This window comes from Paenibacillus xylanexedens (genome assembly GCF_001908275.1).
In the GTDB taxonomy this organism is placed as follows: Bacteria; Bacillota; Bacilli; order Paenibacillales; family Paenibacillaceae; genus Paenibacillus; species Paenibacillus xylanexedens_A.
This window is the reverse complement of record NZ_CP018620.1, coordinates 1,326,443-1,384,113: the sequence shown is the minus strand read 5'-3', so window position 1 is coordinate 1,384,113 and position 57,671 is coordinate 1,326,443. Positions and strand designations below refer to the sequence as shown.

Below are 57,671 nucleotides of genomic sequence, written 5' to 3'. Positions count from 1 at the left end.
TCCTGACCAGCAGTTCCTCATGATTGACAGTCAGTCCAAACTGCCTAACATCGCCTCCATTTCATTCCGGGCGGAAGAAGGAAGTTATCTGGCAGGTGTTATTGCCGCTATGGCTTCAACGGAAGATCATGTTGGCTTCCTTGGTGGAATAGAGATACCGGTCCTTCGTAATTTCGAGCAGGGTTTTAAGCAAGGTGTTCTGGCTGTCAAGCCGAATGCAACCGTTGATGTCGTCTACGCAGGGGACTTCGGTGATGCCGATCTCGGTGAACAATTGGCTGCACAGATGATTCAGGAAAAGGGCGCTGACGTGATCTACGTTGCTGCTGGTCTCACAGGCGTTGGCGCACTGACGGAGATTCAGAAATTAGGGAAATACGCCATCGGTGTAGATACCGATCAATTCTTTTTGGCGGAAAAATCCATTCTTACGTCCATGCTGAAAAATGTGGATGTCTCTATCTATAATGCCGTTAACACGTTTGTTCAAAACAATCATACCTTCCCTCAAAAGGAAATCGTGGAGGGGCTGGCGGAGAACGCCGTGGGTCTGACTGCTCTACATAATATCACGCTCAGTGAAGAACAACAGCAAACCTTCGAAGATCTGAAGGCAAAGATCTCTTCCGGTCAAATCAAAATTACGCTTGATCAATAACCCATCGGATACGAGGAGGTACGCACATGAAACTACAGGGAAAACTGATACTTAATGCTCTAATTTCACTACTTCTATGCCTTGTGCTAGTCGCTTATATCATCATGCAATTGCTCAACATGAATGCCAAAAATCAAAATCTGGTACCCGCCATGCTCAAGGTGAGTGAACTGAACGCCAATCAGATCCAGACCCAGCAAGCGCTGGATGTCTATTCATTTTCCATGACAGCAGGTAACCAAGACGCCGTGCTCCGCTTGCTAGATGAAGGTCAAACGATGATTCAGGACCTTACGGACGGATTGCTCGAAACAGATCAGCAGTTACAACTTATTCAATCCATCGAGACAAAATTACAAGCTCTCAACCAGGGAGCCACCGAAGCGATGAGTGCGATGAACAGTGCGGAAGCGAAACGTTACAGCACTCGGGTTCGGGGCATACAGAATGATATCTATTCGTTAGATGAGATGACTCGAGATCGTTATGATCAATATACCGTCGATTTGGAACGTGACATTCAGCAAACGTGGCAAACCGCTCTGGTAGGAGCCATCGTATTGCTCGTCGCCGTAATGCTGTTTAACATGTATACTTCACGTCAGATCGCCAAGCGTATTCGAACACTCAAAGATGCCGCGGGACAAATTGCAGACGGTGACCTGACCGGACAATTACCGGAATCTCGGGGCAAAGATGAACTTGATGACCTGAGTCGCTCCTTCGGTATCATGACTCATAATATTCGCGGCATTATTCAATCGATTGGTGAAGCGGGTCATCGTGTCGATTTGATGGCGCAAGATATTGACCGTGGCAATGATACAGCCCAAGCGATTGTGCAGCAAGTATCCCGCACCACGGAGGAACTCTCGATTGGCAGTCAAAAGATTGCCGAGGATCTGAGTGAAACGGTGATGGTTGTGGACAAAATGCAGTCTACCTTCAATAGCAATCTGGAGTCCACTTCCCAATCGGTGATTGATGGTCGTGAAGTATTAACTACCGTTGAGGAAGGTAATAAGGCTGTAGCAGAGCAACTCCGGTTGGCCGAAGTGAATCGTATGGCGATGGCCGAGGTGGAACAAACGGTGCGGGAACTGGAAGAAAGCGCGGTTCGAATCACTACGATGACGGCGTATGTATCGGAGATTGCCAAACAAACGACCATGCTCTCGTTAAATGCCTCCATAGAGGCTGCTCGCGCTGGAGAAGCCGGACGTGGCTTCGCTGTTGTTGCGGGCGAGGTGAACAAACTCGCCGAACAATCTGCGCAATCGGTCAAACATATCTATGCGGCTGTGGGCGAGATCACAACCTCCATGGACAAGGTGAAGAACTCTGTAGCACAGAGCATGCAATTATTCGGCGAACAGGAACAAGCCACTGGCCAGACTCGCGAATCCTTCTCTGCTATTCGTGAAAGTGTGGAGCGCATTAGTACGGGCATCCATCAGCTTGCTGAGGACATGCAACACTCCAATCAACTCAGTACACAGGTGCAACAGGCCATCGAAAATATCAGTGCCATCACCGAGCAGTCGGCTGCCAGTAGTGAAGAGATTACCGCCTCCACGTCGGAACAACAACGTTCCTTCGCTGATGCAAGTATCAAGGTGAAGTCATTGCGTGATATCAGTTCAGAGATGCATCAGGAACTGCTGCGATTCCGGCTGTAAGCAGGATGTCGGAGAATTTTGGGCTGAACGTAGATCGGAAGTAGTTTAGATGCAGATTATAGGCAGGTTATGGGCAGGTTATAGCCAAGCCAGGATCAGGTAGCGTGAACATACAAACAAACAAAGGGGAGCCTCCGTCATGAATCATGACAGGGCTCCCCTTTTCAGTAACTAATCGTTGTTTCATCTAACCATTAATTCGTTTCAAAGATATGAAAGTATATAAATTGAACTAAACATTTACACGAAACGGAGAGGACAGAAAGAACCTGAAAAAGCGGAGCTAAAAGTTGTATGAAAGAAGCTGCATCGGGAGTATATGCTTCGCCTAAAATCTTTTTGAAAGAAAGCCGCCTCGGAAGCATACGCTTCGTCTAAGAGCTTTTTGAAAGAAAGCTGCTTCGGAAGCATACGCTATCCCGGATTTCCTAATTTATAAAAAAAACTGGGGATAACAGCGATCGGAAGGTTGTTCTGTCACCGGAGTGTCCAGTGTAAATATTCTTTAGATCAACTTATATAGATAACAAGGCATCAACATTTCAGATCCAAACGTTTAACGAACTGAGCAAACCTTATTGGGCCATTAATTGCAGATTATAAATTCTAACGAATCTCAGGCATTCTATTCCCTAATTTAGTCCGGTTTTTCAGGTGTTTTATCTGAAATACACAGAAATAACGTGGATGAGATTCGTTAGCTTTTGCTCCTCGATGTAAACCGTGGTATAGGGTGTATAAGGTTCGTTAGGGCAACGAGCAATGGTCATTGGTATTGAGTATTGAGCAATGGACAACGATCACTCATCTGCTTTTGATGCGCTGGTGCGCTGGTTCGTTGGTTTACTTGCAGTTTGAAAATGAATCGGCATAGGTAGTAACCCAAAACCGCGAGCTTGTGCCACACCTGCCCCATCCTCACAGTGCGTCGATGATGTCTCCGGCCAGCAGGGACGATGGGTCACCGCGCAGCAGTGCTGCGCGTTCAGCGGCCTGTCCGTGGAGATATACGCCGAACGTGGCGGCTTGCTCCGCGCTGAGCCCTTGGGCAAGCAGACCGGCGATGATGCCGGTCAATACGTCTCCGGCACCGCCAGTCGCCATGCCGGCGTGCCCGGTGGTGTTGATGTACGCCTCGCCGGATGGCGTTGCGATGACCGTTCGTGCTCCTTTGAGCACAAGGGTCACGCCCTGCTCGCGAGCGTATTTTGCAGCGTGCCCAATGCGGTCACGCTGCACCTCTGGGGTCGACATGCCCAGCAGTCGGCCCATCTCGCCAGGGTGCGGCGTCAGGATTGTCGCCGCACTTCGCTGGCCCCAGTCGCGAGGCCCATGTGGGCCAGCGTCTGCCAGCATGTTGAGAGCGTCCGCGTCGATGACGAGCGGACGATCCGATTGTTGCCACAGACGGCGCAGCCAGTCTGTGTCGCCCTGGAAGCGGCCAAGGCCTGGGCCGGTCGCGAGCACGTCGCGGCTCTCCGCGAGACGCAGCACGGCGTCGGCGGAAGCCGCGTTCCATTCGCCGCTGTCGCCATCGGCGGCGGCAGCAAGCATGAGCTCGGGCACGGTGCCGATGACATGCGGCAGCAGTGCCGCGGGCAGCGCCCATGTGGCGAGCCCGCAGCCTGCGCGCAGCGCGGCCTTGGCCGAGAGCAGGCCAGCGCCGCTCATCGGCAGACTTCCTGCGGCCAACAGTACGTGGCCGTAGGTGCCCTTGTGGCCGTCCGGTGCCCGGAGACGGCCTGTATCCACGCGCAGCGCACCGCGCAGCACCTCGTCCGTCAGCAGACGGACCGAGGGGCCATGCTCTGGCGCAAGCCGCGCGGGAATGCCGATGGCGCGCACCACAATGCGCCCCGCGGCAGAAGCGCCCGGGTACTGCACCAGCCCGCGCTTAAGCAGCGCGAGACATACGGTCACCCGAGCTTGAATGCAGGGCTTGTACACCTCTCCGGTGTCGGCGTTCAGCCCGCTCGGCACATCCGCGGACACGACCGGCTTGCCGCTGTCGTTCGCCGCCTCAATCAACGCCGCGTAATCTCCCCGCGGCGCCCCCCGCGAGCCGGTGCCCAGCAGCGCATCCACGATGCCTGTGCACCGGCTGAAGTCCACGGCTTCGCGCTCGTGGACAAGAGCAGGGATGCCAAGCTGCGCGGCGGCATCCCGATGCACTGCGGCTTCGCCCCGCAGTGCATCAGGGGCATCGGCGTAGACCAATGTCACGCCAAGCCCTGCTTCAACCAAATGGCGCGCGGCCACCAGCCCATCGCCGCCATTGTTGCCCTTGCCAATCAGCAGGTACCACTGCTGATCTCCCGGGTGCTCCATCACCAGCGCCGGATCGGCGATGATGTCCCCACCATAACCTTGCCGATCGCCGGGCCCGGTGTGTGCCCGCCTAGCATCGGTCTTGCTGCTATAGCCAAGCTGCCCTGAATCCGCAAGCCGGCCTTCTGCCTGCCCTTCCCGGCACAGCTTGATCACTTCCTCAGCAATGGCTCGGCCTGCATTCTCCATTAGACTGGCAGCAGGAATACCCAGCTTATGAATGGTATACTCGTCCACAGCTCTCATCTGTTCAGCGGTTACGATAAACAACGTTCATCCCTCCCCGTGACAAGCTCATCTCATACTTAAAAGTAGCAACTTTGCACCTAAACGCTGCATCTTATATGTGTATCGCTATCTTTCCTCTTACCTCATCCAGTTACCACAATCCACTCGATACATCATCGAAAACTCTATCGATCCGTGTACGAGACCTTCAGATTAAATCATCCATTCCAAAGCCTGTCTACGCTTAATAACCTACCGTAAACCGTGCTTGGATAAATTGCGGATCGTCCAGTTCATCCACCAAAGCCGCTGCAAAATCGCCAACGGAAATCGAGCTTTCCCCGATATCATCCGTAATCACACGGTTCATGCCAACCCGGAACTGGCCTGTTCGACGTCCTGTTGTGATTGTCGCAGCAGGGCTCATGTAGGTCCAGTGAATACCCGATGCTTCAATCAGGTCATATGCTTCTGCATGGGCTTTCGCAAGTGGCTTAACTTCTTCCGGGAATCCCGGCGTATCCATCAGCATCTCTCCGGAATCGGTTAGCAAACTTCCCGCTCCACCAACTACAACCAGACGTCCTGCTTTTGCCCGGCGCACACCCTCGATTAACGAACGTGTCACTTCCAGCATCTCTTCTTCTCCACCAAACTTCGGTCCATATGCACTCACAACAGCTTCCTGACCCGCTGCAAAATCAGCCACCTGATCCGGGTTAAGCAGATCTCCCTGTTCTACACGCAAACGCTCATGAACCATCTCAACCTTCGAAGGGTCACGCACCACCGCTGTCACTTCATGCCCACGATCCATCAGCTCCCACAGTATCGTCTTGCCAATCGCTCCGGTTGCTCCAAAAATGGCTACTTTCATATGAATTCCCTCTTTTCTGTAGATATCTTCTCATCAACTTACCGTTATTTTAATACTTAATCCTATTGTTATATACCTTAAACGGCTCACGCCATCTTAAACCGGATATGAACACTTGTAAACCTATCTCTTACAGCTTATATATTGAAAAATAAACTTTACTTCAACTAGCGGAAGAAGCAACGACACTCTTAAGTATCCCCTCTCTCCGCTAGCACTCAACACTAATCATGAAAAAAGCCGCTAAATGCGGCTATACTAAGATAATTTCATACGACATAAGTCTATTCTTATCTCAAAATTTCAGTTTCCGTTCCGCTAGGTAGTCGGTCCTTCTTCTCCCTGCCTCCACCACATACCCTCCGATTTTGGGCTGGTGTATTCAAATCCAAATTGAGCATAAAGTTGATCAGCCGGAACATCCGCCAGCAGACTGACCAAACCACGGGCAGGTACTGCTTTACGCAGATAATTCATAATCTCGCTCATGATCAGTTTTCCATACCCCATTCCCTGAACATCCGGGTGTACAGCAATATCGACAACCTGAAAGAAACAACCACCATCTCCAATCACTCGCCCCATGCCTATCAGCATATCCTTTTCACGCAGACATACCGCAAACAGGCTATTCGGTAATCCAATCTCCGCCCCTGCCCTGCTCATCGGGCTAAGACCTGAAACCTGCCGTAAGGCAAGATACTCCACTGCTGCGGGTGGTGTGTGTTCAATACTCACATGATCCATGAATTGTGCCCCTTTCAAAGAATACATAGAATAATATTCAAAATCACTAATTAGCTCTTAGCTATCTAATCTCTTTAGTATATCAAAAAGTCTCCTGAGATTTGACGACTCAGGAGACTTTAAGAATAAAATATTATGGTGTTACAGGGGCGCTGGCTACTGAAATATTACCTGCCTCGTCGACGCCTTTAATTGTGATATTAACTAGTCCATTAGCTAATTCTTGCATTTCAACTTTAGTATACGATTGTGTCTTCAATATCAACTCGTCGTTCAAGTATATCCAATATTCCTTCACACCTACATCATCTGTCGATGGTTCCCAATCCAATACAAGTTTTCCACCATTGCGGGTTACACTCACGTTAGAAGGAGCTGTAGGAGCTATAAAATCAGGTGAGACTAGTTTAGTAAGCATTTCCTGTTCTTCAGGAGTTTTATTCATTGATTGAGCTTTTGGTGCCGCCGCTGCCTTTGAGGCAACTGCTGCCTTAGCGGTAGACATTCCCGTAACATTAACTGGAACATATGAATTAGTAGTTAAACCATTGCCCAATTGCCCATCGCTGTTTGCCCCCCATGCCAACAGGTTATTATTGGACAGAGCCATACCATGACTTGTTCCAGCAGCAATGCTCTGTACAGAAGTTATAGAAGCAACCTTATCTGGTGAATTTGTAGCATAGTATCCTCCTGTACCTAACTCTCCGGCATTATTTGATCCCCAGCTATACACTGCAGTTGAAGTTCTGGCCAAACTATTAAAGTTACCTGTTGAGATTTGGCTAATACCAGATAAACTGTTTATTCTAACTGGAGTTAGCCGCTCAGTGTTGGTACCATCACCTAACTGACCATTATAATTGTACCCCCATGCCCAGACAGTGCCGTCCTGCTTTAATGCAAGTCCATGGTAGAAACCTAAGGAGATACTTTCTACTCCTGTTAATCCTGCAATTCTGATTGGAACATTCTTTTGAACTTTTGTCCCATCTCCGAGTTGGCCGAAACCATTAGCTCCCCATGCCCAGACTGTACCATCCGATTTAATCGCAAAACTGAAGAAAGCACCTGCGCTAATTGATTTAACGCCTGATAAAGTTGGAATTTTAGTCGGAGCATATTGACTATTATTATGTCCTAGTCCCAGATCACCATAGTAGTTACTCCCCCATGCCCAAACTGTACCATCTTTTTTCAGCGCCAAAGCATGACTTGTTCCGGCATCGATAGCTATGACAGAATCTAGGCCTTCTATTTTCATAGGAGTATCCTGCTGCCTTGAATTTGTATTCGCTAATTGACCATTCATATTACTTCCCCATGCCCAAACTGTACCATCACTTTTAAGTGCTAAATTGTAGTCTGGTCCAGATGTAATTGAGGTAATAGAATTCAGGGTGGGAATTTGAATCGGTGTTTTGGCAAGAAATGCGCCCTTAACACCTAACTGCCCCATTTGATTATATCCCCATGCCCATACAGATCCATCACTTTTAAGTGCGAGTGAGTGACTTTGTCCTCCCGACATCTGTCTAGTAAAAGACTGCTCGGTAGTAACAGTTACACTATTACTCGAAGTAGAAATATTGCCTTGATAATCTTTAGCCTTAACGGTAAAGGTATATGTCTGACCAGGGGCTAAGCCGGTGGCAGTGTAATTAATAATAGATTCTAGAGACTTACCATCTACTGGCAATGTACTAAACAAAGTTGAACCTGAATATACCAGATATTCTTTTACTGCGTGGTTATCTTCTGATTCATCCCAGTACATCACTGCTGTAGAAGAGGTCTTTCCGGTAATTCTAAGTTGTCCTGGTGCAGTCGGAGCATCCTTATCCACGGGATAATTGATTCCATTTACTAGTACACGTGTAGGTTGTGCCGTTGTTGCCCCATTCCCTAATTGCCCATACATATTAAATCCCCACGCCCATAAAGAACCATTCTTCTTGAGAGCGAAGCCATACATTTCACCGGCCTCAATATCTGTTGCACCTTTTAAGTGGGCTGCTTTTACAGGAGATGGACGCTTCTGAATAGTTGTTCCGTCTCCAACTTCTCCATAGTAATTATTACCCCATGTCCAAACTTCCCCATTATTCGTTAAGGCCATACTATGCGAGTAACCTGCAGCGAGTTTGATTACGTTATTCAAATTCGGTATTTGAGTTGGAGTTGGGTGATCAATAAAATCTCCCAGGCCTAATTGACCAGAGTCATTCATTCCCCAGCTCCAGACAGTTCCATCATTACTGAGAGCAAGTCCATGTAGGTATGTCATATCAATTTGAACGATATTAGATAAGCCCGCTATCTGAATTGGAGAATAGTGAATAGTACTGGTTGAAGTCTTATATCCAATTGCCCGACTCCCATCCCCCCAGATCCAGACAGTACCATCCTCTTTCAAAGCCATACTGTTATAATAACTTCCATTGATCGCAACGACATCAGTTAAACCTACAACCTGAACTGGTTCAAGACTATTATAAGGTAACTTGCCACCGACTCCGAGTTGACCTAAGCCGTTATCTCCCCAAGTCCATACAGTTCCGTCTTCCTTAAGTGCCATGTAATGTTGAAGTCCTGCTGAGATGGAAACTACTTTTTCCAATCCTGGAACTTTCGTAAGCGGAAGACGTTGATTAGTATAGTCATTAGCGCCCCATGTCCATACAGTTCCATCTGGGCGGAGTCCAATATTCTGTTTTAAACCCGTAGAGATCATTGAAAAACCGTCAAGATTCGTTATTCTGGTAGCGCTTGTACGGTTGGCTGTTGTAGCTTCACCCAACTGATAATTACTGTTGAGCCCCCAGCCCCAGACTTGACCTTGCTGATTCCATGCAAAGGTATGGTCCCTATAGGCCGAGACAGCCAAATTGTTAGTAAAGAAAATAAGAGGCTTGCTATTTTCCGAATAATTCTCAGCTTTATCTATCGCTACGATTGAGATAGACTGCATTTCATTAAGTGTGAGATTGGTAATCGTGAACTTGGTATCTGTAGTCTCACCCAGAAGTGTATCGCCATTGTAAACTTCATATCCATATATACCAGACAATTCATCCTTAGCAGGAGACCAACGTATTACAGCAGTTGAACCTAATTGGCTAACTTTAAACAAATTCTCAGGTGGAGAAGGCGGAGTAAGATCAATCTTCACTTCTGCTTCCACTGTTGCACTTACATTACCTGCTCTATCTAAGGTTCGAGCATATACTTTGGTGATCCCCTCTTGCTGTACAGGGAATGAACTGATGTATTCTTGCCATTCCAAACTGGAACCTACTCTGTATTCGTACCCCTTTACCTTACTATCTTCGTCTGTACCTTCATCAATTTCCGCGTAGATTTCGTGATTTTTCCATTCTTCATACTGCAAATAAATTTTAGGCACAGATGGAGGTGTTTTATCAAATTGCAAAGTAAATTCCTCTACTTCACTAATATTCCCGGCATTATCAAGAGTACGAACATAGACCGTTCTAAACTTTTCACCGCTCACATTAAACGGAACTGTATAGTCAGTCCAAGTCGCCCCCTGATCCAATCTGTATTGAGATTTCATAACTCCACTTTGTTCATCTGAACCATTATAGATGTTGACCACATATGTAGAATTACTCCACTTTTCAGGTTCATAACTAAAATTAGGAGGGGTCGGCGCAGTTGTATCAATACTGATTTTACTTTTTTTAGTTTTCTCTAAATTACCGTCAAGATCGCGTGAACGATAATATATAGCACTCTGCTCCTCATTGGCCGTAATTGGAGTTGTATATCTGGTCCAAGTCAGCCCACCATCCAGGCTGTATTCAGTATAATCAACTGATGATTGAGTATCTGTACCTTGAAGACTTATTGTAACAGGGCTCAGGTAGTATGAGTTCTGTCCTTGGGTCCCCGCAACTTGAATCGTAGTTTCAGGAGGGTTTGTATCTTTCTTAATTGTAAATTTCAATTCTTTTGGCGTCTCGGCTCGGTTATTGTTACTAACCGATTGATAAATGATGTTATATACTTTCTTATCAGAAAACTCAATTGGTTGTATATAGGTGGACCAGGAAGCACCATCATTTAAACTAAATCTTGTTACAGATACGCCCGAACCTGTATCCTGAGCAATCAATTCCAATTCAACAGCACCATAATAAACGCCATTACTACTTTGATTCCCTTTAATGTTATATGTAGTAATGGGGGCCCCCGGTATATCCGCTGCATATGAAATGCCTACTCCCCCAAAAAGGGGAGAGAGCAAGGATATAACCATGACCAATGCTGTTATAGCAGCAATATTACGTCTCAAGCCTCTCATGTTCATCCTCCAAAACAATTTAAATTTCTGATTTCTTAACCTTATGCCATGACTTTAACAGTAACACTGGTGGAATATAAGCTGGAATCATCCATTGATACGATAAATCTTTCAGCAACTCACCTTGCAAGAATTGTCCATGCTGATTCAATTGCATCTTCCACGGACCGCTAGCCATTGCTTCTCCCTGATCTACGAGCTCACGGGCATCGTCATAGCAATATTCTTGTCCTTTGTTGAGTTCAATTTCTTCAAGTGCAGCATCATATAATCGCTGTTGTTCTTCTTCCTTCTCTTGGGTAAATTCAGAGTCATATACCACGGAAAAGTTTAAGCCCTTGAATTTATGTTCATCGACAACTTTTTTAAACAAGTCCGTAACGTATACTTCTACGGTAGCGGTCTCTTTTATTTTGAACATATAAGTACCATGGGGAATTTTAGAGAAATCAAATACTACTTTATCAAACCCAGCCCAAGATCCATCACTTTTTCTTCGTACATCAGAACGTTCCCAATCGACACAATCAAGGATATTCGTAACATTTAATACATATAATTCAAGTTCATCATGAGCTAAGGGTAAGAACTCTACTTCATCTGAAACAAAGGGCTCAAACACCTTTTTGACATTAGCATTCATAGCTGGTTTTCCTATAATAATTCTAGGGAAATCGTTATATTTCTTTTTGTATAATGTTTTAATTTTCGTTGGAGTCCAATTCTTCTTTTTAGACTCTCCGTTAAATCGTGAAGCAAGTTCATGGTCCCAATCTAGAATTTGCAATTCCATACAGTTATCGTTGTTTATCAAATCATACACCTTCAAAGAATCACATCCTCTTCATTAATATTTATTTTTATATACAATATTAGCAACTTCGTAACTCAGGGAGCATAAGGTTCCCCATTTTTACCAAGATTACCTATTCTTAACCTTCCTGACATAAGTTCTCCACGAATCCATTCAAGTTGTTTTACTACTTCATCTACATCGTCACTTATAGGTTCAATTCTTCTTAGAACAAACTCGTAGTAACTCGTTGCATGTCCTCCGTTGTGTGTCGCCATTGTTGTTCCATCAATAATTGTGGTTGCTTTTCCTTTGTCTTTAGGCAAATATACTCCATTGGCAGAAGAATTCAGATCAATGTTCAATTCTTTAAATATTTTTTGCAATTTCACACAAGCTGATTTAGTACAACCAACCGGGACTATATGATGCGCATCCCAGTCCTTAGGTCTCTTCATACCCGTGGATTTCTCAATCTCCTTAGCCAGCTTATCACCATTGCTACTACCCTTTTCTCCAGTAGTTTTGGTCTTTAGGTTTATATAATTGCTGATATCACATTCCTTTTGAAGGTTGTGAGTTAGAATTCCCGCTTCAGACACATAGTAGGTGTGGAAATCACTAACTGTAAAATTATAAACTTTTACAGACTCATATTTAAATTCAATGGAATTAATACGTTCTAGAGAACCATCTTGAAGTTCAACCTGATCGCCAATAGCCAACTCATGAACTGGTACCCAACCCCGATTTTTTATCCAGAACGGGTGATCTCCTGTTGATCTAAGACTTATTTTACCAATCTGCAGTGTGAAAATTTCCTCTGCCGTTGTATTAAACAACTGCTCTACAGGTTTGTAAGACTGTATGCCTTTATCAGTATCCTTAGCAAGAACAAGATCTCCTATTTTAATTTTCTCAATAGGAATTTCACCATTCTTCGTCTTGATCAAGGTTCCTTCTGGCATACAACCACAAGTATTGTTGTATACCCTCTTAACAGTCCTGAATCCTGTTATTCCATTCCCTGCAAATGGAATCATTGATCCTGCAGACCATAAAGCTTCAGCAACGTTACCTTCTATTAGGTAGATTACTCCATCAATACCGTCAAACGGTTCACCTAATATAGGAATCATACCTAAATTTTGTATAGTACAGTGTACTAGTTCTGATCCTTTTAGATTTTTACAGGTTGCGAGTTTTTCTGCCCCTGCCCAGAATTTTTGTATTCCAGTTTTCCCATAAATATCTGAGAACCATGCACCATATTGAGTTTCGTAAGGTTTAGTGTTGGGAATGTATACATACCTAGAAAAGTAATCTCTACATTCCAAACATTTGGTCTCTCCTGCTTTAATAAGATTATTACTATTTTTATACTTCTTTGGCGGAACCGGTATCCAGTTTAATTTAAGTTTACTATCATTATTGACGTAGACTCTCACCACTTGTATATCTTTCTTACTCCTGTCTCTTTCATTATAACTAGAGATGGTGACAATGTATGTTGAACTTTTCGCCCAGTAAGTATCCTTGCCTGAGATAACAGCATGTCTGGAGAACTCTGCTTTATCTTTATTGAAAGTGATTACCTGTCCTTTCCATACAACTGCAACATCCTGACCCTTTTTGAAATTACCTTTTACAAAATCACTATATACAAGCTGGTTCTTACCAATAGTTCGAACCTCAAAATACAATTGTTGAGTTGGATTTTTCACACGATAATTTATGGTTGCTGAGCTGTTGGATCCTGGGGTTGCATCTAAATAAAGGTCATCTTTAGCGCTTGCTTTAGCCATACGCATTGCTACTACTTCTTCACCGTCGACCCAGTTCAGATATTCAACTTTATTAATATCAACAGCCAGATCGTATAGATACGGGTTAAATGTATTTTTGAATTGTCCAGACTTTACCTTAAGGTAATACGTTCCTGGATAAAGTTCAACGACCTGCGTAGACTCTGAGCCAGACACACTTACAGTAAATCCACTATCATCCTCCAAAATCCCTTCGCCTTCAGACAATGCAATACTAAGTTCCTCAGGAGTACTCAACTCAAATTTGTAATAATCTACATCATAAAGCGAAGAAATTGACAAGGAATTTCCTGCTCGATCCTGATTAACACTCTCTCCAAATGGAATGAGTTGCGCAGTTTCCCTTGTACTATGCGCCATACTCTCTACTGTAAGCTGCGCACGCAAACCTTGTGCAGAACCATAACTGCCTACAGCCATATAATACGTGGTACCAGCATTTAAAGTGACTTCTAGCTTGGAGAACAAATCTCCATAAGGTCTATATCCTTTCACGTCATCGTTTGAATCCAAAAGTCGTTCCATCTCTGGATCACTATACAAGGCAATGTCAGTATCATTCACTTCATTACTGCCAGGGTAATATGATGTGAAGAAACGATATTTGCCCGTTGTGGACGGAGTAAACTGAAGGTATGCTTCCTCACCACTCGGTCTGGACAGACTTGTTGCTTCACCAAGTTTCAGAGAGTCAAACCCGGTCTGCCCTGCAGCAGTAACCTGGAGTCTGGCAAATACCTTTCTTTTATTCGCTTCGTTCACTCGGATATAATACGGTGTACCCGCACTGAGATTAACAATGACTTCCGAGTATACAGAGTCTCCCTTGTCATCATTGTAACCGTTGGTAATCGGTGTCAGCATATCTGCGTCGGAGAACACATTTAATTCTGTATCATTAATTTTGGAACTGGCACTGCCATTATACCTGCTTGTAGCAATTCTAAATTTACCGTTACTCGCAGGGATAAATACATACACATTGCTATTACCTGCTTGTTCATTAATATCCTGAGGTTGGTTTAGATAAATATAAGGAATACTTGAACTAACAACATCAGCTGTTATTCTTGCCCGTAACGGTGTCGTATCAAAACCATTTACTTTCACATAATAGGTCTGCCCACCAACAAGACTAATAGTTATCTCTGAAAACACCGAATCATTGGCATCATCATTGGAAGCCATTTGCTTCGTAAGCTGAAGGCTTGAATAAATAGACAACTCAGTATCGACTTCAGGGCCTGATCCTTGATATGCACTCGTACGGATACGATATACCCCTGTAGTAGCTGGTGTAAAACTATATACTTGATCTCTACCCGCAGGCTGATCTATATCTTCCGGCTTTGCTACGAATAGTTCAGGAATAGTTGTTGATGACTGAATCGAAGCAAATGAGCTTTTGCCTCCTGCATATACTGCTGCCACTTCAAGTTTATACGCTTTTAAGGGCTCAAGACTGCTGAAAGTATATGAAGATGTATTAACTGTTCCTACTTCTTTTCCATCCAGTCTTACTACATAAGATGTGGCACCTGGCATGGTGTTCCAAGAGAGCTTAATACTTGTTGCATAAGGCACTGCCTCAAGCCCTGTCGGCGCTTTGAATGCTTGTCCTGTTATATTGCTTAGCGTAAGTGTATATGGTGATGTACTGAACTGACCACTGAAACCAGTAATCTTAATGTAATATGATTTGGTAGCCGTCACTTCAAAATCAATATGTTCAGTGATGCCAGTTCCATTAGAAGATTCACCTACCTGAATCCCCGACTCGTTATAGATATCCATCTCATAGTCTACAGAAGAAGGTATATCTAATGTTATTGAGATCTGTCCGTCCTTATCAGCTGTCAATTTGTAATAGTCAATATCACTACTTGAAGAGATGTATGAAATATAGCTATTTCCTGGATTAACAGTTTTGGCTGTAAGAATTGTATTATTGGGTTCATACGTATCTTGCCCTGATCCTTGTTGTGCAACATTAATGATAAATGTGTCATCAAACTTACCCGAAGTTACACCCGGATAGCGATACTTGATATAATAAGTTCCGGTTGGAGTTGAAGCAGACGTACGCCAAGTATAAGGTATGTCTACATTTAAGCTTGGATTGGATATCGTCTGTGAAGCAATAATATTATTTGGGTTAGAGGCAGCAGATACCTCAACAATAATTTGTCTATGAGGGTTACTACCATTCTGGTCACCCTCTAGCTTAAGTGAAACGGTGACTGCCTCTCCTGGCTCGATTGTAGCGCCGTTATTTTTCAAATCATACGAAGCTGTTGTAATCTCACCTTCCGGTTCAACTGGAATCACCGTATTCAATCCAGATAAGTTTTCTTCCGAGAGAGGTGCAATTGAACCTTCAATGACATTGGCTGCTTTAGCCACATTCAGAAGCCCACGGCCAGTTTCATGAGTATCTTCTAAAGGTGTGACAGTTTCATATAGCCTTTGAACTATTTCCTCACCAGTCCAAGAAGGATTATGGCTCCATAACAATGATGCAGCACCAGTCACATGTGCAGCTGCGTTGGAGGTTCCTGAAGAAACTCCGTATGCACCATCCATCGTAGTACTAATAATGCCGAATCCGGGAGCAACCAAGTCCAGTTCACTACCAGTGCTTGAAAAGTCCGCTCTATGATACGAATAATCAACAGCACCTACTGCAACCACTTCAGGATACTTAGCAGGATATTTAATTGTATCTTCTCCTAAACCGCTGTTACCCGCTGCAGCCACAATGATGATTCCGGCTTCTTTCGCTCTCAAAATTTCTTCATGTAAAGCTTCACTATATTGGGACGATACAAAACTCATGTTGATAATATTAATGTTATTATTGATCGCCCACTCTATACCCTGGATGACCGAACTTGTGTAACCATTACCTGTACCATCAATCACTTTAACTGCATATAGCTCTGTGGATGGAGAGATACCCACTACTCCGATTCCATTGTCGATTGCTGCGATCGTACCTGCTATATGTGTACCGTGTCCTTTGTCATCTGTATAGCTGGTCGATGATTCATCAAAACTTACCCCTCCAGCAATATTAAGATCTTGATGATCTACAACTCCGGTATCAAATACCGCTACCTTAACAACACGATCACCAGTACCCTTTTTGGACTGAAGCATGTACGCACCTGTTGAATGAATTCCCCAAGGGATGGTTTGCGCACTCTCTTTTACTGATTTGTCTTCTACTTCTGTTACATTGTCAGCTGCAATCTCAATCGGTTTGTCCTCTTCTATTGACTCTATTTTAGGGTCAGATAAAAGGAGATTAACTTCTTCAGTATTCAGCTCCATAGATAAAGAGTTTACACTTTCCAAACTTTTCACATTATATAGGTCAAGTTTGTATTCGATGTCACTAGTCGAGCTTGACGGTTCTTCTGACATTAAACCTTGAATTTTCATGCTCTTCTGGTCTGCCGACTCTTTATAAACGCTTTCAGTTACTGAAGGAAGCTGAACCGAAAATTCCTTTTTAAGCCGAACCAAAAATTTAGAACGAGGCTTATTATTATGTACATTTCCCATAACGCTAATATTGTTTAAAACATCGCTTACATCATTTTTTGGAGAATTTACTTGAACTGGTTCTTCAGGAAGTGGGACAGTTTCATCAACAACTTCTTCTTCCTCCTTCTCTGGTATTTCCCCCTCATTGGTTATATCACTATCCACTTCGTCAATCGGTACAGAACCCACTTCTGGGTCAGTTGATGTGTCTTCTTGCGAGTTCTGCGTAGTTACTGGAATTGAAGTGTTCCCATTACCACCTTCTGAAGCAGCAAAACCTATTGCAACTTCAAAATTTCCAAGCAGAATTGAAAATGTTAAAAATAATAAAAATACACGTTTTAGACTTCTCAAACAATATTCCTCCTAATTCGACGTTTACTACCACATTTATACAACAACTTAGCAACCTCATTAATAATAGATATTGTAATCAATTAAATCAATCGCATAATTTGTCGATATTTGTAATTAATCGTCGAAAATAACGAAATTGTGAGAATATTTTGGATAAGCCTGCGTAAATATCTTATGAATCTTTGATTTGACTTTGTGCCCCTTTCTGCTTGAATTCATCTACTTCCTGTGTAATAGTGAGAGAAAGCTTACGTGAAGCGTGTTTCTTGATACGTGAAGTTGGTGCAAAGGAGGAACAAGTGTGTTTCAACGTTGGATTGAAGATCTAACATCGCGCCCAGGCACTGTGGCTGTGCTGTTTGGAGTCATGGCTTTGCTTCTGGGGATATACATATGGTCTGCCACTGAAGTTCGCCGCAGCCACGAAAGGCGAATGCAAAGGATACGAGATACATTATACATAAGTACAGCCCTCTTGGGACAACTTACCATCCAGAAAAATCGGAATTATGAACGATCGGAACACGAACATAATGATCTGATAACAGCAATGTTAGCCTGCAAAGCTGCATCTTACCTATCCCCTCAGCTACAGGACCAGATCCGTGACTGTATTAAGGATCATGATCCTGCCCGACTTGGACTGATGCACAGAGCACTGGAACGGGAATGCACCGTATTATCGGATGAACTCAACCGGGATACTCATGCAGATCATTGGGGCACAGCGGTCTGGACCATCCTTCGGCCTGTAGCCGAACCAGCCGCACTGGCGGCTACAGGGTTTCTGGTTACAGATCTGGTATTTCGTCAGCGGATGTTGGACGTGCCTGTGGACTCATGGGACAGCGTCTTGCCATGGCTTCGGGCAATTTCCCTGATGATCACCATAGTATATGGTTACCTGCTCTGGGCCAGCCCACGACGGGATAGGTCACGTACAGTAACCAAAATGCTCTCCTTGCTGATCGCGCTATGCTCCTTGCTCCATCTGATTGGACTTGTTGCTGCGCCCTACGCACTGGGACTACAGCTGATTATATTCACTTCGGGTTTCGGGTTGACTGGGACACGCTCTCGAAGTGATCGCCCCTATGCAGGACATACGGATCTGGAACCAACGAAGCAAGTCTCTACGGAACTGGAAGGGAATGCACGTCGTACATCTGGTACCAACACCGACGAATAACCTACGATTCAGCCGCTTCCGTATGATTAAACTTAGATACCCACCTCGATGATACGAGACTTGGACCTCTCTCGACTGGATTTCCACCGATCAGGTCGTGTCTCCTTACTCGGCATGCTATACGATGATGGATGTCAGTGTCCCAAAGAATCTTGAGGTCCCGTCTGGCTGATCCTATTGAGTAGCCAATCTATTTTCTAAGGAACTCAGGACGTCTTATATTACCTCTATAGCCTCTTTCAAAATTGTAAAGAACCTCAGACACGTTATTTCCCAAAATCGCTCGATAAAAACGCTCTAAAACGCCGTACATTTCGATATAACGTGTCTCAGATTCCTTAGATTTCTGCGGGTGCTTCAAACCCTTGAATAAGACGCCTCATATTCGTTAGCGCTCAACCCCTGCTCATGCTCTGTTCCAAGCGCACTGAGAGGACAACCTCGTGTCCCTCTCGTACGAAGCAAAAATTCTCATTGGTAGAGGAAAATAGGAAAGCCGCGGGGCATCCTGATCCCCTGCTTAAACATCCAATGTGCAGTACGCTTACTTACTCCGGACCTGTTCAGGGCGCCTCGGCTTTAAGTAAGTTTGAAGACACGCTCCAAATTCTGCAAGTCTGTACGCAAAAAGGGCTGAAACTACATTGTAGCTTCAGCCCTTTTCTATATTACTAATTTTGTCTTGCGAAGAATGATCGGAAAGTTATTCTGTCATCGAAGTCGCATGTGTGACATTCTTTAGCTCACTTTGTATCATGGATAATTACTTCACTTATTTGGCTACAACATGTGCAATGACGCGGCCATTTTCGTACGTGACAGTCACGTCATAACCATCTGCCGTTACACTGTCGAATTCACCTGTAATTCCATTAGCCGTGATTAACGTAATATCTTTGGAACCTTCAATCTTATGGTTGGACAAGTCGAGTATGAGACTTCCTCCATCAATATAGAGTTTTCTGCCTACATTCAGCTGACTGTTGTTGTCAGCCACTACCAATTCCAACGTACCGTTATCCATGGTAAAGTTTCTATTTAAGTTGAGTGCTCCGTCGACATCAACGACAACTGTTCCATTTTCTACATACAGATCACCTGTACCAAAAGCAGTTGCAGATTCAGCTACCTGCGTTCCTGCTTGCAGCAATGTTCCGCCAGTGTAGCTATTTTTCCCTGTCAATGTAAGGGTGCCTGTCCCCTTTTTCGTGAGCATTCCACTACCGGTGATATCATTTCTCCACCAGTCTTCTGCATTGAAGCGCCCTTTGGAAGCATCCATATCCACAGTTACATTGTTCAAGAATGCACCGTATCCATCCGCAGCCGTGACCAGATCAATTCTACCCCAGCCCTTGGATTCATCCAGTACAGGATATCCAGAGTCAATGGATGTTGTATACATTACTTGTCTGCGTTGCTCATCTGTTAAATACGGTTGACGTGTTTCTAACAGGGCTTCTGCTCCTTGCGGTACAACTGGAGCCAAACCTTTGGTTCCGGTTTGTGGTAGACCGTAAGTCATCTTTTCTCTATAGAAGGCTTTATTGGCATCGTGATCTTCCCATTTGTGTTCATCGTAAGCACTCTTGAACGTGTAATCCTCTGTTACGGTGTGTGCATACTCATACAGACTCATATTGTTTTCCTTGGCTGCAGCTCCAAATACTTCTCCTGCATTCTTATAGCCTTTCTCTAACACATCTTTATTCTCAGCCTTATTAAGTGCATATGCAGCCATGGCTGTGGATTGTATTCTTCCTCCTATAACATCAAGCGGTGAGTGCATCCCCGTTACGATTCGATTCTCGCCCAACTGAGCTGCTCTCGTTAACAATTCAGTGAATCGTTCTGGTGTAGCGTATGCCAAAGGAAATACGGATAAGTAAGCTGCACTGGTATGTCCGCTCGGAAATCCGCCATCTTTTCCTCTTCCATCCTCAGCGATTCGTTTGACATAAGTTAACGCAGGAATAAGCTTAACGTTGGTTTCGTATTGCTGATAATGTTTTTCTCCTGTTGATTTGGTGCCGCCTGAAGCCAAAGGTACTTCTTTTTTCTCACCTTCGCCCAAGGTTTCCCATACAGGCAGTCCTTTGCTGTCAACAACTTCTTTCACTTCTCCATTGGAATTCATTCTCCACGGTCTAGGGGAAGAGTAGAAATATTTAGAGGGATTAGATGAGGCAGGAATTTTGAATCGAACCAGATCAACTAAATGGACCACGTCTGCAAGTTCCGTCTTTGCTTCCCAATCTCCAATGCCTTGGCTTTCATCTTCCACTGTTTCTTCGGTCAATACCACATTCATCTCGTCCACCGTTCGTTCAACGTTTGTCTTTGGCTTGATGATATCTACATACGTGTTAGCCAACGGACCAAAGCCCTCCATCACGCTATAGATCTTATCTCTTTGGTCATCATAATAGGCTGCCAATGTCTCTTCAGCCGTGCGATTTTGCGTGACCTTTTCTACATATTTGATATTGGCTTCCCAAGTCGCTTTGTTTCGGATCTCTTCATTTGCATATGTTTTCTGATCAGCGACAGCTACGGTTGGATCGTTTTTAAAGCCGTCAAAATATGGGGACGGTCCATCTCCATACTTTGCGTTTTTTCCGTCAGCTCCAATTTTAGTTGCCGCTGTTCCATCTCTCCAATCCGCTTGGTTCATGGACCATACTTGATCAAAACCGTCCAAAATATCAATAAACGGATTGGTTTCCGCAATATTTTTCAAGGTGTCGTCTCCGGCATTGGCTCCGTGCTTCACGGCGGATAACCGAGCTTCATCTGCTGGGGGATTAACATTCAGTACGGTTGCCGTTCCCTTTGGCTTAGCTGGTTTGGCAGCTGTAGTAGCATCTGTTTCCACAGCCTTAACGAGCGCAGACACCGCTTCGGCACGAGTAATGGAATTAAGCGGTTTGAAGGTTCCATCTGCATAACCAGAGATAATTTTCGCTGCTGCCGCTCCACCTACAGCTCCCTTGCTCCACGCCGCAATAGACGATGAATCGCTAAATACATTCGCTGCTGTTTCATTGAACTCCAGATTCAAAATGCCAGCGATCACTTTAGCTGCTTCTTGACGGGTGATCGGATCTTGCGGCTTCATTGTGCCATCGGTGTATCCATCTATATATCCATTCGCATTTGCAATAGAAATTGCTTCGTAATACCATGCACTCTCAGACACATCGTTAAAGGTAATTTTAGCTTGTCCGGAATATCCAAAAGCACCGTTTACCAAATTCATAAATTCTGCTCTGGTAATATACGTATTTGGTTTAAATGAATGATCCAGGTAACCTCGAATTAATCCTTCATCACCCCATGCTTGAATATTTGCTTCCGCCCAATGTCCCTTAATATCAGAGAACTGAATCTTCTGATCGGCTGCAAAACTCTTCTCTGCAAATGTCGGACCTACCATAGACAACATTAGAAGTAATGCCAGTGACTTTTTAAGTGGTTTTCTCATGGCTTGCAAATACACGCTCCTGTTATGGTAAATTATTTTTTTGCTTCTGCATCTGCAAATGAGTAAGAAAGACTCTATACAGATGTCTGATCTGCCGTTACTGTAGCATTAGGGAGCGTTTCGCATCTATAGAACAAATTCCGTTTTATATCAAAATCGTACGTTCCGGAGCTTATATGCCAAGAAAAATGGAGTTAGATACTACATTTATCAATTAAAATACCTACTTTTGTAAACGCTTTATTAACTGAAAGTAAATTATGGAGTGGGAGTTTGTTAAATTTCGATCAACATGATTTCTAGTCCTCGGCCTGCTATATAATGATGAAGTTGTTTAGAAAAGAGACATGAAGGGGGAAAAAGAATGCATAAGCCATTTCAGTCCGTGAGATCCAAGATGGTTCTTTCCTACCTTGCTGTCGTTCTTGTCATTGCGCTTCTTTTTGGCTCCATTCTATACCTCTTCTTCTCCCATCAATACAGCAAAGAGATTCGAATCAATAATCAACTTTCGCTGAAAAGCACTGTCAATACTATTGAGAGCTCCGTGATCCAGAAGGTGAATCAGGTCTATCTGTCCCTGGCACTCGGTAACGCCGCTAGTATCGATCTAGATAGCTTAAAAGGAAACCATAGCAAAATCCTGGACATCGAACTGTCCCTCAAAAATATGGTGCAAAATTATTCCGATCTCATTGAAGCTATTCATGTGTACGATACGAAGAACCACTTCATCGTCTCATCTGTATATGGGCTATTGCTCTATGAGGACACGCCTACGAGTGTGGATCATACGACGGATTGGATTACTGCGATGAAAGAGACTCCAGAAAGCTCCTTATGGATGAAGACCCGCATGGTGCCTCAGGATGTTTATATCGAATCACGGGAACAGGGCAAGATGAGTCCTCTAATTTCCTATGTCCATAGTTACCCGTTTCAATCGTCTGGACAAGACAGTAAGGCCATGATTGCGATTGATATCAAAGAATCAGCGATCAGTCAGATCATTAAAAATATGCTCCCTGCTGACTATGCGAATACATTGATCATCGATCAGGACGGAACTGTCATATCTGCCGCGGACAAAACGTTGATAGGCAGCTCCACGGAGGAGAATCTGACGCAGTCGCTGCTCACCTTTCATTCTTCAGATGAGCGCTTCACACCTGTATTTAACTATGACTCTCATGTCGTTACCCAAGATCAATTTAAAGGAAATGCATGGAGAATCTACACAACCACACCTAATGAAAGCTTCTATTATAAATTGGATAGCTTGAAGGAGATTTCGGTTCTTCTCGGTTTATTGGCTGTTGCGGTTGGAATAGCGATGTCGTCCATCTTTACCAGGGCCAACTATAGTCCTCTTAAACGAATCATGAATAACATCAAGAGCCGGATGGATAGCCCAACCAGCTTAAAGCAGGACGAATATTGGTTCATCGATACAACGTTTAACAGTCTGTCCAATAAAGTTGATAGTCTTGAAGAAACCTTACAGGCCAATCACAGAATGATTAAGCATAGTATCATGCTTAATATGTTAAATAATCGATTTACACCAGAGGAACTTACGGAGCAACTGCAATCTGTTCACATTTCGATGGCTTACTCCCGCTTTCGCTGCATCGTCATTGACCCTGTCAATGAGAAGTGGAAGGATCTGCAGCCACGACAGTTGCAGCATACGTTGTATACGATGATCCAGCAACTGGAGATTGCAGAAATGGATGGAACTCAACTGCTGGCAGAAGAATTGCAGGATCACAAAATAGCCGTAATCATCTGTACCAACCAACCCGAAAAACCGCTCTCTGATCACATTGTAGACTTTATTCACGCTGAGGCGAGCAGCAAATTTGGTCTGGAATTTGTACTATCGTTAGGCGGATGGGTAGAACACTTCACGAAGATTCACACAAGCTATCATCAGGCGAATACCCTGATTCGATACAGCTACTTTTTTCCCGAGCAGTCTGCCATTCAGGATCTTGATCTTCTGAACAGGGAAGCCAGCAGTTTGGAGATCCCGGAGTCATACCTCGTAAACTTTGAAAAGAAATTGCAGACTCGGGATGTGCAAGGTACGGTTCAGGCCATTCAGGAATTGGTCGCGTCAATAAAGGAAGGCCCCTATTCCGCCGAATACAGTCGGATCATCTTATTAAAAACGGTATCTATTTACGCTGAGTGTATTAATCAGATGCGCCTGCAACCCGCCGAGGCGAGTTCATTGAATATGTACAAACAATTTTCATTGTTCTACAATATCAACCGCTATTCGGAATGGATGATTCATCTCGTGACCGAATTTGTGATGCAGATGGAGAAGCGAAGTGAGGTACGAAGTGTGGATACCATCTCGGCTGTCAAAGCCTATATTCACGAGCACTTATCGGGCGATCTCACGCTGGATCATGTCTCAGAGCAAGTATTCATCAGCCCTAAATATCTGAGTAAACTTTTCAAGGAAGAAACCGGGATTGTTTATTCCGAATATGTTACGAATCAGAGAATGGAACGCGCACGGGAACTCATGACACAACGCGAAATTACGGTTGAGCAGGTCGCAAGTACGGTCGGTTACCGTACCCCTGCCTATTTCATTAAAAAATTCAAAGAAATTCACGGCTGTACACCAAAAAACTTCATGCGCAATCTAATGGAGCAGGGATCTATATAGGGTCAATTTAACATTTACACAAAAACGGAGAGGACAGAAAGAACCTGAAGAAGCGAAGCTACAAGTTTTCTGTAAGAAAACTACTTCGAAAGCATACGCTTCGCCTAAAAGCTTTCTGAAAGAAAGCTACTTCGGAGGAATACGCTATTCCCGGATTTCTCCCTTTAGAGAAGGGAGAAATCCGGGAATAACAGCGATGGGAAGGTTGTTCTGTCATCGGAGTGTCCGTGTAAATATTATTTGATTGAACCCTTATAGAATTTAAAATTAGTAAAGGAGCTGCTATGAACCTTAACTTGTCAAGACAGATATGTCTATATTCCGCAATGCTCCTCCTTCTCGTATTTACAAGTGGGTGTACCTCTTTAGGAAGAGAAACAGCACAAGTGCAACAGCAGGACCATTTGGCAAGCCCTGAGAAGGATACAGCACCGCAGTATACGATATCCTGGACCATGCATCAGAATATCCCTGTTCCTGAGGACGCGGAGATGATTGCCTATATTGAGGATCGGTTTGATGTCGATCTGGAGGTGTGGAACCTTGAGAACAAGCGGTACGAGGAACTGCTTGATCTGGAGCTTGCTCAAGGTAAAATACCGGATCTGTTTCGGATTAGGCAACCGCATGATCTGCTGAAGTATCAAATGCAAGGGGTCTTAGCGGAAATCTCCCCGGAAGTCCTTGAACAATATGCGCCAAATATCGTACAGCGAATTCGCGATTATGATTCACGTTATTTAGAGTATGGAAAAATAAACGGCTCCTTATATGGAATTCCGGCCATTAATCAGACCAACATCTATAGAACCCCTGTTGTATACCGAGAGGACTGGCTTAAGCAGCTTGGTCTGGAGGTGCCAAAGACATTAGATGAATTTGAAACGGTTATGTATGCTTTTGCCAAAGGTGATCCCGACGGAAATGGTAAACAGGATACGTATGGCCTATCCAGAGAGGGCTTAAATGTCGTGTTTGGCGCCTTTGGACAGACCGTTTTCACCGAGCAGCTGTATTTTAATGAAAAAAACAACCAACTCGTGATCGGCGCTTTGGAGCCGGAGATGAAAAAAGCCCTAACTTATATGCAAAAGTGGTATCAGGACGGGATTATCGACCCCGAGTTTATAACCGGCGAAAATAAGGGTGGTTATAAACATCTATCCCATACTTTTATTAATGGAAAAATTGGGATGACCTCGATGGGCAACTATTATCATTGGAATCAAGAGGGAGACTACAGTGTCCTTAATGAAAATGGCCAAGAAACCCCTGTGGGAGCCTCGTTCAATGTTAATGAGCTGTTACAGAAGAACGTAACTGCAGAGGTTGTATTTGGTTCTCCTGTTATTGGTCCTGATGGACATAGCGGTTCAAAAGGGAACAATCTGCTGATGAATTTTATTGCTATAGGTGCTGAGGCTGCGAAGGAGCCGGGAAAACTGGAGAAAATTTTGGAGATACTCGATTATGTAAGTGCCAACCCCGATCCGGAGGAGCAGATCAAAATGGAGTATGGCCTTCCAGGAAAACACTGGAATTGGAGCGCTGAAGATTCAAACTCGTTCCATTTACTTTACCCATACAACAGAATGGAGAATTATATTAATATGATCGGCTCAAGTATCGGTATGACGGTTCCAGGTACACCCTCGGACAAACGTGAACAGTGGGCTGCATCTGCAGGGTTGACGGAGAATGGTATCTATAATCGCCTGGAGGTTGCAACCCCTGCCCTGATTCAATATTCATCTGAATTGATTCGCATGAGAGACAGAGCGTACATCTCCATCATCACTGGCGATCAGCCTGTGGGGTATTTCGATACCTTTGTGGAAGAATTCATGGATGCAGGTGGGCAACAGGTGCTGCTTGAAGCGAATCATTGGTATAAGGAGCATGTGGAGACAAGTCGCGCACAATAGATATAACGGTTTGGAACATACATTATGCATTTCCCATGAGTTTCTGGATTTTACATGTGTTTTTATGCACCTATCTTCGCTTCCTTCACGTCACTCTCTATCCCTTCGCACTCGCATTTGATCCGCGTAGTGAACGGGCTGAACTGCTTCGTGCCGTGCTTCCGGATTTGGAGGCGCTGCCTGAGGGCGTGTTTTCAAAACGCTTGCGTTCGGTCCGCTCCATCTGCACAATCTGACCTTCGTGCACCACGATATGCAATGAACCAAACTCCATGTCATTCAGCTGTCCGGCAATTCGGTCCAACCATACCTCATCCACTTTTAACGGCTTAGCCATAGAGCCGCCTCCTCTTCTCGGGCTATTGCCCGCCATATTCCTAAGTACGCTGTCATCCAACGGATTTATAATTCATTCTTATCCAACCTATATACTTGGTTTATACATTAGCAGGGCTTCCAGTAGCTGTCAATCTGTATTTTCTTCTTCTCATCATCACTTTTCTGAAACGGCTTTGTGTCCAAGCCAACTCTTGAGCAGCAACGTGGCGAGAGCCAGAATCAGGAGCAGGGAAGCTACGGCAAACGAAGCCGAAAATTGATATTCGTTATACAAAATCTCCACATGAAGTGGTAACGTATTGGTCTCCCCGCGGATATGTCCGGACACCACAGATACTGCTCCGAACTCACCCATAGCACGAGCATTACACAGAATAATGCCGTACAGCAGCCCCCATTTGATGTTGGGCAAGGTTACACTCCAGAAGATCCGCCACCCGGAAGCACCCAGCGTAACCGCCGCTTCCTCTTCCCGGGTTCCCTGGTCCTCCATTAATGGAATCAACTCCCTGGCTACAAAGGGGAAGGTAATAAACAACGTTGCAATGACAATGCCTGGCAGCGCAAAAATGATTTTGATATCATGTTCGGACAGCCACGGCCCAAACCACCCATTCGAACCAAAGACCAATACAAAAATCAACCCGCCCACCACAGGCGAAATTGAAAAAGGAAGATCAATCAGGGTGATCATAAGTCCCTTGCCCTTGAACTGGAATTTGGTAATGACCCATGCAGCGGCCACACCAAATATCGTATTCAGCGGCACGGTAATCGCCGCAACCAATAACGTGAGTTTCAGTGCAGACATGGCATCCGGCTCGGTAAGAGCCGCAATGTACACACCCCAGCCCTGCTTCAACGCCTCCATGAGCACAATGGCCAGTGGCAAAATAAGCAGCCATATGAGTACCAGGCTTGCCAGTCCAATCAACAACCATTTGACCCATGGAGCTTCCGTTGTTGCACGGTTCGTTCCACGGCCAGCTCGTACGGGTGGAACAGGGCTTAGTGGGACAGAACCCGCCATATGCTGCACCTCCTTTGGTTTGGGTGAGTGACGTCTTTTAATATCCATATTCCATCATGCTTCATCGTCATGCTCTGCCCGCCTTCCGGCTCCAACGTTGCAAGGAATTAATGATCAGCAGCAGGATGAAAGAAACCAGAAGCAACAGCAAAGCTACAGCTGTAGCGCCTGCATAATCGAACTGCTCCAGCTTGGCCATGATCAGCAAGGGAGCAATCTCCGTTTTCATCGGCATATTACCTGAGATAAATACAACCGAGCCATATTCGCCAATGCCCCGGGCAAAAGCCAGCGCAAAACCTGTCAGCAACGGTGGAATCAGATCTGGCAGCAGAATGGTGCGGAATATCCGCCATCTTCCTGCCCCCAGTGTGGCAGCCGCCTCTTCCACCTCAGCCTCCAGCTCCTCCAACACCGGTTGCACCGTGCGAACTACGAACGGAATTCCGATAAACATCAGCGCCAGCGTAATCCCGGCCTGTGAATAGGCGAGCTTGATGCCCAAAGGCTCTACAAACTGCCCAATCCAGCCATTGCCGGCATAGATCGCCGTAAGAGCAACCCCTGCTACCGCTGTCGGCAAGGCAAAAGGCAGATCAATGACCGCATCAAACAGCCTTTTGCCCGGAAATTCATACCGAACAAGCACCCATGCCAGGAGTAACCCCAGCACGAGATCAATCAGCGCCGCTGCACCTGCGGTCAGGAAGCTGACCTTGAAGGAAGCCAGCACCCTGGGATTGGTCGCAACCTCAATCATGGTTGCCCACGTCAGCCCTGTTGAGTTAAATAACAGCGCAGCTAGTGGAATAAGTACAACCAGGCTCAGGTAGAACACACTGTAACCCATCGTTAATCCAAATCCCGGCAATGTGCGTCTCCGCGCCACAACCACCTTGCTCATGCACGTTCATCCTCTCTGCCTTCAGCCGGTAAGGCTGGTTGGCCGCTCACAGCGCGATTGATCGGGTGTTCATTGAACAGAGCAACCTTAGCTGCCTGGAACATAGATCTGGTCGAAGATACCACCGTCATTGAAATGTTTGGCCTGAGTATCCCGCCATGTGCCGAATACATCTTTCAACGTGAACAGCTCAAGTGCCGGGAACTGATCTTTGAATTTTTCCTCCACGCTGTCCAGCGTTGGGCGGTAATAATTTTCAGCGGCAATCGTCTGTCCCTCTTCACTGTACAAATATTTCAGATAGGCATCCGCCACGTCGCGGCTTCCCTTTTTGTCTGCATTTTTGTCCACAATCGCAACGGGCGGCTCAGCCAAGATACTAACCGAAGGCACGACAATGTCGAATTTGTCCGGACCCAGCTCTTTTACCGATAAAAAAGCTTCATTCTCCCAGGCAAGCAGCACATCACCAATGCCACGTTCAACAAACGTTGTCGTAGATCCGCGAGCACCCGAATCCAGCACAGGCGCATGTTTGAACAATTCACCAACGAATTCCTTCGCCTTCTCTTCATCATTGTTATTATGCTTAAGGGCATATCCCCATGCCGCCAGATAGTTCCAGCGCGCTCCACCGGACGTTTTGGGGTTTGGTGTGATGACTTGGGTATCCCCTTTGATCAGATCATCCCAGTCCTTGATGCCTTTTGGATTGCCTTTACGCACAAGGAATACAATCGTAGAGGTATACGGAGAGCTGTTATGCTCGTATTTGTCCTGCCAACCTTCGTTAATCAGACCTTTATCTTCAATCGCATCAATATCGTATCCCAATGCCAGCGTCACCACGTCTGCATCCAGTCCGTCAATAACAGAACGACTCTGTTTGCCCGACCCCCCATGGGATTGCTTGATGGTCACTTCCTGGCCTTTCTCTTTCAACCAATGCGCCGCAAACGCTTTGTTATATTGCTCATAGAGTTCCCGCGTTGGATCGTAGGAAACATTCAGCAGTTCGATGGCCTTGGCCCCTTCTGTGCCGCCTTCCGCTCCCCCAGATGTTCCTGCCGCACTGGACCCGCTGCTATCCGATCCGCATGCTGCCAGAACTCCTGTTAATACCAGTGCCAGACCAACCAAAATACCCTTATGAATTCTCTTTTTCATGAATAACACTCCCCCGATATAGATCTGCATGACTACCTCAGGCCGGCTGAACAGGATCGAACGCCCCGTAAAAAAAACAAGAAGACGGAGGAACCCCCGCGCACTTCTCCCCATAAAGTCATGCCGGCTTAAGGCCGTGCATGCTCCATCTGAAAAGGATGCGCTGCGGTGTTCCTCCGTCTATACGGTGAGAACGTTATTCTGTTCAGGTTGCATGGTTGCATCTGTCTTTAAAATGACCGTTTTCACAATGAAAACAGATTCATTTTTATTATTCCTACCTGTTTAGTAAGTTATATACGTATAATAAAGGCAGTCTATATACCTGTCAAACGTTTTTTTCCGATTTTTACCGGATTTCTGCACCATTGGCAAAAAAAAGAGGAACAACGAACCAGCGTCCGTTGTTCCCTTCAGCGAATCCCATGCTTCGCTGGCTATTGTAAACATGAACGGAATTGGACGGCCACACCTTGTCCATTCCTCATCTGCCCGCATACCGGATATTGGGTACCGGTGGTGTGCTCATGCCTTCTCCCAGATAAAAACCGGTGTGTGGCGGTTGATTGTAGGCTACATTTTGCCAAGCGACACCAAGACGGTACACCGGATCATGCATCAGCGTATAGATGCGTTTGTCCGTAACTGCTGTTGTGGTATAGATCTGCATCGCCGAACTGTCATTGGTCCGCCATACCACTTCTTCTCTCCAGTCCCCGAACAGATCCGCCTGCAGATTCGGCGTAGATTTGGTTCCGTTGTTGGAAGAAACGCCGGATGCGGTGAGCAGGTTCATCGTTGTGCTGTTGGCATAATTCCACTTGTCGATTCGGTTGCTGTCCAGCAGTTCACGGAGCAAATCCCCATCCCACCAGATGCCAAAATTCGTGGAGGACGGTAGGGTTGTCCCGAGTTTCTGCCCTTTGGCCGTATACAGACTGCCGTCTGCCCATACTTCAGCGCCTTTATATCTTGGATCGATATCTGCCGCCATGCCGCGTCCAATATCCTTCGTTGTTTTGACTCCCCAGATTAACTGACCTGTACCTGCATCACGGAATTCAACGCCGGCATTGGACGGTGTCTCATGGACCTGAAATACCTCAAGTCCAGGGCGGTCCGGGTCGAGGTCACTCAAATGCATGGCATCGCCATGATGAAGTCCTGTTGTGTACAATCCTTTGCCGTTGTCATCCACTGCCATGGCACCATAAACGATTTCGTCTTTCCCATCTCCGTCTACGTCCGCCACACTCAGATTATGATTGCCCTGCCCGGCATAGCCCGAGTTACCCGAGGTATTGGAATCAAATGTCCATTGTTTGGTCAGCTGTCCATTCCGCCAGTTATAGGCCACGAGCACACTTCGCGTATAGTACCCACGCGCCATGACCAGACTTGGGCGCTCCCCATCCAGATAAGCAATGGCGGCAAGGAAACGATCCACCCGGTTTCCATAGTTATCTCCCCAGTCGGACACATTGCCGCGCGCCGGTTCGTAGTTCACCGTGGAGAGTGCTTTGCCGGTCTGCCCATTGAAAACCGTCAGGAATTCGGGGCCAGATAATACATAACCGCTGGAATTGCGGTAATCCTTGCTTGCATCACCGATGACCACACCAGTGCCATCCTTGGTGCCATCGGCTGTTTTCATCGCAACCTCGGCTTTGGCGTCACCGTCGAGATCATACACCATGAACTGGGTGTAGTGAGCGCCGGCACGGATATTTTTGCCCAGACTAATTCGCCAGAGTCGTGTTCCATTTAATTTGTAGGCATCGATAAATACTTCCCCGGTATAACCACTCTGGGAGTTATCCTTGGAGTTGGAAGGGTCCCACTTCACGATCAATTCATACTCCCCATCACCATCCAGGTCACCTGCACTGGCATCATTGGCACTGTAGGTGTAGGCTACTCCATCGGGCGTTGTCCCACCTGCGGGTACACTGAGCGGTACAGATAGATAGTTATTGCCCCATACGCTTGCTGCCGCTGAAGCAGCCTGCTCCGTTCCACTGACGACAGCGCGAACCGTATATTTGGAACTGCTTGTCCCGCTTGCATCCTGAAGGTTGGTGCTGTTTGTTATGGGCGTAGCGTTCACCTTGGTTCCATCTCGATAGACATTAAACGATACATTCGATCCTTCCGTTCCCAGAAGCCGCCAACTGACAAACACACCTGTCCCGGTCTTCACAGCCACCACACCGCGATCCAGATATTCCATCTGCCTTGCTCCCGCTGCATGTGTTACCGACATGTTGCCAAGGCCAAGCGAAGTAACCAGTAACGCGGAACTTAGCAGTGATACTCCGGCTGTACGTAATGTGCGCTTCCACAATGATGATCGATTTCCCATAAACAATTGCCTCCCCAATTGGTTTGGTAAGCCCGATGCCCTTGTAGCGCCATCTTTTTATGTAAGCGCTTTAATATATTTATTTTAAATTAAACATATAATTCCATCTATAGGTCTAATTTAGTGATTAAAGGTTCGTACATAAAAAAGCCGAAGGATTTCTCCTTCAGTTAGCCGTTGCCCGTTCTTCGAATTGCTTCAGTCGACTGGAATCACAATCAACCGAATTACGGATATGGGACGATTCCCATGTTCTCATAAAATGACTAAAAAAAGCTGTAAAACCATGTGTTTCTCCATGATTTCACAGCTTATAGACCACTTTTTAGATGTAATATTCCACGTTTACTTCACCGTATTACAACTTTTATACCACAGGCGCAATACATACCGGACGAGGCAGTTCCAGCTTGAACCCGTTATGCGTCAGACGTCCGTTTTCTTCACTGATCTGGAAACCTACGAGGTTATTGCTGTCCTGATTCGCCACAACCAGAATCCCGCCTGGCAAAATATTAAAGTTACGCGGTGTCTGCCCAATTGTGGACGTCCACTCTACGGCCTCCAACTCACCGCTCTCCTGATCAATATGATAGAGCACGATGCTGTCATCTCCCCGATTGGATGCATACAGGAAACGTCCACATGGAGATACTCGGATGTCTGCAGCCGTCCCCTCTCCTTTATGCCCTTCTGGAAGTGTGGAAATGTGCTGTACCGTAGTGAACTCCCCTCTGCGCTCATCGTACAGGAATGCCGTAACCGTGTTGTCCAATTCGTTGATCACATACGCCCACTTCGAGTTGGGATGGAACACAAGATGCCTTGGCCCTGCGCCTGGTGGCTGATCCATCTCACGATGGGTAACCAGACGTCCCTCTTCCAAGCGATACACAATGATCTGATCCAGACCGAGGTCACATACGACAGCATACTGCCCAGACGGATCGGGTTGAATGGAGTGTGCATGCGGCCCTTCCTGGCGTTCTTCGTTGATTCCACTTCCCGTGTGCTCCACCCATGCACTCATCTCACCAAGCGTCCCCTGATCGCCAACCGGGAATACATTGACACTGCCGCTGCTATAGTTGGATGAGAATACCCACTGACCATCCTTGGAGACGGACACATAACATGGAGAAGCCCCTCTGGTCTGTTTTCGATCCATCAGGTGCAGCTCACTCGTTGCCGCATCTCTTTGATAGACCAACACCTCTCCCTCGTCCGTCTCACTCGCCACATACAGACAGTTTCCATCCGGGGATAGCGCCAGATAAGACGGATTATCCACACCATCCATGTGATTGACGATTCGCATCTCTCCTGTATCCGCATTCAACGCACATAGGAATATTCCTGGTTCATCCGCTGACGCATACGTACCTGTATAGAAAAGTGTTTCCTGAGTTGTGACTGGTTCCATATCTAATCTCTCCCTTATCCTATATATTCATTGGTCTGATTCTTCCCACTGGTATGTACTTACCCAATTCACGGGCAACTGCTTCACTTCCTGTAACGTGGCTTTCTATATTGAGAACAACCCCCGGTGAGCGCTCTCATATCTGGCATTGACTCCCTTACCCCCTCTCACCATAATACAAAGTATGAGACCTAACAACAGACCACCCCTACAGCGTAAATCTGACGGATTTCGTATGCAAAAACTCATTGTGCTTCCGGACTCCCTGCTGCAAGAAACCGCAGCTTATCCGGTCACGTCCGGATTATATGTTACCGATATCGGTTACTTTCACGAAGCGGAGCATCATTACCGTGACCGTCCCGATGGTTGTGAATCACACATTCTGATGTACTGTGTCCAAGGCACAGGCTGGTATACGATGGATGGTAGCAAGACATATGATGTCAGCCCGGGAAACCTCGTTATATTACCTGCACATGTCCCTCATGTGTATGGTGCCAACGCAGCTGAACCATGGAGCATCTTCTGGATTCATCTGCGCGGGGAACACGCTTTATCCTACATAGAACCCTTGTTAACTCATCATATTACTACCATGCCACCGGCCAAGGCTCAGAAATGGCTTGAGCTGTTCCATGAATGTTACGGCGCACTTGAGACGGGTTACTCCATGCAGACGATGACGTATGCCTCCCAGATTATCGGTTATATGCTTGGTATGCTCGCTTATGGACCGGAGACGACAGGGACAGATGGTGGGATCGTGAGCAGCAAACGTGCGGCCGAACAATCCGTTCAATATATGTTGGAGCACCTGGAGAATGGAATCACCCTCAAGGAACTGGCGGCACACGCGCGGCTGTCTGTCCCTCATTACTCTCAGTTATTCAAGCAAGCTATGGGGCATTCGCCCATCGATTATTTCCTGCGGCTTAAGATTCAGCATTCCTGCCGCTATCTGGATTTTACCGATTGGACCGTGAAGCAGATCAGTTCCGAGCTTGGATTCAAAGACCCGTACTACTTCTCCCGTCTGTTCAGCAAAATGATGGGACGTTCACCCACAGATTATCGAAATAAATCCAAAGGTTAGAGGCAGTGCCTTCACTTAGCCCTTTCTGAATGAATAGGAATTCAGTTGGAAAATTACAGCAACCTTTTGAACAGAAGGGTCGTCTATAGGGGCAAATAACTTTTATATAAAGGGATCATCCCTGGAAAAGTGAGGCGAACCTATCATGAAAAAAAATATACTGGCTACATTAACTGCGGGAGCTCTGCTCACGCTGTCTCTAAGTGCAGGCCCGATCAACGCTGCGCAGGCCCAATTCACGGATATTCAAGGTATCGCAGGAGCAGACAAAATCGAATCTCTCCATAAAGATGGATTCATCAAAGGCGTGAGTGACAGCTTGTTCAAACCTGAACTGGAGTTAAATACCGCTCAGGGCATTCAACTGATTGCTGACGGACTGAATCTGAATCTGGACACGATTCGTTTTATCAAAATGCCGGTACCAAGTGACTACTTCTCTGCTGTAAAAGATGGCGTATGGTACAGTGATGCATTTATCCGCGCCCAATATAATGGCATTCAGATGTCACAGGATATCGATCCGTCCAAACCGCTTACTCGTGAACAATTCACACTGTTTCTGATGCAAGGCATCGAGGCCAAAGGCGGTCTGCCGATGATTAATATCAAACCTGTGGATATTACCGACGAACAGGAACTTACGCCAGAGTATCAAGGTGCCATTCAGCGTTCACTCGTTCTCAAAATCAATGAACTGGATGCCGACGGAAACTTCAATCCCAAACAAACGATTACCCGCGCCGAAGCAGCAGTGATGATGTATAACGCAATCGAGTACATGGAATCGTTCCATGCACCACAAATCCCGGAGACACCTGAGAAGTAATCATTTCATGGTGGAAGTTAAGAACTCACTTGAGTGTTAAATCTGATCTATTGGAGTCACCACTAAAGTGAGTTTGGACTTTTCTATACAACCCCAATATGCCAAACAGCCGCACCTTCCCTCAACAGGAAAGTGCGGCTGTTTGTATTATACCTATATCACTGATGCAATCATCAGATTTAACTTTCTAACTTAGAAAGAACCTTTAACAACAACCTCAGACAACGGTAAACGTCCTGACGGGCGAGCTGGCTGTGCAGCTTTACCTACAGTAATCAACAACGTTGGCACAAATCGTGCAGGAATGTTGAATGTTTCGATCAGTTTTTGTGGATTATATCCACCGATTGGACATGTATCGTAACCCAGGGAGCGTGCAGCAATCATAATATTTTGGGAAGCAAAAGATGCATTGCGGATCGCTTCATCGCGAGCGATTTGCGGGCTTTGGTAAGCACCGTTGATCTGTCCAACCAATGCGTCACGAACCTCAGCAGTCAGTGCGCCTGCTTCAACAGCTTGATCGTAGATTACGGTGTTACGGTTTGCTTCCAAATCTCCAAGAACAGCAATCGTAACCGAACTTTCCACGATCTGACTTTGACCGTAAGCAACTGGCAGCAATTTCGCTTTATCTGCTTCGGATTCAATCACGAGGAATCTCCAGTGTTGCAGGTTCCATGAAGATGGTGCTTCCGCAGCTGCTGTCAAAATCGCATTGAGATCAGCTTCAGGCAATTCAAACCCTTTTTCGTACTTTTTGACAGCATGGCGTTCGCTAATAACGCGAAGTGTTTCATTTTTTTCAATGCCTGACATGTGTTCCACTCCCCAGAATCTAATTTGTTTATACTTCTTTACTTTCGCAAGGTGATCTCGAAGTTTACTCTACCAGGGATTTTCCTTCCGAAAATAACATCAGCGCAGACGATGTCTCCTCATCTGTGTTCAGGTTATGCCCGGAATCGCTTGAGAACATCAATGGATCTTTCACCGGAGCACACGCCCATGCCGTAACTTGTCCACCATGCCTGACTAAACCAAGACCATATTCATGGAGGACCATTCGTTGTGGACTCCGTCAGGACTTCTCCTTTGCAGATAATCCTTTCAGCGATAAGTTCAACGTTTCCCCATGACCTATGCGTTCTTTCACATCCTGAATGGATATACGATCAAAATAAGCGCTGAGCGCCTCTTCGCCACCATTATAAATGTTCCCCATCACATCCTGCATATTGGAAGATACCACGCACGATGAACCGGACTCCCCTGAGCACCAGTTGGGACCGAGTGAACCACCAGCTACCAGTCTGTACAATTCTCCCAGCTTGATCTCTTCACTTGGACGGCTAAGCAAGTACCCACCATGAGCACCTTCCTTGGTCGTCAGGTAACCATGCTTGCGCAGAACACTAAGTACCTTACGGACTCTGGCCGGGTGTGTACCCACACTCTGGGACAAATCTTCACTATTGGCCATACACTCATCTCTCATCGACAGAAAAACAAGACAATGCACCGCTATGGTAAATTCGCTGTTCATAACTTACTCCTTCCCGGCTTACAACACCGATGAACTTCAACCCAAGGTAAGTATAACTGTCATTATATGAATAACAGTTATGTTTGTCAACTTTCGTCCAGGATGGAGATCAAACGTGATTTTTCCTGTTATACCAATACTTACAGCTCATCAACACAATTAAGCTAGGATTAACATCCCGTCTTTATTTCAATCCAAAAAAGAACAAAAAAGTGAGCCTTTCGCTACGCGAAGGGCTCCAATAAGATAGACATATGAAAGGGCTTACGTGATTATTATAATCGGTAATCTTCAATTTGAAAACGCTTTTTTTGTAAAGTGCATCATTATTTAAAATTTTTTTTATTTGAATAAAATGAACAACAGCTATTGCTAAAACTAATCCTATTAGTTATTATACTAATACCATTAGTTTTAAGGAGGGTTTAACGATGCGTATTACCCGAGAATTTGATGTCGTTCAAGTTACGTTTTTCCCAAGACTCTTCCCTGTGAACGTATACCTGGTTGAAGAGGAAGATGGATTAACCCTGATTGATGCCGGAATACCGGTCAGTCTTAAGGGGATTTTGGCAACTGCCCAGTCCCTTGGAAAACCCATTACCAAGATCATTCTGACTCACGCTCATAGCGACCATATTGGTGCATTGGATCGTCTCAAAGAGGCAATGCCTCAAGTCGAGGTCTTCATCTCCAGACGGGATGCCCGGCTATTGGCGGGTGATACTTCCCTTCTTCCCGGTGAGCCACAAACCCCGGTACGCGGCGGCGTGCCTAAGCCCAAAGCGGTGCGCACCCAGCCAAACCACTTGCTGGATGACGCTGACCAGATTGGTTCACTGGTCGCCATTGCCTCACCAGGACATACGCCGGGGCATATGTCCTTCATGGATACGCGCAGCCGCGTGCTCATCGCTGGCGACGCGTACCAGCTGCAAGGCGGCCTTGCCGTATCCGGCCGCGTGCGCCCGCTCTTCCCGTTCCCTGCGCTGGCGACGTGGAACCGCGAAGCGGCTCTGGCCAGCGCGAAGCGCCTGGCGGAGCTGGAACCGTCCGTGCTGGCTGTAGGCCACGGACGGATGCTGCGCCAGCCCGCGGCCGCCATGCGCGCGGCAACCGCTGATGCACAGCAGCGGTTTGATCTTGCCGGGGGGCAACGATGAGCCCCCGGCAAGGGCTGGATCGCGGCGCTCTGCTCAGCGCCGCCGCCCAGCTTGCTGACAGCGACGGCTTTCAGGCGCTGACACTCGCCGCGTTGGCACAGCGGCTGGATGTGCGCTCGCCGTCGCTCTACAACCACATCAGCGGACTTCCCGGGCTTCGCCAGGAAATGGCGCTGATGTCCGTACAACAGCTCAGCCGCGCATTAACCGCGGCTATCGCTGACCGCACTGGCGATGATGCCATCCAGGCCATCGCTGCGGCATACATTGGCTTCGTCCGCGAGCACCCCGGGCTGTACGAAGCCTCATTTCATGCCCCGGACCGCGAGGAGCCACAGCTCGCCGAGGCCAGCACAGCCACGCTGGAGTTGCTGCTGCACAGCTTGCAGCCATACCCGCTCACCGAAGCGGAAGCATTGCACGCCGTTCGTGGTTTGCGCAGCCTCTGCCATGGATTTGCCTCCATTGAGGCACAAGGCGGCTTCAACATGGACTTTGATCCGGACGAAAGTCTGCGTCTGACCGTATCCGCCTTCCTGCACGGACTCCGGCATCTCCACCAGGACTAGTTAAGCCACGCATTGCATCATGAAAAAGGACTGCATAGGATCTGCAGTCCTTTTTGATTGCCGTGTACTGCTACATCCCATAGATTTGACAGTAATAATGTTATAGTTACGCCAATGCCTTTTAACACATTAACATCCACTTTGAATTCATCTTTCATCGGTTGTGTTCTTTATAATTTCTTTCTTTACAATTTCTTTTAATACAGAAGAAAAAGGGACGCCTCGGTTGGGTCATGCCATGATCGGTGCCCTCTGACCAAAATCTAACGAACCTAGGACACTCTATAGCGGCAATTAGAGCGAATAACAACAACTAGAACTCCACACGTCCTATTTCGCAGAAAACTGGCTGTGGGACAGGAATAACGAGTATATTCCGTCATTTAACGTGTCTGTGATTCGTTACATTTACCAACGTACCAAATTAGACCAAATAAGATGTGCTGAGTTCGTTAGAACGTGCTACGTACGGCGCTTCAGATCTAGCTACAACTCCCATTGTTCATGGTGGTAAGAGTCTGAAACGTATTCAATCTACCCAGTCCCATTTCACCTGGCCATCTGATCCTTACTTGATCCGCCCTGTCTCTCAACCACACTTTTGCCACTCACAACACGCACTTCTCTATTATGTACATCTCCCGTTCCTCTCGAAAGGTGGAATGGACTTTGGCTTCCCTTTTTCCATCGAAACGGTTCTCGATAATCTATCTATGGCCATTGCTGCCGTCCGTCCTGCACTTCATTCAAAATATGCTTCATCACGGGCACGTACACTTTCCAGTAGAACATGTCCGGAATATCTTTCTGATCTGGCGTAAGTTTGGACCGGACGACCTCCCATCCCCGGATTCGGCGCCAGAAGGAATAATGCTTCATCTCTCCAAAGGACCCTGCCATGTAATACGACCGATTATAGTCGTCGTACCGGACCAGTGCAGCAAATTCCGCAGGAATTCCTGCATCCACCAGCTTCTGCTCACCTGTCTCCGTCAGATCCGTCTTATACCAGGCCAGTATGGAATTCTTCTGTTGCGGCACAATGATATCGAACCAACCATTGTAATGAATATCCTGAGTTATACCGCTCCAATCACTGCCTTCCGGTGTAAATGCAATCTGTATATTGCCTGTCTTCACATCCGGACCTTTCTCCAGTACCATGACCTGTCCATCCATATGGATCAGCAGCATACCCGCTCCATGATAAGACCATTTCTTCTTCTCCTGCTGCTCATAGTGCGCCCTAACCCAGCGGGGTACTTCTTCTATACTTTGCAGATTAGATACCGATTTCCCCTGCCATCCACTGCTATTCACGCCCAAGATGGGGTATAGTTGCTCTCTTGTCATCTTGGAAGCCGTATTTGCCAATGCACTGTATTCGGCAACAATCGTTACCCCTTTATACGCAGCCTCGCGAATCTTCTGCACATCATATATCGTTAATCCTTCATAGATTCCGCCTTGTTTCCCTTCACTCTTCTGTGCAGACAGACTACTCCGATTCGCCGTCAGATAGATCAGATCCGTATCTGTCACCTCATCAGGCAGCAGTTGCTTCATCCGTGGAAGCCCGTTCTGAAGATCATAGCCGTAATAATCCTCTTCATACGAGTAGTATTCCCCTGTGTGCTGTACAATCTTCTGTTGATTCAGAAGCCAAACCAACCCCTTGTGCCCCTGATAGGACAAATCCGGTCTGCTCTTGTCAATAATCATGATGTTCAGTGGAACCGGGGCCTGGGATTGCCACATAATCCAGGGGACAACCAGCACCACCGATACCACTGTAAAACAAGCCAACGTCCACATCGTGGCTGGCCTGTAACTTTTTTTCATGAAGCGTATTCCTCCTTGCTCTGTTCCAAGGTATTCTCAGGATCGGTCGTTAGATTACCCTAATTCATGTCTGCTGTCCTTTTCCTCTGCCTTCCGCAATCCCATAGCCTGCAACATGCCATATATACGGGATATGTTATTCAGCGGTCTGAACCAGAACGTCTCCGTACATGCATACAACAGCAGACATGTCACCTCTCGGGACGTATATGCCTTGCGTGAACACCATATTTCGAACATCACCACACTTGCGGACAACAAGGAACCATAGAGGGTCAGTAGCAGAACGAGAATGATGCATAGGTTAATATCCACCCACTGTAGCCCTATGCCTGCAATGAACAGCACGATTGCTCCCAGTTCCAACACAGGCCCCAACAATTCGATCAAAATAAAATACGGGATGGATACCATCCCCATCCAGCCATAGGCCGGATTGAAGATCATGCTCCGCTGAGTCCATAGACTGCTTGCAAGCTGCATGTGCCAACCGATACGCTGTCTGCACAGCTGATGCCATGTACCGGGTACTTCTACCCTGCAGATCGGATCGGGAATATATATAATACGGCCACGTTCCCGAATCTGCTTCATATGTTTCTGTAACCGCATCACCAGTTCCATGTGAGCGACCTGGTCATCGCGCTTGTAACCCCCAACTTCCAACACCCGGTTCTTTTTGAATATACCGAATACTTCAGACGTAAATAAAAGCACATTAATATTGTAACGAACAAGGCCCACACCGCTAATCAGAAAAGCACGCACGTATTCAATGGTCTGCATTACATACAACGTACTGTCCGTAAGTCGTGTGCTGTTATCCGTTGAATCCGTTTGATTCGTATTTCGGGAGGCCATGAGATCTACTCGTCCACTACAAGCAACGACCTCTTCTCCCCGGAGAGCATCCATAACGGGTTTCATAATCTTCACCAATGCATCTCGTTCCAGAACTGTCCTGGGTCCAACAGAGGCGATATAAGGATATTGCGAGATATTCAGACCGGCATTCAGGGAGTCCATTCGTCCCCCATACGCCTTGTCGATCACAACCAGACAATGATGTAATCTGGATTGGTAGACACATTTAATCTGAGCCGTCTCCTGACCGAGTCCCGAATAATGAACTTTACTCCGAATGGGTATCAGATCATAGGTTTCTTTTAGACGCCGCATGGCCTCATCCTCTGATCCATCATTAATGATAATAACCTCATAGCGTGCATACTGAATATCCAGCAGACAGCTGATTCGCTGTACGATCGTATCCTCGCTATTCCGCATCGGAACAAGCAGGGATACCGCAGGAGCCAGTTCTTCATCCAGCATCTCATGATATTGCAGCGGGTCCAGATCCCTCCGGCGAATCAATGTGCGAGCGGCAGCAACTACCAGAACACTGCACATCACAATCGCTAACACCAGATAGATAAATATCCCCTCGTAACATGCCAAAACAAAACTCCGCAGCAACTCAATCCATCTTTCGTCCATACTGCATCCTTTCCAGCGTTTCTTCCGCTATCTGCCTTGCATATTTATCCGGATGGTTTACAGCCGTATCCCGGAGCTCTTCAAGTCCCTGCTCGTATCGGGCAAGAGAGTTCGCCGCTTCCTGTCGGATCTGAAAAGAAGGATCACCCATCATTACCTTCAATCTAGGAATAAAAGCATCCGCATGAACAGTACCCATAAGCTGGGTCACTGTTAGTCTTTCAGAGCGTTGCCTCTCCTCACCAGATTCGTTCCATACCAGCAATAGCCCCTTCAGCAACTCTTCGCGACCTCTGCTCACTTGAGCCAATGCCTGATAAGCGTGGGTACGGAGCAATGCATCCTCTCCAAGAATGAGCTTCTCCAGTAGAACAACGGCACCCTCCGTCTGGTCATCCCGAATACGAATGGCATTGACGATATTAGACTGGACCTGATAAGGTACGTCCTTGAAATGATCCTTCAGACGAGTCCAGGATGAATCGGTAAGCAACAGCAGAATCTGCAGATACTGCGAATCGGACCATACATATTGCTCACGCAACAATTCCTTCACGATTCTGAAATAACCGGTTCTGGCATATATGCGCAATATGATGAAGCGTTCAAGCGGCGTACAGGAAGTAACCCGCAGCATATCTTCTAACCTGGGCAGAAGCTCTATCATATGAAACTGTTCAATATATAACAACGTGTTGACCCGTTCACTCCACTTTCCCGTCTTCAGAACCGACCGGTATGAACTTCCAAAGACTTGCCAGGATAACAGACGAATTCGCAGAGTCTCGTGCTCTACCGGATCTTGAGCAAGCCGTTGCAATAACAGCTGCTGCAAAACGCTCTGTTGATCTCCACTCATATTCAGTAAGTCTGCTTTCACTTCTCCTTGGCCCAGATACTGCTGTAACACTGAATCCTCGGAAAGTAATTCCTGCATCAGTACCGTCTTAACCTTTTCCCTGTGCCTACTGCTATATTTCATCCATAAGATGTAACTGTAGATAACCAGCAAAAAAGCTAGTACACTTGCACATATGAGGCTGACCACATGTACCAACCAATCTGTATTACCTGCAAGCCACCCTCTATGATGTGAGCCGATAAGCTTGATATACATCCATTGTTGTCCAATCATTGCATGATTTCCCCTTAATCGAATAAACGGCCTTACAACGGGCACAATAATACAAAATTTTCAAATACACCCTGTGAATACATATCGGGTATATGATACACTAAGCTTTCTATCGGCTTTCTGCGTTTGTGATATAATAGGAACTGAAAATTCCGGCAATTCGTACTGAGTTCCGGATCTCCGGATAACATATTATTCCAGAAAGAGGGAGTTCTACGTGGCTCAAATCAGTCCGTACTACCTGCAAATCGGAGCAACCGTGGGCATGCTCGTCATGGCACTGCTTGCCATCTTCATCCGCATGAAAGCCAGTCACAGACCGGTGACCATTCGTAAAATCCTTATTCCTCCGCTCGGCATGAGCACAGGATTTCTCATGTTTGTTGTACCGGAGACACATGTTCCTCTACTCTGGGCATTCATTGCGTTTCTGGTGGGCTGGTTCCTCTTCTCCTATCCCCTTATTCGCAGTACACGGTTTGAACGAGTAGGTGAAGAAATTTTTGCCACACGTTCTCGCAGCTTTGCTTTTATCTTGCTTGGATTGCTGGCCGTACGCCTGATCCTGCATGAAGTCATTCAGCGATATGTAAGTATTCCGCAAACAGGCGGATTGTTCTTCCTGCTGGCTTTTGGCATGATTGTACGCTGGCGTGTATATATGTACAAACACTACAAAGAGGTGCTGGTCGCCGAACACTAGTCACCCTACATAGACCACCCACAGATTTACAGATAAAAAAAACACGTTCTGCTGCACCCTCGGTGTGCAGAACGTGTCTTTTCGTTTTCAACCTAATTGTACATGTAAACCATTCAATATCTATTCAGGATCTGCAACCTTAACCAGTTGCTTGCCCAGATTATCTCCCGAGAAGAGGCCCATGAATGCTTCCGGCGTCTGTTCGAACCCGTCCACAATGTTTTCTTCATACTGGATATGACCTTCCTTGATCCATTTCGCCAACTTGGCGCGGCCTTCCTTGAAGGATTTCGTATAGTCACCCAGCAGGAAACCTTTCATTAATGCTGTATTTGTTAACAGCAACGTCTGTGGTCGCATGCCTATATCCGGTTTCTCCAGATTATAAGACGAAATCTGACCGCATAACGGAATACGTGCATTCCGATTGATGTGGCGCAAGACTGCATCCGAGATGTCACCGCCAACATTGTCAAAGTAGACATCTACGCCGTCCGGGCAAGCCCGTTCAATGGCCGCTGACATATCCTGCTCCTTCTTGTAGTTCAACACCACGTCGAAGCCCAGCTTTTCTTTCAAATAAGCGCATTTCTCATCAGAGCCTGCAATGCCAACCACGCGTGCTCCCACAATTTTACCAATCTGACCTGCAATCATGCCTACCGCTCCGGCTGCTCCCGATACAACAACCGTTTCGCCGTCCTTCGGTTTGCCGATGTCCTCCATACCAAAATAAGCCGTCAGACCCGTCAGGCCCAGCGCACCGAGGTAAGCCGTGATTGGTGCTTCTTCGGTATCAATTAGCGAAAGATCAGCCGTATTCACTGCGGCATATTGCTGCCAGCCCCACATACCGGATACGAGGTCACCTTTGCGCAGATTCGGTTCCGAAGATTCCACAACCTGTCCAATGGCTCCACCCTTAATCACTTCATTTAACGCGTACGGTGCAGCATAGGATTTTGTATCTTTCATGCGGCCCCGCATGTATGGATCAACCGACAAATATAATGTACGTACCAGGACTTGCCCAGCTTCCGGTTCAGGAAGAGGTGCATCAATGAATTTGAAATTCTCTCTGGACGGGGCACCTTCGGGACGAGAAGCAAGTACGATCTGTTTATTTAAAGACACCAAAATTACCTCCTTGTTGCCAAGTGGACGCAAGGTTAACCCTTGTCAGCTGAGATCACTTACCACTGGCTCTGTGTTATCACTTCTTAATAGTTTAAACCGAAACAGGCGGTTCACAAACGTGGGCCGCCTTGAAATAATGCAAATATCGTCACATTGTAGCTGCTTTTGGCTATTATTGTGCTGTCAAAACCACTGGACCATCCGCCGTAATCGCAATCGTATGTTCATACTGGGCAGACAGACTTCCATCCAAAGTACGAGCAGTCCATCCATCTGAATCCAGCTTACTTCGGAACGTACCAATATTCAGCATCGGTTCGATCGTAATAACCATGCCTTCCTTGAGACGCGGACCCCGATGAGGCGGACCGTAGTGAGGGACTTGTGGTTCCTCATGCATCTTCTCACCAATGCCGTGTCCGATAAACTCACGCACAACCGATAGGCCTTCACCTTCTGCATACACTTGAATCGCATTGGAGATATCTCCGATCCGGTTGCCCACCACGGCAAGTTCAATGCCTTTGTACAGAGAGTTTTTGGTTACATCCAGCAGATGTTGTGCTTCCGGAGTCACTTCACCTACGGCATATGACCAAGCCGAATCCGCCAGCCAGCCATTCAGATTAACGACCATGTCGATTGTAACGATATCGCCGTCTTTCAGTGCATATTTTCCCGGAAACCCGTGACAGATCACATCATTAACCGACGCACATGTCGCATATTGGTATCCGTTATATCCCTTTTGTTCCGGCGTAGCGCCATTTTTCTTCATAAAAGCTTCTGCAAACTGGTCGATCTCCTGTGTCGTAATGCCTGGACGAATCATCTTTGCAATTTCTCTATGGCATGCGGCGAGAATTTCTCCGGCTTTTTTCATATATTCAATCTGTTCTTTGGTCTTCAATGTAATCATAATAACTACTCCTGTCCGTTAAAATCTTATCCTGTCCTCTATTGTAACGCTAAACGCTCAAAATAAAAAATTCCGTACAATCAGCAACATCCTATTATACGCCAAGCTCCTGTCCAATGAATACAATTATCCATGAAAAAATCGAAACCCCTCCATATCTGGCCACGTATATGCTTAAAACAGTTGAAGTCGAAAGGGGGAAAGCTCATGTTCAAAAAGATTATCGGCAAACTTATCGATTCCAAATCTTCATCTCACCGCAAACGTCATAGCTCCTCAGACAGGCGCTCATATAAACGTCACAGTAGTTCCTCAGGCAAGCGTTCCTACAAGCGCTATTCTTCTTCGGATGTGAAATACCGGGATAGCCGTAGTGGCTCCGGGTATTACAAAAGCAGAAAATACAGCTCCAGCTAAGCTGCTAACACGACTGCTTTTAAAGAGCAATGATCACACACCAGCTTATTAGACGCTACAATAAATGAATATGTAATAAAGGGGTGTTCGCTAGCCATACACACGGCTAACAGAACACCCCTTTATTGTTTCTATATCAGTATGTATCAATTTTGCTGATTTTGATGTCTTAATGCTTCAATGTAGCAAATTCGCTTGTCCATGGAGAACGAATAATACACTTTAAATTTATCAACTAATATCCGGTACGTCCCTTGCCAGGATGGTTCCTGAGCTGGCATGGATTCCGCCATGACAGCCACTTTCATCTCAATTCTTCGAACTAGTTCAATCTTATAGAGCTTTGTCTCTTCCTGAGTGAAACGAACACTTCCGATTTGAGCGAGAGTCTGTCTTGCTGAAGGTGTCCACTGGATCAACATCTATAAATTCCCTTTTTCAATTGCGTCAATTATATCATCTGTAGAGTAGACCCTACCCGAAGAAATATCTTTTTTGGCTCGCATAATTAAAGTTTTGAGCTCCAGATCACTTTCTATTTCTTCCTGAACCACGTTTTCCAGCGGCTTGATTAAATAATGCTTACCTTCAATATCCACAATGGTGTCTTTTTTGCTATGAAACCACGTTTTGAATAATTCGGCATGATCGCCTTCCAGTTTTTTAAGCATATGATGAATCGCCTCCTTCAACGTATAATTGTTATTCATTATATCATTCAACCCACTGTTTTGATACGTTTTGCATTTATCAGTAAAAAGGAAAAAGACCCCTGCAGATATCATACGAAGAGGTCACGGATAATATAGGTCCGCCTACAGAGCTTATTTCATTGTAATTTCAGCAACACATTCTCAATCTCTGCCTGTAACTCTGTCGCCCCACCCTCATAACTTGGCCGGAGTCCAAGGAGTCGCTCCAGCATCTGGTGCAATTCCGGCGTAAGCTTAAGTTCCTCCTGCCAGCTGGCGGGTTCACGGCCCTTCTCTGGCTCATAAGCCGAATACAGCATAAAGAGAAGAAAGTGGCCGATATCCTGCAAATCATGATCCGGTGTAGCCGGTTCATCTTCAGGCTCAGGGACTTCACGCATACGTCGCTTCAGCTCCGGCAACAACGGCTCCCCCAAGCGTCTCGCCAGGCCAAAGTCAATCAGATGCACCGTCCCTTCACGTAAAATAACATTGGGAATCCGCACATCTCCATGAATATATCCCTGCTCATGCACATGAGCCACCGGAGCCAGCAGTTGACCTGCCAATTCCACACATTCCCGCTCCGTATATCGAAGACCTTGCTCAAATATGCAATCTTCCAGCGTCTGTCCACGAATATACTCGGTAACGATATAACTTCGTCTCCCGGATGTGAACACATCCAATAGATCAGGGATCGCCGGATGATGCAGACGTCTCATCACGTCCGCCTCCCGCTCCAACAGGTGCGCAGAGAGTTTGCCCTTGCTAGGTTTGGACTCCTTCAACGCCACTTCCCTGCCGTTCTGGTCATCTGTACACAGGTATGTCAGCCCATAACTCCCCATACCCAGCAATTCCTGTATTGTATAACGCTCAGCAATGGTCGTGCCTTCCCGCCGAGGACGATCCGTCCATAGTCCGAGCAATCTTTGCCAACTTCGTCGCAGCTCCACAGATCCTCCCACGCCAGCTTCCTGATCCACTCAGTCTTTATCTATACTGAGCAGTTCGTTGCCAGTCTTCATGTTGTATGGAGCTTATTATATCAGGCCCATAATGCAAAATCACGATGGGTAAATGCCTGTTGCTCAAGCTTCCTTATGCTTCTTGGGCAGGAACCCGAACAACATACGCAGGGATACTCCTTTGGGTTTGCGTTTTCTTCCCTGAAAACTGCGCAGATTGGTTACGAGTTCACGATCCCGCTCCTCTTCCAGCTTCTCGTTCATCCATAGACGCTGTTTTTCCATCTGTTCCTGAAGAGCCATATGTGTATCAGCCAGATGCTGAAGGGTCAGCTCCAGTTCATCGACCCGCTGTTGCAGCAGCTGTACCCGATCATCCTGCTGTTGTTCCACGGCACCATAAGTCACCTCACTTACCAGTTGCCCCAGACCTTCATAGGATCTCAGATTACCCATTATTTCAGGTTCTTCAGGGAATACGGATGACATGACTGTCGCTGCACATTCCGTCTCTGACAGACCTTCAATTCCCACCACCGGGACATCTACTTCTACTACAGCTACAGGTACTTCTGGAGCCAATACAGTCACCACAGCATCAGCCAGGGGTAGATTATGCTCTCTGAGTTCAGTCATCAGCCGTTCAATGCACTCGATGTCGTCGGACTTGAATAGTCTGGATTTGTTGGCTGACCGTTCGAACCGGTATCCCTGTTCTTCCAGTGCAGCCGCATATTTACGAAGAGTACTGGCACCTATGCCCAGGCTCTTGGCCGTTTCCGTCGTTGCTCCTGCTTCTTCAATCATCATTAATTCCCTCCCGGAATGAAGTCTTTTGGGAATCAATTTCATAATACCTTTAGTGAGTTATGAAATTGATTCTTGGATAAAAACATTATGGCTTCAGCGTTCCTTTTTTTGGAACCGTCATCGGATCGGGGCAACCTGTCTCATGGATCAAGTATGCTTATCTTTTGCTTGTCCGTATGTATTCGTCAGCTTCTCGGCAGATCCCTTTGGCGGTTTTGTTCTGTTTCTGCGGATTCCTAAGAAGTTTTGTCAGGTATATGATCCGCATAAATAACCCCCAATCCGACAACGAGCATGAATGCTGTCATGTCGAATGACACAGGTGCAAACGCCGTCAAATCATAAGATTATGAATTATTCATGTCAATTTTGTTAACTCCTTTACTCCAATACGCTCCCGCGATAGCGGATATCATTGCTGCGCAGCTTTTTCGTGTGTTATCTTATGTAACGTAGAAGTACATTCCGGCATAAAATAAAGGACTATACTTAACATAGGACGCGTAAGTCAGGATAAATATCAATGTAATGGGGGCTGAACGGCAGTGTTAGGCAAATCAGGTAAAGTAGCGGTCATCGGGGCGGGTCTTGTCGGTTCGAGTTGTGCGTATTCCATGATTAATCAATCGATATGCAGGGAAATTATGATGGTGGACCGGACGTATGACCGTGCTGTAGCACAGGCATTGGATTTTTCCCATTGTATGGACTTCACACATAACCGCACCAAGGTATATGCAGGCACGTACGCCGATTGTGGCAATATGGATGTTATTATCTTAACTGCCGGGGCGAATCCCAAGCCAGGACAGACACGGCTGGATATTCTGGAGGAAGCGGAATCGATTGCCAAAGACATCGTGGTCCCGATCATGAACAGTGGATTTAACGGGATTTTTGTCGTCGCTGCTAATCCGGTTGACATAGTAACTTATATGGTATGGAAATTATCTGGTCTTCCGCGTGAGCATGTCATCGGTACAGGCACGTCCATTGACTCTTCAAGGCTCAAAACACTGCTGTCTGAAGTCTTCTCCATCGATCCACGCAGTGTGCATGGTTATGCTCTCGGAGAGCATGGAGAATCCCAGTTCGTCGCCTGGTCCCATGTGACCATCGGTGGCAAACCGATTATGCACATCATGGATCAGCACAAGGAGCGCTTCAAACATCTGGATCTGGAGGATATTGCACGCAAAACAAAGGATGCCGGCTGGGAAATCTTCACTCGCAAAGGCTCTACCCAATTCGGGATCGGCAACGCCCTCGCGCATATCACCCGTTCCATCCTCAATGATGAACACAAGATCATCGCCGTATCGGCTATTCTGGACGGAGAGTACGAGCAACATAACGTCTGCGTCGGTGTTCCTGCAATCATCGGTGGCAATGGCATTCAGGAGATTATCGAATTGAATCTGGATGCAACGGAACGTGAGAAATTCAATAGCTCCTGTGAAATCCTATCTGGTAATATCAATCGTCTGACACTGGTATAAGCCATTCGTGTACAACTCCACTTTATATGCTTCGGCTCAACTTCAAAAGCCTGCCAACGCAAACATGCCAATAACACTCCATCAGTAGAGGATTATTGGCATGTTTGCGTTTATTATTTTTCACAGCCAGATGAATCAATTTCATAATTGATTTGAGTAGTTGTTCATTTTGTTGCAAGCTGAGGTTCGTCCCTTGGCCCCCATTGCTGTAACACCCGCTTCAACTCACTCAGCATAACCGGTTTGCTAATAAAGTCACGCATACCAATCTCCAGACAAGCTTCCTTATCTTCACGTTTGGCATTGCCTGTAACTGCGATGATTGGAGGTATGCGATCCTGTGGAATTAGGCGGTGTAAAAGGTCTGTCGCCTTCAGTCCATCCATCACAGGCATATGAATATCCATCAGGACAATATCATAAGCATTCTGAGAGATGGCATCAATTGCCTCCACACCATTGGTACATACATCTGCGTGGTATCCGAGCTTCTCCAGATATTCTCGCAAAATCTTCCGGTTCACCGGATGATCCTCCGCCACCAGAATACGCATGGCCACCTTATCACTTTGACGTGTGCGATCATGATGGAACTGACTTGCTGTCTGTTCTGCCGAAGCATCTACACTCGCCGCAGGAACAGCAAACCGGAAGGTTGAGCCTTCCCCTTCTATACTCTCGACACTGATACTGCCTCCCATGATCTCCACGAGTCGCTTGGAGATCACCAGTCCCAGTCCGGTACCACCATACTTCCGGTTAATCACCGGGTGTAGTTGAGAGAAAGACTGAAACAACTGATCCAGCTTGTCAGCGGGGATGCCAATTCCCGTATCTTGTACCGCAAAATCAAGAACACTGTCTTCAGGCTTTCTGCCCTTGATAATATCCACGGCAACCTCAATGCTTCCCTGATCTGTGAACTTGAGCGCATTGCCAACCAAGTTCACCAGAATCTGCCGGATACGCATGGCATCACCGACCATGAACTCAGGGATGCTCGGATTGAGACGATATCTGATCTCCAGATGTTTCTCATCTGCACGCGGTTTAAACAGTTCGGCAACCTGTTCCAACATCTTGCGTAATGCAAATGGTTCATAAGCCAGTGCCATTTTCCCGGATTCCAGCTTACTGAAGTCCAAAATATCATTAAGAATGTTCAGCAGAGCATCGCCGCTGTCTCGAATAATCTCGGCATATTCACGCTGTTCTTCCGATAAATCGGTACCGATCAACAATTCTGTCATACCCACGATCCCATTCATCGGTGTCCGGATCTCATGGCTAACCATCGACAGAAATTCCGACTTGGCCTGAGCTGCCAGCTCAGCTGTCTCTTTGGCACGTACAATTTCACGTTCGCCAGTCACATCATTGAACACAACCACAGCGCCCTGAATCTGTCCCTGTTCAATAATCGGCGTCACCTGATACTGCACCAGAAAGCTGCTGCCATCTTTACGCCAGAACACATCTTCCTTGATTGAACGTATCTGTCCATCCAACACGGTCATGTGAATCGGGCATTCTTCTTGTGGCAAATGACTTCCGTCTGCACGGGTGTGGTGGATGATGGGATGTGAGTTTTTGCCAATGAATTCTTTCGCCTCATAACCGAACATCGAAGCTGCTGCTGGATTCATAAACATGGTGATTCCATCCGCATCCAAACCAAATATTCCTTCCGTAACCGTGTTGAGAATCAGCTCATGTTGCTTGCTGAGCTCCTGAATCCGTTCCATGTATTCCTTGCGCTCGGTAATATCGGACACGATCCCATAGACGCCCACCATTTCCTTATCCACAATAATGGGCACATTCGTAACAGATACTTCAATCTTCCGACCACTTGAATTGACGACTCGGGTCTCATAATATTGCGGTTCGCCTTGCTTCACCATGTCAAAATAATGTTTGCCATATTGCACTTCGCATTTATCCAGATTGGATAAAAAAGATTGGCCAATAAGCTTATTGCGCGGAATATCCAACATTTGCACCAGTTTGCTGTTCACTGCGCTGTATTTACCTTCCAGATTCAATGAATACACAGCTGCCGGGTTATGTTCGAACAACGATCTGTATCGCTGACGGCTTTCCCGAAGACGTCTTTCCGCATCCTTATGCTGGGTGATATCCCTGCTGATGCTAACAATCTGGACACTCTTGCCACGCTCTCCAGCAACAGGTTTCGCCAATGTCTCCATCCAGATATAATGTCCCTTCTTGTGCAACACACGCATCTTGCAGCCATTGCCGATCTTGGAAAGATCCATAGGGTCCGGATAATCTCCCGAATAACAATAATCCTTGAAGGACTTTCCTATGACTTCCTCCGGCTTATAACCCAGTAAGGTGTACACGGAAGGGGAAACGTATAACAACTCGCCATCCGTAGCACAAGTTGTAATCAGATCTTGTGCATGGTCAGCCAGCACCTGATATTTCTCCTGTGCCTCCTTAAGCTCACGTTGCACTTCCAGGATATCGGTAACATCTTTGGCAATGCCATAGATTCCGACAACTTCTTTTCCCTCCGTTATAGGCACATACGTTATCTCTGCCTGTTTCAGGGAACCATCTTTATGATAAAAAGTAATGGGATTACTGACTGAACGTCCAGCCAGTACCTCTTTAATGTATTGTTTGCGTGAATTTTCACTGTCCGGAGGACAGATCTCACTCTGATTCATACGAATCAAGTCATCCAGTGTATACCCAGATATCCGCTCTACCGAGGGATTAGCATCAATATAGTTTCCATGGATGTCCATTACATAAATGGCATCCGGATGGTTAAAAAACAGTGATTGGTAAGAACTTCCCTCAGAAATAATGCGCTTCAGGGTTTCCGTTTTATTAATATCCAAGGCTTACCCCTCTTTTCTCAGCCAATATCTTCATCTAACAGCAGGGATTAATTATCCCTTACAAAAATGGGCCTACCCTCGAATAACCATGTAAGCCTGCCTAGAAACAGCTTTTTTTATTTTACCAGATTCTCGTCTCATTTTGCTTACAATCTATGTTTCAATTCACATGATGTGTGAGGTAATACTTGGAATTTTGATTTACTTAGGAGGTGCCTGCAAAGGCAGACAAGTTATACAAGGATCAAATTAAGCCTCTAACAACCTTGAAGTTCAATTCCACGTCAGCTGATTCTGGCGGATGGCTAAACGATTTTCTAAAGAACCCAGGACATCTTATTTGGCGTCCATGTGCCCTTTTTAAATTTTAAGGAACATCAGACACGTTAATCCCCATAATCTCCTGTCATAAACACTGCAAACGGTTGTTTCATTGGTTATAACATGTCTCAGGTTCCTTAGATTGCTGAGATCACTTCAAATCCATGATTAAGACTCCTCAGATTCGTTAGCGAGTTGACCATTCATGATGGGTGGGTCAGACATTAGAAAAAATCCTCCTGAAGCATACATACAATAGAGCTTGCATGTTTTGCTTAAAGAGGATTTTGATCTACGATAACCAAGGGTGTAACGGATTATTCAGATTTCTTTTTTCGCAAAATACATCATGCCGATTCCAATGAAAATAACAGCACTGCCTCCAACAACCGCCAGCATTGTGATCAGTGGAACATTGTAGGCTCCGAAACCTGCACCGTCCACGGGTGTCATCAGAATCATCGGTTGTGCCCATGGATAATACGGCCCATATGTCGCAGAGTTTACAATGAGAATATTCGGTATGGTCAGTGCAAAATTCAGTGCGAGCGGTGCGGCAAAGCTGCTCCACATCAATGAAACGAACATCTGCAGGGCAGCCAGGGGTACACAGGCCAGCAACCCAAGTAGCAGTTTACTCGCCAAGAATCCCCATGGTACTGGCATCGTAATGCCGTGAATCATGCCTGCCAGCAGAATGGACATCAGCAACAATGCTTGCGTACCCGCCAGAAGCATGAGTACAATCGTCAGTTTACCTGCATATACACCTGAACGTGTGAGCGGTAAAACCAGCATCTGTTTCCACCCTCCACCTGCATGTTCAAAACGGCAGACAAAGGACGTAAACACACCAGTCAGCATCGGTAACAATAATAATCCGTGCAGGAAAACCATCGTGGTCATCAATACCTGCCAATTCCCCGAAGGCGTGGACAACAGTCCGATAAGCAGCGCAATGAGTGGACTCAGCAGAATCAGGAGCCATATGGGCGATTTGCCCATTTTCAATCGTTCAGCGGACAAAATTCGGAAGTACGTTGTCGCAAAGCTCATATCAGGCCACATCCTTCCGGCTAAAATGCATCATACCCAGCAACAGGATCAATAACCCTAGACCTGCCCCCATGCCTGCATACAGATATGAATTAGGTCCATTCCAAGCCATCTGCGCCCAAGCGAGTGGAAAGTTCGGTGAGATACTGAGTGCGAACATGCCGGTTATCGCGAGCACAATACCCAGGGTGACCGGAAGCGCCTGATTTTTGTTTACCATCGTGAGCCATAATTCCAGTGACAACACAGGAAGCGCACCAGCCAAAGGTAGCAGCCCCAGCTTGATCGCCTGCATCCAAGGGATCTCACTGGCATGGAATCCGAGGATCAGTCCCAGACCCACAATTCCTGCGGTTAGCAGCAGGCAGGAGATCACCAGCAGAACACAAGCAAGCAGGAACTTGGCTAAATACACGGCTGGTCTGGGAATGGGCATCGCGAGCAACTGTTTCCACGATCCCTGTTCATGCTCAACATTAGCGATCATGGAGCTGAGAATGGTTGCTCCCAGCATCAGAGACAAGGGCACAAAGACAACCACATTGCCCAATAATCCACCCCACAGGTTATCTGCATACTGCTCTTTCAGATAGTCCAGCCGTAAGCCAAAATTAAGCGCCTGCATCGCTGTCAATCCAAGAGGGGCCAGAAAGACAAGGAACCAGATCCCTTTCCCCCGAATCTTGAGCCAGTCCGACGATAATGCACGCCCGGTCATATGGAAGCCCCCTCGCCAATGACCCGCATGAACAGATCTTCCAGCGACTGACGCTGTTCCTCTACACGATACACATCATGATTCTGTTCAATTAATCGGCGCACAAGCAGTGCCACTGAACTGTTATCCATATAAGGGAACGTTAACGCAGCACCTTGTTGATGACCAAATTGTCCCTGTTCTTTTGCCAGCTTCATAGCCTCTTCCGGCTCGGAAACCGTTAACCGGATAGAACTACCCGTCTGACTATGCAGACTTGCGATAGTATCCTGAAGCACCATCTTGCCTTCACGGATAATACCAACGCGACTTGCCATCTGTTCGACTTCACTCAGCAAGTGGCTGGAAACCAGAACGGTAATGCCATGTTCCAGAGGCATACGTTTGATCAGTTCCCGAATCTCCTGAATACCGGCAGGATCAAGCCCATTCGTTGGTTCGTCCAGAATCAGTAGCTCCGGTTCACCCAGCAAAGCGCTGGCAATACCCAAACGTTGCTTCATCCCAAGGGAATACCCCTTCACTGAACGTTTAGCATCCTTGGTCAGATCTACAATGGACAGCACTTCAGCAATTCTTGATTTTGGTACATTGATGATGCGGCGCAAAGTTTCCAGATTCTCTACTGCGTTCAGATGTCCGTAATAGGACGGGTATTCGACCAAAGAGCCCACACGGCGCAGAATGTCCATGCGATCCTTGCGGATATCCTTGTCGAAGACACGGATCACGCCTTTGGTTGGTTTAATCAAGCCGAGAAGCATGCGAATCGTTGTTGTTTTGCCGGCGCCGTTGGGACCGAGGAAGCCGTAGATATCTCCCTTTTTAATATGCAGATCAAGTTCACGGACCGCTGCACGGTCCCGGTATGTTTTCCATAGATTAGCCGTTTGAATAATATTTTCACTCACTGTATGATCACCTCGGAACTATCGTAATCTTCCAAGGTTAAAGCCAAAGTAGTCTCCAGTTTAAGTTTAGTTTAAAAAAGCTATTTCAGCGTTTTGTTGTTTCCCTGTTTCCCCTTACCACTGTAGATATATGTCTGGACACCCGTATCGGAACTGTCTACCCGCTTGCGCAGACCCATCTCACGAATCAACAGGTCTACAATGGATAAGCCTAGACCTGTGCCTTTTGTGTTGGAATCCTGCTGCATTCCCGGACCCCGATCCTGAATAACGATGGCCGTCTCACCCTGAATCTCCTGAGTTGATATACCAATATATTTCCCGCTGTCGGCATGACGGATCACGTTTTGGAACAAATTATCAAGAATACGACGCACGCCCTGTTCATCCATATGCCAGATCAGCGGTTCCTCCGGGAGATCAATATCAATATCGAATTGCTCTTTCTCCCAGACCGGGTACCAGGCGGCCGCCGTTTCCCTGACAATACGCAGTATATCTTTCTCTTCCAGCTTCAGTGTATATTTCCCGCTCGTGAGCAAATTGTAGGATAACATGTTGTCGATGAGCCCGCTGAGGTCCTCCATTTTCGCTTCCATTCGATGTAATGAACGGTCACCTTGTTCGCTCAGCTCTTCCTTGTGCAAAGCATGCATATGTCCACGAATCACCGTTAGCGGGGTACGCAGATCGTGGGAAAGCCCCGCAATGAGACGTTTGCGCAATTGTTCCTCCTCGCGTTCACGGTGACGGCTGTCGGACAGTTGATGCACCATCTGATTGAAGGCTTCTTCCAGTTGACCGATCTCGTCTGACTGGCGGATATCTACCGGAAGCGGGAGGCCTTCCTTGCCTGTGGTCATCATGGCTGTCTGCAAACGAATAAGTCGTTTGCGAATGCGTGCGAAGAAGAGAATCGACATCATGATGAAGCTCAGAAAGATGATGGTCATTACAATGCCGAGATACAAAAGTTCCAGCAGCCCGTTACTGTGATTCATTTGCAGAAGTGATCTCGGCACTTCAATGATCATGAAGCCCTGTCCTCCGTCCTTTTCACCCCCGCCAATATATGAAACTACGGTCAAC

The 57,671-nt window shown here is 46.3% G+C and carries 42 protein-coding genes (2 of these 42 running past the window's edge); 12 read left to right on the top strand and 30 right to left on the bottom strand.

The window, feature by feature from the left end; translation table 11 throughout:
- Both BS614_RS06235 and BS614_RS06230 read left to right on the top strand, forming a co-directional pair.
- Positions 1–658 carry the 3' portion of a BMP family lipoprotein gene (locus BS614_RS06235; RefSeq protein WP_084174425.1) on the top strand. It extends 350 nt beyond the left edge of the window, so 658 of the gene's 1,008 nt are visible here — the last part of the coding sequence; the start codon falls outside the window, past its left edge; its stop codon occupies positions 656–658.
- 26 nt (positions 659–684) lie between these two features.
- Positions 685–2,337 (top strand): methyl-accepting chemotaxis protein, encoded by a 1,653-nt coding sequence (locus BS614_RS06230; RefSeq protein WP_074093292.1) that lies wholly within the window; start codon positions 685–687, stop codon positions 2,335–2,337.
- A gap of 918 nt (positions 2,338–3,255) precedes the next feature.
- On the opposite strand, the gene BS614_RS06225 is transcribed toward BS614_RS06230, so the two are convergent.
- The 6 genes from BS614_RS06225 to BS614_RS06200 form a co-directional block, all read right to left on the bottom strand.
- Positions 3,256–4,935 (bottom strand): bifunctional ADP-dependent NAD(P)H-hydrate dehydratase/NAD(P)H-hydrate epimerase, encoded by a 1,680-nt coding sequence (locus tag BS614_RS06225; protein ID WP_074093291.1) that lies wholly within the window; start codon positions 4,933–4,935, stop codon positions 3,256–3,258.
- A 202-nt stretch (positions 4,936–5,137) separates the two neighbouring features.
- The gene (locus BS614_RS06220) at positions 5,138–5,770 is read right to left on the bottom strand and encodes an NAD(P)-dependent oxidoreductase (RefSeq protein ID WP_074093290.1); all 633 of its coding nucleotides are present in this window, start codon (positions 5,768–5,770) and stop codon (positions 5,138–5,140) included.
- Between the two features lie 318 nt (positions 5,771–6,088).
- Positions 6,089–6,517: a GNAT family N-acetyltransferase gene (locus BS614_RS06215; RefSeq protein WP_074093289.1), complete on the bottom strand. Its 429-nt coding sequence runs from the start codon at positions 6,515–6,517 to the stop codon at positions 6,089–6,091.
- A gap of 133 nt (positions 6,518–6,650) precedes the next feature.
- A complete protein-coding gene (locus BS614_RS06210; protein WP_074093288.1) occupies positions 6,651–10,844 on the bottom strand; it encodes an RCC1 domain-containing protein in 4,194 nt (1,397 codons plus the stop codon).
- Between the two features lie 19 nt (positions 10,845–10,863).
- Positions 10,864–11,667: an imm11 family protein gene (locus BS614_RS06205; protein WP_342351893.1), complete on the bottom strand. Its 804-nt coding sequence runs from the start codon at positions 11,665–11,667 to the stop codon at positions 10,864–10,866.
- A gap of 65 nt (positions 11,668–11,732) precedes the next feature.
- A complete protein-coding gene (locus tag BS614_RS06200; RefSeq protein ID WP_074093287.1) occupies positions 11,733–17,366 on the bottom strand; it encodes a S8 family serine peptidase in 5,634 nt (1,877 codons plus the stop codon).
- Positions 17,367–17,670: 304 nt separating this feature from the next.
- On the opposite strand from BS614_RS06200, the gene BS614_RS06195 reads away from it, so the two are divergent.
- Entirely contained in the window at positions 17,671–18,558 is an 888-nt protein-coding gene (locus BS614_RS06195; RefSeq protein WP_074093286.1) for a hypothetical protein, read from the top strand.
- Positions 18,559–19,330: 772 nt separating this feature from the next.
- On the opposite strand, the gene BS614_RS32350 is transcribed toward BS614_RS06195, so the two are convergent.
- Complete coding sequence (locus BS614_RS32350; protein WP_074096711.1) at positions 19,331–22,042, bottom strand: S-layer homology domain-containing protein; 2,712 nt, start codon at positions 22,040–22,042, stop codon at positions 19,331–19,333.
- A gap of 364 nt (positions 22,043–22,406) precedes the next feature.
- Here BS614_RS32350 and BS614_RS06185 point away from each other — a divergent pair, with 364 nt between their 5' ends.
- Both BS614_RS06185 and BS614_RS06180 read left to right on the top strand, forming a co-directional pair.
- Positions 22,407–24,728, top strand: coding sequence for a helix-turn-helix domain-containing protein (locus tag BS614_RS06185; RefSeq protein WP_074093285.1), 2,322 nt, complete (start codon positions 22,407–22,409; stop codon positions 24,726–24,728).
- Positions 24,729–25,012: 284 nt separating this feature from the next.
- Positions 25,013–26,653, top strand: coding sequence for an extracellular solute-binding protein (locus BS614_RS06180; RefSeq protein ID WP_074093284.1), 1,641 nt, complete (start codon positions 25,013–25,015; stop codon positions 26,651–26,653).
- 97 nt (positions 26,654–26,750) lie between these two features.
- Here BS614_RS06180 and BS614_RS06175 read toward each other — a convergent pair whose 3' ends face one another.
- The 6 genes from BS614_RS06175 to BS614_RS06150 all read right to left on the bottom strand — a co-directional run bounded on the left by BS614_RS06175 (position 26,751) and on the right by BS614_RS06150 (position 33,878).
- A complete protein-coding gene (locus BS614_RS06175; protein WP_036607453.1) occupies positions 26,751–26,990 on the bottom strand; it encodes a YezD family protein in 240 nt (79 codons plus the stop codon).
- A 156-nt stretch (positions 26,991–27,146) separates the two neighbouring features.
- Positions 27,147–28,022: a sulfate ABC transporter permease subunit CysW gene (cysW, locus tag BS614_RS06170; RefSeq protein WP_074093283.1), complete on the bottom strand. Its 876-nt coding sequence runs from the start codon at positions 28,020–28,022 to the stop codon at positions 27,147–27,149.
- A gap of 67 nt (positions 28,023–28,089) precedes the next feature.
- A complete protein-coding gene (gene cysT, locus BS614_RS06165) occupies positions 28,090–28,926 on the bottom strand; it encodes a sulfate ABC transporter permease subunit CysT (RefSeq protein ID WP_047840330.1) in 837 nt (278 codons plus the stop codon).
- An 87-nt stretch (positions 28,927–29,013) separates the two neighbouring features.
- Positions 29,014–30,093: a sulfate ABC transporter substrate-binding protein gene (locus BS614_RS06160; RefSeq protein WP_074093282.1), complete on the bottom strand. Its 1,080-nt coding sequence runs from the start codon at positions 30,091–30,093 to the stop codon at positions 29,014–29,016.
- A 484-nt stretch (positions 30,094–30,577) separates the two neighbouring features.
- Positions 30,578–32,455: a rhamnogalacturonan lyase gene (locus BS614_RS06155; RefSeq protein WP_084174420.1), complete on the bottom strand. Its 1,878-nt coding sequence runs from the start codon at positions 32,453–32,455 to the stop codon at positions 30,578–30,580.
- Between the two features lie 367 nt (positions 32,456–32,822).
- Positions 32,823–33,878 carry a lactonase family protein gene (locus BS614_RS06150; protein WP_074093281.1) on the bottom strand — a complete coding sequence of 352 codons (1,056 nt, stop codon included), beginning with the start codon at positions 33,876–33,878 and terminating at the stop codon, positions 32,823–32,825.
- A 235-nt stretch (positions 33,879–34,113) separates the two neighbouring features.
- On the opposite strand from BS614_RS06150, the gene BS614_RS06145 reads away from it, so the two are divergent.
- Both BS614_RS06145 and BS614_RS06140 read left to right on the top strand, forming a co-directional pair.
- Positions 34,114–34,974, top strand: coding sequence for an AraC family transcriptional regulator (locus BS614_RS06145; protein WP_167544381.1), 861 nt, complete (start codon positions 34,114–34,116; stop codon positions 34,972–34,974).
- A 145-nt stretch (positions 34,975–35,119) separates the two neighbouring features.
- Positions 35,120–35,803, top strand: coding sequence for an S-layer homology domain-containing protein (locus tag BS614_RS06140; RefSeq protein ID WP_074093279.1), 684 nt, complete (start codon positions 35,120–35,122; stop codon positions 35,801–35,803).
- A gap of 192 nt (positions 35,804–35,995) precedes the next feature.
- Here BS614_RS06140 and BS614_RS06135 read toward each other — a convergent pair whose 3' ends face one another.
- The 3 genes from BS614_RS06135 to BS614_RS06125 all read right to left on the bottom strand — a co-directional run bounded on the left by BS614_RS06135 (position 35,996) and on the right by BS614_RS06125 (position 37,349).
- The gene (locus BS614_RS06135) at positions 35,996–36,622 is read right to left on the bottom strand and encodes a nitroreductase family protein (RefSeq protein WP_074093278.1); all 627 of its coding nucleotides are present in this window, start codon (positions 36,620–36,622) and stop codon (positions 35,996–35,998) included.
- Positions 36,623–36,686: 64 nt separating this feature from the next.
- A complete protein-coding gene (locus BS614_RS06130; RefSeq protein ID WP_074093277.1) occupies positions 36,687–36,869 on the bottom strand; it encodes a hypothetical protein in 183 nt (60 codons plus the stop codon).
- Between the two features lie 15 nt (positions 36,870–36,884).
- The gene (locus BS614_RS06125; protein WP_047840338.1) at positions 36,885–37,349 is read right to left on the bottom strand and encodes an RrF2 family transcriptional regulator; all 465 of its coding nucleotides are present in this window, start codon (positions 37,347–37,349) and stop codon (positions 36,885–36,887) included.
- A gap of 431 nt (positions 37,350–37,780) precedes the next feature.
- Between BS614_RS06125 and BS614_RS06120 the strand changes: the two genes are divergently transcribed.
- Both BS614_RS06120 and BS614_RS06115 read left to right on the top strand, forming a co-directional pair.
- On the top strand, positions 37,781–38,512 hold the full coding sequence (locus BS614_RS06120) for an MBL fold metallo-hydrolase (RefSeq protein ID WP_074093276.1): 732 nt from the start codon (positions 37,781–37,783) through the stop codon (positions 38,510–38,512).
- Complete coding sequence (locus tag BS614_RS06115) at positions 38,509–39,081, top strand: TetR/AcrR family transcriptional regulator (RefSeq protein WP_074093275.1); 573 nt, start codon at positions 38,509–38,511, stop codon at positions 39,079–39,081. The genes BS614_RS06120 and BS614_RS06115 overlap by 4 nt, the downstream gene beginning before the upstream one ends.
- Before the next feature lie 711 nt (positions 39,082–39,792).
- Here BS614_RS06115 and BS614_RS06110 read toward each other — a convergent pair.
- From BS614_RS06110 to BS614_RS06100, 3 genes are read right to left on the bottom strand one after another with little or no spacing between them, the layout of a single operon-like run.
- Positions 39,793–40,923 carry a hypothetical protein gene (locus tag BS614_RS06110; RefSeq protein ID WP_074093274.1) on the bottom strand — a complete coding sequence of 377 codons (1,131 nt, stop codon included), beginning with the start codon at positions 40,921–40,923 and terminating at the stop codon, positions 39,793–39,795.
- Positions 40,924–40,977: 54 nt separating this feature from the next.
- The gene (locus BS614_RS06105; protein ID WP_074093273.1) at positions 40,978–42,420 is read right to left on the bottom strand and encodes a glycosyltransferase family 2 protein; all 1,443 of its coding nucleotides are present in this window, start codon (positions 42,418–42,420) and stop codon (positions 40,978–40,980) included.
- Positions 42,401–43,555, bottom strand: coding sequence for a HEAT repeat domain-containing protein (locus BS614_RS06100; protein ID WP_074093272.1), 1,155 nt, complete (start codon positions 43,553–43,555; stop codon positions 42,401–42,403). Before BS614_RS06100 ends, BS614_RS06105 begins: the two co-directional genes overlap by 20 nt.
- A 217-nt stretch (positions 43,556–43,772) precedes the next feature.
- On the opposite strand from BS614_RS06100, the gene BS614_RS06095 reads away from it, so the two are divergent.
- On the top strand, positions 43,773–44,258 hold the full coding sequence (locus tag BS614_RS06095) for a CcdC family protein (RefSeq protein ID WP_176873064.1): 486 nt from the start codon (positions 43,773–43,775) through the stop codon (positions 44,256–44,258).
- A 120-nt stretch (positions 44,259–44,378) separates the two neighbouring features.
- On the opposite strand, the gene BS614_RS06090 is transcribed toward BS614_RS06095, so the two are convergent.
- The gene (locus tag BS614_RS06090; protein ID WP_036607487.1) at positions 44,379–45,392 is read right to left on the bottom strand and encodes an NADP-dependent oxidoreductase; all 1,014 of its coding nucleotides are present in this window, start codon (positions 45,390–45,392) and stop codon (positions 44,379–44,381) included.
- Between the two features lie 175 nt (positions 45,393–45,567).
- Positions 45,568–46,314 carry a type I methionyl aminopeptidase gene (gene map / locus BS614_RS06085; RefSeq protein WP_074093271.1) on the bottom strand — a complete coding sequence of 249 codons (747 nt, stop codon included), beginning with the start codon at positions 46,312–46,314 and terminating at the stop codon, positions 45,568–45,570.
- A gap of 207 nt (positions 46,315–46,521) precedes the next feature.
- Here map and BS614_RS06080 point away from each other — a divergent pair, with 207 nt between their 5' ends.
- Positions 46,522–46,731, top strand: a complete 210-nt coding sequence (locus BS614_RS06080) for a hypothetical protein (protein ID WP_074093270.1) — start codon at positions 46,522–46,524, stop codon at positions 46,729–46,731.
- A gap of 146 nt (positions 46,732–46,877) precedes the next feature.
- Here the strand turns inward: BS614_RS06080 and BS614_RS06075 are convergent, their stop codons facing one another.
- The 4 genes from BS614_RS06075 to BS614_RS06060 all read right to left on the bottom strand — a co-directional run bounded on the left by BS614_RS06075 (position 46,878) and on the right by BS614_RS06060 (position 49,204).
- Complete coding sequence (locus BS614_RS06075; protein ID WP_074093269.1) at positions 46,878–47,153, bottom strand: hypothetical protein; 276 nt, start codon at positions 47,151–47,153, stop codon at positions 46,878–46,880.
- Positions 47,154–47,402, bottom strand: a complete 249-nt coding sequence (locus BS614_RS06070; RefSeq protein WP_074093268.1) for a hypothetical protein — start codon at positions 47,400–47,402, stop codon at positions 47,154–47,156.
- A gap of 158 nt (positions 47,403–47,560) precedes the next feature.
- Entirely contained in the window at positions 47,561–48,382 is an 822-nt protein-coding gene (locus BS614_RS06065) for a serine/threonine protein kinase (protein ID WP_167544380.1), read from the bottom strand.
- 135 nt (positions 48,383–48,517) lie between these two features.
- Positions 48,518–49,204: a hypothetical protein gene (locus BS614_RS06060; protein ID WP_074093267.1), complete on the bottom strand. Its 687-nt coding sequence runs from the start codon at positions 49,202–49,204 to the stop codon at positions 48,518–48,520.
- 545 nt (positions 49,205–49,749) lie between these two features.
- On the opposite strand from BS614_RS06060, the gene BS614_RS06055 reads away from it, so the two are divergent.
- Positions 49,750–50,703, top strand: coding sequence for an L-lactate dehydrogenase (locus BS614_RS06055; RefSeq protein ID WP_074093266.1), 954 nt, complete (start codon positions 49,750–49,752; stop codon positions 50,701–50,703).
- Between the two features lie 164 nt (positions 50,704–50,867).
- Here the strand turns inward: BS614_RS06055 and BS614_RS06050 are convergent, their stop codons facing one another.
- The 5 genes from BS614_RS06050 to BS614_RS06030 form a co-directional block, all read right to left on the bottom strand.
- The gene (locus tag BS614_RS06050) at positions 50,868–53,576 is read right to left on the bottom strand and encodes a PAS domain S-box protein (RefSeq protein ID WP_074093265.1); all 2,709 of its coding nucleotides are present in this window, start codon (positions 53,574–53,576) and stop codon (positions 50,868–50,870) included.
- Between the two features lie 642 nt (positions 53,577–54,218).
- Complete coding sequence (locus tag BS614_RS06045) at positions 54,219–54,953, bottom strand: ABC transporter permease (protein ID WP_074093264.1); 735 nt, start codon at positions 54,951–54,953, stop codon at positions 54,219–54,221.
- A gap of 1 nt (position 54,954) precedes the next feature.
- On the bottom strand, positions 54,955–55,671 hold the full coding sequence (locus tag BS614_RS06040) for an ABC transporter permease (protein ID WP_074093263.1): 717 nt from the start codon (positions 55,669–55,671) through the stop codon (positions 54,955–54,957).
- Entirely contained in the window at positions 55,668–56,582 is a 915-nt protein-coding gene (locus tag BS614_RS06035; RefSeq protein ID WP_074093262.1) for an ABC transporter ATP-binding protein, read from the bottom strand. Before BS614_RS06035 ends, BS614_RS06040 begins: the two co-directional genes overlap by 4 nt.
- An 80-nt stretch (positions 56,583–56,662) precedes the next feature.
- On the bottom strand, positions 56,663–57,671 hold the 3' portion of the coding sequence (locus BS614_RS06030; protein WP_157116029.1) for a HAMP domain-containing sensor histidine kinase. It continues 503 nt past the right edge of the window; the window shows 1,009 of its 1,512 coding nt (coding positions 504–1,512); its start codon lies off the right edge, out of view; it ends in the stop codon at positions 56,663–56,665.

Excerpts from the sequence above, each read along its gene's own strand:
- BS614_RS06145 (WP_167544381.1), top strand. The coding sequence starts at position 34,114 with ATGCAAAAACTCATTGTGCTTCCGGACTCCCTGCTGCAAGAAACCGCA.
- BS614_RS06135 (WP_074093278.1), bottom strand. The coding sequence starts at position 36,622 with ATGTCAGGCATTGAAAAAAATGAAACACTTCGCGTTATTAGCGAACGC.
- BS614_RS32350 (WP_074096711.1), bottom strand. The coding sequence starts at position 22,042 with ATGAGAAAACCACTTAAAAAGTCACTGGCATTACTTCTAATGTTGTCT.
- BS614_RS06105 (WP_074093273.1), bottom strand. The coding sequence starts at position 42,420 with ATGGACGAAAGATGGATTGAGTTGCTGCGGAGTTTTGTTTTGGCATGT.
- BS614_RS06120 (WP_074093276.1), top strand. The coding sequence starts at position 37,781 with ATGCGTATTACCCGAGAATTTGATGTCGTTCAAGTTACGTTTTTCCCA.
- BS614_RS06175 (WP_036607453.1), bottom strand. The coding sequence starts at position 26,990 with ATGGCTAAGCCGTTAAAAGTGGATGAGGTATGGTTGGACCGAATTGCC.
- BS614_RS06155 (WP_084174420.1), bottom strand. The coding sequence starts at position 32,455 with ATGGGAAATCGATCATCATTGTGGAAGCGCACATTACGTACAGCCGGA.
- BS614_RS06210 (WP_074093288.1), bottom strand. The coding sequence starts at position 10,844 with ATGAGAGGCTTGAGACGTAATATTGCTGCTATAACAGCATTGGTCATG.
- cysT (WP_047840330.1), bottom strand. The coding sequence starts at position 28,926 with ATGAGCAAGGTGGTTGTGGCGCGGAGACGCACATTGCCGGGATTTGGA.
- BS614_RS06140 (WP_074093279.1), top strand. The coding sequence starts at position 35,120 with ATGAAAAAAAATATACTGGCTACATTAACTGCGGGAGCTCTGCTCACG.
- BS614_RS06040 (WP_074093263.1), bottom strand. The coding sequence starts at position 55,671 with ATGACCGGGCGTGCATTATCGTCGGACTGGCTCAAGATTCGGGGGAAA.
- BS614_RS06150 (WP_074093281.1), bottom strand. The coding sequence starts at position 33,878 with ATGGAACCAGTCACAACTCAGGAAACACTTTTCTATACAGGTACGTAT.
- BS614_RS06075 (WP_074093269.1), bottom strand. The coding sequence starts at position 47,153 with ATGTTGATCCAGTGGACACCTTCAGCAAGACAGACTCTCGCTCAAATC.
- BS614_RS06230 (WP_074093292.1), top strand. The coding sequence starts at position 685 with ATGAAACTACAGGGAAAACTGATACTTAATGCTCTAATTTCACTACTT.
- BS614_RS06185 (WP_074093285.1), top strand. The coding sequence starts at position 22,407 with ATGCATAAGCCATTTCAGTCCGTGAGATCCAAGATGGTTCTTTCCTAC.
- BS614_RS06125 (WP_047840338.1), bottom strand. The coding sequence starts at position 37,349 with ATGAACAGCGAATTTACCATAGCGGTGCATTGTCTTGTTTTTCTGTCG.
- BS614_RS06070 (WP_074093268.1), bottom strand. The coding sequence starts at position 47,402 with ATGCTTAAAAAACTGGAAGGCGATCATGCCGAATTATTCAAAACGTGG.
- BS614_RS06180 (WP_074093284.1), top strand. The coding sequence starts at position 25,013 with ATGAACCTTAACTTGTCAAGACAGATATGTCTATATTCCGCAATGCTC.
- cysW (WP_074093283.1), bottom strand. The coding sequence starts at position 28,022 with ATGGCGGGTTCTGTCCCACTAAGCCCTGTTCCACCCGTACGAGCTGGC.
- BS614_RS06080 (WP_074093270.1), top strand. The coding sequence starts at position 46,522 with ATGTTCAAAAAGATTATCGGCAAACTTATCGATTCCAAATCTTCATCT.
- BS614_RS06045 (WP_074093264.1), bottom strand. The coding sequence starts at position 54,953 with ATGAGCTTTGCGACAACGTACTTCCGAATTTTGTCCGCTGAACGATTG.
- BS614_RS06060 (WP_074093267.1), bottom strand. The coding sequence starts at position 49,204 with ATGATGATTGAAGAAGCAGGAGCAACGACGGAAACGGCCAAGAGCCTG.
- BS614_RS06220 (WP_074093290.1), bottom strand. The coding sequence starts at position 5,770 with ATGAAAGTAGCCATTTTTGGAGCAACCGGAGCGATTGGCAAGACGATA.
- map (WP_074093271.1), bottom strand. The coding sequence starts at position 46,314 with ATGATTACATTGAAGACCAAAGAACAGATTGAATATATGAAAAAAGCC.
- BS614_RS06110 (WP_074093274.1), bottom strand. The coding sequence starts at position 40,923 with ATGAAAAAAAGTTACAGGCCAGCCACGATGTGGACGTTGGCTTGTTTT.
- BS614_RS06115 (WP_074093275.1), top strand. The coding sequence starts at position 38,509 with ATGAGCCCCCGGCAAGGGCTGGATCGCGGCGCTCTGCTCAGCGCCGCC.
- BS614_RS06100 (WP_074093272.1), bottom strand. The coding sequence starts at position 43,555 with ATGATTGGACAACAATGGATGTATATCAAGCTTATCGGCTCACATCAT.
- BS614_RS06130 (WP_074093277.1), bottom strand. The coding sequence starts at position 36,869 with ATGGTCCTCCATGAATATGGTCTTGGTTTAGTCAGGCATGGTGGACAA.
- BS614_RS06160 (WP_074093282.1), bottom strand. The coding sequence starts at position 30,093 with ATGAAAAAGAGAATTCATAAGGGTATTTTGGTTGGTCTGGCACTGGTA.
- BS614_RS06215 (WP_074093289.1), bottom strand. The coding sequence starts at position 6,517 with ATGGATCATGTGAGTATTGAACACACACCACCCGCAGCAGTGGAGTAT.